The sequence below is a fragment of the Pseudomonas sp. F9001 genome (assembly GCF_013385435.1).
Taxonomy (GTDB): Bacteria; Pseudomonadota; Gammaproteobacteria; order Pseudomonadales; family Pseudomonadaceae; genus Aquipseudomonas.
This window is the reverse complement of sequence record NZ_JACAPX010000024.1, coordinates 48,514-106,184: the sequence shown is the minus strand read 5'-3', so window position 1 is coordinate 106,184 and position 57,671 is coordinate 48,514. Positions and strand designations below refer to the sequence as shown.

Below are 57,671 nucleotides of genomic sequence, written 5' to 3'. Positions count from 1 at the left end.
TTTATGACTGACGTTTCCCCAGGAAAGCCATCAGCCGATGAACCGTCAGTAAGAGGTTGCACCTTGGGCGCGAATGCTATTCAACAAAGCAAATAAGGTGCAACCAGTTTCTTGAGAATAAGTTGCACCTTGATGTATTTTGCGAAAAACACCGTGTTTTTGCTCCTTTTCGGAGCAAGAGCAGCCAAAGTCAGAAGCAAATGCACCAAGGCGCAGCCGATTCGGCTGCGGCGATAATTTTTCCCGATCAGCATCAAAAATTTCATGGATAAAAAGGGTTGCACCCGGTTGCACCTCTCTCGGCGCAAAGCTAATCTTGCCGCCAGCTGATGCCACGCAGTAGTGGCACCCATGAGGATAAAAAGATGGCTACGACCACCCTTGGGGTCAAACTTGACGACCCGACCCGCGAGCGCCTGAAGGCGGCCGCGACCTCCATTGATCGCACGCCGCACTGGCTGATCAAGCAGGCGATTTTCAATTACCTGGAGAAACTCGAGGGTGGTGCAACCCTGGCCGAGCTCAACGGCCTGGGCAGCAAGGACGCGGAAGAAGCCGGCGAGGTCCAGACCGACCACGCCCACCAGTGCTTCCTGGAATTTGCCGAAAGCATCCTGCCGCAATCGGTACTGCGCGCCTCGATCACCGCCGCCTACCGTCGCCCGGAGCCGGAAGTGGTGCCGATGCTGATCGAGCAGGCTCGCTTGCCCGCGGCAATGGCCGAGGCCACCAACAAGCTCGCCTCTTCGATCGCCGAGAAACTGCGCAATCAGAAAAGCGCCGGCGGCCGTGCAGGCATCGTCCAGGGCCTGCTGCAAGAATTTTCCCTGTCGTCCCAGGAAGGCGTAGCGCTGATGTGCCTCGCCGAAGCGCTGCTGCGCATCCCGGACAAGGGCACCCGCGACGCACTGATCCGCGACAAGATCAGCACCGGCAACTGGCACCCGCACCTGGGCAACAGCCCGTCGCTGTTCGTCAACGCCGCCACCTGGGGCCTGTTGCTGACCGGCAAACTGGTCGCGACCCACAACGAAGCCGGCCTGACCTCGTCCCTGAGCCGCATCATCGGCAAGAGCGGCGAGCCGATGATCCGCAAGGGCGTCGACATGGCCATGCGCCTGATGGGCGAGCAGTTCGTCACCGGCGAAACCATCGCCGAAGCCCTGGCCAATGCGAGCAAGTTCGAAGCCAAGGGCTTCCGCTATTCCTACGACATGCTCGGTGAAGCCGCACTTACCGAACATGACGCCCAGAAATACCTGGCCTCGTACGAACAAGCCATCCACTCGATCGGCAAGGCGTCCCACGGTCGCGGGATTTATGAAGGCCCGGGCATTTCCATCAAGCTTTCGGCCCTGCACCCGCGTTACAGCCGTGCGCAGTACGAGCGCGTGATGGACGAGTTGTACCCGCGCCTGCTGTCGCTGACCCTGCTGGCCAAGCAGTACGACATCGGCCTGAACATCGACGCCGAAGAAGCCGACCGCCTGGAGCTGTCCCTCGACCTGCTGGAACGCCTGTGCTTCGAGCCGCAACTGACCGGCTGGAATGGCATCGGTTTCGTGATCCAGGCTTACCAGAAGCGTTGCCCGTATGTGATCGACTACGTGATCGACCTGGCACGCCGCAGCCGCCACCGCCTGATGATCCGCCTGGTAAAAGGCGCGTACTGGGACAGCGAAATCAAGCGCGCCCAGGTCGAAGGCCTGGAAGGCTATCCGGTGTACACCCGCAAGGTGTACACCGACGTTTCCTACATTGCCTGCGCACGCAAACTGCTTTCGGTACCGGAAGTTATCTACCCGCAGTTCGCTACCCACAACGCCCACACCCTGTCGGCGATCTACCACATCGCCGGTCAGAACTATTACCCCGGCCAGTACGAGTTCCAATGCCTGCACGGCATGGGCGAGCCTCTGTACGAGCAGGTTGTAGGCAAGGTCTCCGAAGGCAAGCTGAACCGTCCGTGCCGCGTGTACGCACCCGTCGGCACCCACGAAACACTGCTGGCTTACCTGGTGCGTCGCTTGCTGGAAAACGGCGCCAACACCTCGTTCGTCAACCGTATTGCCGACCAATCCATCTCGATCCAGGAGCTGGTGGCCGATCCAGTGGCCAGCATCGAGCAGATGGCGACGCTGGAAGGCGGCTTCGGCCTGCCGCACCCGCGTATCCCTCTGCCCCGCGACCTGTATGGTGCCGAGCGCGCCAACTCCGCCGGTATCGACCTGGCCAACGAACACCGCCTGGCGTCGCTGTCCTGCGCCTTGCTGGCTACCGCGCATAACAACTGGAAATCCGCGCCGATGCTCGGTTGCGCTTCCAGCAATGAAGCGGCTGCACCGGTGTTGAACCCGTCAGATCTGCGTGACGTGGTCGGCCACGTACAGGAAGCAACTGTCGAAGACGTCGACAACGCCATCCAGTGCGCCCTGAACGCTGCGCCAATCTGGCAGGCCACCCCGCCCGCCGAACGCGCCGCGATCCTGGAACGTGCCGCCGACCTGATGGAAGGCGAGATCCAGCCGCTGATGGGCCTGCTGGCCCGCGAAGCCGGCAAGACCTTCGCCAACGCCATCGCCGAAGTGCGTGAAGCCGTGGACTTCCTGCGTTACTACGCGGTGCAGGCTCGCAACGATTTCACCAACGACGCTCACCGCCCGCTGGGTCCGGTGGTGTGCATCAGCCCGTGGAACTTCCCGCTGGCGATCTTCAGTGGCCAGGTCGCCGCTGCACTGGCCGCCGGCAACCCGGTACTGGCCAAGCCTGCCGAGCAAACACCGCTGGTGGCCGCACAAGCCGTGCGCCTGCTGCTGGAAGCCGGGATTCCGGAAGGCGTGCTGCAACTGCTGCCGGGCCAGGGCGAAACCGTCGGTGCGCGCCTGGTGGGTGATGATCGCGTCAAGGGCGTGATGTTCACCGGTTCCACCGAGGTTGCGCGCTTGCTGCAACGCAGTGTCGCCGGCCGTCTGGATGCACAGGGTCGTCCGATTCCGCTGATCGCCGAAACCGGTGGCCAGAACGCAATGATCGTCGACTCCTCGGCGCTCACCGAACAAGTGGTGATCGACGTAGTGTCCTCGGCCTTCGACAGTGCCGGCCAACGTTGCTCGGCCCTGCGCGTACTGTGCTTGCAGGAAGATTCCGCTGACCGCGTCATCGAAATGCTTAAAGGTGCCATGGCTGAATGCCGCCTCGGCAACCCGGAGCGCCTGTCGGTGGACATTGGCCCGGTGATCGACGCCGAAGCCAAGGCTGGCATCGAGAAACATATCCAGGCCATGCGCGACAAAGGCCGCAACGTTTACCAGGTCGCCATTGCCGATAGCGAAGAGATCAAGCGCGGCACCTTCGTGATGCCAACCCTGATCGAACTGGAAAGCTTCGACGAACTGCAACGGGAGATCTTCGGCCCGGTGCTGCACGTGGTGCGCTACAAGCGCAAAGAGATCGACCAGCTTATCGGCCAGATCAATGCCTCCGGCTATGGCCTGACCCTGGGCGTGCACACCCGCATCGACGAGACCATCGCCAAGGTGATTGACAACGTCCATGCCGGTAACGTCTACGTTAACCGCAACATCGTGGGCGCCGTGGTCGGTGTGCAGCCGTTCGGTGGCGAAGGCTTGTCAGGCACTGGCCCGAAAGCTGGCGGCCCGCTGTATCTGTACCGTTTGCTGTCGACCCGTCCTACGGACGCCATCGAGCAATCCTTCGTCCGTGGTGATGCACTGGCCGCACCGGATGTTCGCCTGCGGGATGCCATGAGCAAGCCGCTGACCGCCCTGAAAGCCTGGGCCGACAGCAGCAAGCTCAGCGACTTGAGCGCCCTGTGCGTGCAGTTCGCCGCGCAATCCCAAAGCGGTATCACCCGCCAACTGGCCGGCCCGACCGGCGAGCGCAACAGCTACGCCATCCTGCCCCGCGAGCACGTGTTGTGCCTGGCGGAAGTGGAAGGCGACCTGCTGACGCAACTGGCGGCCGTGCTGGCAGTCGGCGGCTCGGCGGTATGGCCGGAAACTGAATTGACCAAGGCCGTGTTCGCACGCTTGCCGAAGGATATTCAGGCGAAGATCGCGCGGGTGGCTGACTGGACCAAGGATGAAACCGTGTTTGATGCCGTGCTGCATCACGGTGATTCCGACCAACTGCGCGGGGTTTGCCAGCAAGTGGCCAAGCGTGGCGGGGCGATTGTCGGGGTTCACGGTTTGTCTTCGGGCGAAACCGGGATTGCCCTGGAGCGTCTGGTGATCGAGCGGGCGTTGAGCGTCAACACCGCTGCGGCGGGCGGCAACGCCAGCCTGATGACCATCGGCTAACTGAAGAAACGCGGTAAAACTGTGGGAGCGGGCTTGCTCGCGAATGCGGAGTGTCAGTCACCGGAGGTACTGACTGATCCACCGCATTCGCGAGCAAGCCCGCTCCCACATTGACCGCGTTCCACCTTCGAGCCGCGTTTTGCCCCTCCATCACCCAGATCAATCTTGCTATCCAGCCTCTATTTGCGCACTTAGACTCAGGCCCATTCCCACACAGGTAAGCCGCCATGTCCGAGACGCTGCTCAGTTCCCGCAATCTGGCTTTCGAGCTGTATGAAGTCCTCGATGCCGAGGGCCTGACCCAGCGCGAGCGGTTTGCCGAACACAACCGTGAAACCTTCGACGCCGCCATCGGCACCGCCCGCAGCATTGCCGAGAAGTTCTTCGCCCCGCATAACCGAAAGGGCGACGAGAACGAACCCCGCTACGAGAACGGTCAGGCGATTCTGATTCCTGAAGTGAAACCGGCGGTGGAGGCCTTTCTTGAAGCCGGCTTTCTCAACGCCGCCCGCAGCTTCGACGCTGGCGGCATGCAATTGCCAACCCTGCTGTCCCAGGCCTGTTTCGCACACTTCCAGTCAGCCAACGCGGCTTCCACGTCGTACCCGTTTCTGACCATGGGCGCCGCCAACCTGATCGAGAGCTTCGGCACCGAGGAGCAGAAACAACGCTTCCTGCAACCAATGATCGAAGGCCGCTTCTTCGGCACCATGGCCTTGACCGAGCCCCATGCGGGCTCATCGCTGTCGGATATTCGTACCCGCGCAGAGCCGGCGGCTGATGGCAGCTATCGCCTCAAGGGCAACAAGATCTTCATCTCCGGCGGCGATCACCCGCTATCGGAGAACATCGTGCACATGGTGCTGGCCAAGCTGCCGGACGCACCTGCCGGGGTGAAGGGCATTTCGCTGTTTATCGTGCCCAAGTTCCTGGTCAACGAGGACGGCAGCCTGGGCAAGCGCAACGATGTGCTGCTGGCCGGGCTGTTTCACAAGATGGGCTGGCGTGGCACCACCTCGACCGCGTTGAATTTCGGCGATAACGGCGAGTGCGTCGGCTACCTGGTGGGCCAGCCGCATCAGGGCCTGAGTTGCATGTTCCAGATGATGAACGAAGCGCGGATCGGCGTGGGCATGGGCGCGGTGATGCTGGGTTACGCCGGCTACCTGTATTCCCTGGAATATGCCCGTGAACGTCCCCAAGGCCGCTTGCCCGACAGCAAGGATCCCAACACCGCGCCGGTGTCGATCATCCAGCACGCTGATATCAAACGCATGCTGTTGACCCAAAAAGCCTACGTGGAAGGCGCCTTCGACCTTGGCTTGTACGCCGCGCGCCTGTTCGACGACACCACCACCCTGGAAACCGAAGCTGCGCGCAAACAGGCCCACGAACTGCTGGACCTGCTGACGCCGATCGTCAAATCCTGGCCATCGGAGTTTTGCCTGAAGGCCAACGAACTGGCGATCCAGATTCTTGGCGGCCATGGTTACACCCGCGAATACCCGGTGGAACAGTACTACCGCGACAACCGCCTGAACCCGATCCATGAAGGCACCCACGGCATTCAGTCGCTGGACTTGCTCGGGCGCAAGCTGGCGCAGAACGGCGGTGCGGGCTTGAAGCAACTGATCCGCCTGATCGCCGAGACGGGCGCACGAGCACAGGAATACCCGTCACTGACCGCCTTGCGGGAACCGCTGGAACAACTGGTGGCGCGCCTGCAAGAGGTCACCCTCGGCCTGTTGACGGATCTCGCCCAAGGCAAGGTCAACAGCAGCCTGGCGAATTCGGCGCTGTACCTGAAAGTGTTCGGGCATACGGTGATTGGCTGGCGCTGGCTGGAACAGGCGATTCGCGCCGAGGAAGGGCTGGCCAGGGGCAATGCTGCCGATGTCGCCTTCTATAAGGGCAAGCTCCAGGCCGCCCGGTACTTCCTGACGTGGGAAATACCGGGCTGCCATCATGAACTGGCGATTCTCGAGGCACGCGATGACACGTGCCTGGGGATGCAGGATGAGTGGTTCTAAGGCGTTCCGATTGCCTTGGAAATCACCTCGACCGTGGCGCTGACTTGCTCTTGGTAACGGTCGAGTTCCTGCTGATGGTGCTTTTGCATTTCGATCTGCTCGGCGCACAGGTTCAGCGCCGCCAGCACCAATAGCTTGTCACCGATCAACGTCGGGTACTTTTTCTTGGTGGTGGCCAGGGATGCCTTGAGCATCGTCACGGCGCTCATCAGGGTGTTGTCTTCCCCCTCCGGTGCCTTGATCGAGTAATCCTCACCGAGAATCGAAACGACCTTTATCCCTTCATTCATGCGCTGACAGGACCTGCGCTCACACGCTCAACCAACGCCTGGATACGGGCAGCGGTGGCGCCCTGCTTTTCTTCCTGTTCCATCAGGTTCAGCTGCAAGCTGTCGTTTTCATCCTTGGCGCGAGCCAGTTCGGCCTTGAGGGATTCGTTGGTGCCCAGTAGATCCTGGTTCTGCTGTACCAGGTCGCTGACCAGTTGTTCCAATTGGCTGAGGGATGCTTCTAACATTTTGATTTCTCGGGCTTTTTCAAAGGGCGGTGACGATAAAGAAAATTCACCTCGGATGCCAGGGTTATCCCTGGCGCGGGGCCTTGATTTTACAGGGCAGGCCACGCTTTCGAGCCTTAGTGACTGCATTTATGGCATCTGGTTCCTGAATCCCGTCGGCCCGCCCCGATCTGCGACAAAAGCGCGCACCCCCTCAAGACTTTAGTCGTATGACCGATAGGTCATGGACACCCCGCTCAAACCCCGCATGGATCGCGCTTCTCCCCAGGATCACAACATGTCTCTTCGTAATATGAATATCGCGCCGCGGGCCTTTCTCGGCTTCGCGTTGATTGGCGCGCTGATGTTGTTTCTCGGTGTGTTCGCCCTGAACCAGATGAGCAAGATCCGTGCGGCGACGGAAGACATCACCCTTAGCAGCGTGCCGAGCATTCGCGCCCTGGACGAGTTCACTCAACTGACCCTGCGCCTGCGGGTGCTGTCGTATCGCCTGCTGACCAACCGCGAGCCTGACGTCCAGCAAAAGACCCTTGAGTCTTTTGACGTGCGCAATCAGCAGATTCGTACGGCCCAGGCGGTCTACGAGAAGTTGATCGACAGCAGCGAAGAACGTGCTGCCTACGATGAATACGTGCGTCTGCTGGCCCAGTACCATCAGATTGAAGAGCGCATGAAGAGCCTGTCACGGGCCAATCAGGTGGAAGAGCTGCGCACGCTGCTGAATACCGAGCTGCTGAACAACTCGGATCAGGTGAACGCCGTACTGAACCGCCTGCTGGACATCAACAACAAGATGGCGCTGGCCACCAACCAGCAAGCTGCCGACCAGTACGACCTGGCGTTTGAGCTGGTGGTGATCCTGCTGATCCTGGCCACTGCATTGACCATGCTGTTCGCCTGGCTGCTGACCCGCAGCATTACCCAGCCGATCGCCCAGGCCCTGGATGCCGCCGAGGAAATCGCCGAAGGCAACCTGACGCGCCCGATCAAGGTGGAAGGCCACGACGAAGCCGGCCGACTACTGTTGGCAATGGCCAAGATGCAGGACAAATTGAAGGACACCTTGCAGCGCATTTCCGGCTCGGCCACCCAATTGGCCTCCGCCGCGGAAGAGCTGAATGCCGTGACCGACGAAAGCGCCCGTGGCCTGACCCAGCAAAACAACGAAATCGAACAGGCCGCCACGGCGGTGAACGAGATGACCAGCGCGGTTGAAGAAGTGGCCCGCAACGCGGTCAGCACTTCCGAAGCCTCGAAGAACGCCACGTCGTCTGCGGGCGATGGACGTGATTTGGTGCAGGAAACCGTCAGCGCCATTGAACGCATGAGCAGCGACGTGCAAGCCACTGCCACCTTGATCGGCAACCTGGCGGAAGAGTCCCGGGACATCGGCAAGGTGCTGGACGTGATTCGTGGCTTGGCTGACCAGACCAACCTGCTGGCCCTGAACGCCGCGATTGAAGCGGCGCGTGCCGGTGAAGCCGGGCGTGGTTTTGCGGTGGTGGCGGATGAGGTGCGGGCCCTGGCCCATCGCACCCAACAGTCCACCAGCGAAATCGAGCGGATGATCGGCAGCATTCAGGCCGGTACCGAGCATGCAGTGGATTCTATGCGCAACAGCACCGAGCGGGCGGAATCGACGTTGAACATCGCCAAGGGTGCGGGGATGTCGCTGGACACCATCAACACTGCCATCGTTGAAATCAACGAGCGCAACCTGGTGATCGCCAGTGCCGCTGAAGAGCAGGCGCAGGTGGCGCGGGAAGTGGATCGCAACCTGGTGAATATTCGTGACTTGTCGGTGCAGTCGGCAACCGGCGCCAGCCAGACCAGTGCGGCGAGCAGTGAGCTGTCGCGGTTGGCGGTGGATTTGAACGGGATGGTGGGGCGGTTCAGGCTTTAACGGATACCGCAGGGCTAAAAATGTGGGAGCGGGCTTGCTCGCGAATGCGGTGGATCAGCTACGCATAAGGCGACTGACACACCGCTTTCGCGAGCAAGCCCGCTCCCACATTGAATATGCGCCAGCCATTCAAAACCTTTTTGACAGCACAGCAATTCAACAGGTTAGAATCGCTGGCACGCAGACTGCATGGTCAGTTTGCGCCTCGTCTTTCCTGCTCATGGAGTACTGCCTTTGAATGCGACGACCATCAACAGCCTGTTCTTGATCGGCGCGTTGCTGGTAGGTGCGAGCATTCTGGTGAGTTCTCTTTCGTCCCGCCTGGGGATTCCGATCCTGGTAATCATCCTGGCCGTGGGCATGATCGCCGGCGTCGACGGCGGCGGCATCATCTTCGATAACTACCCGACTGCCTACCTCGTGGGCAACCTCGCCCTGGCCGTGATCCTGCTCGACGGCGGACTGCGAACGCGGGTAGCCAGTTTCCGTGTAGCCCTCTGGCCTGCGTTGTCCCTGGCGACGGTCGGGGTGCTGATCACCACCGGCCTCACCGGCATGGCAGCCGCCTGGCTGTTCAACCTCAACATCATTCAAGGCCTGCTGATCGGCGCCATCGTCGGCTCCACGGACGCCGCAGCGGTGTTCTCGCTGCTGGGCGGCAAAGGCCTGAACGAACGGGTCACCGCCAGCCTGGAAATCGAATCCGGCAGCAACGACCCGATGGCGGTGTTCCTCACCGTCACCCTGATCGACATGCTCGCCAGCGGCCAGACCGGCCTGCACTGGAGCCTGTTGGGCCACCTGATCCGCGAGTTCGGCATCGGCGGCATCATCGGCCTGGGCGGCGGCTGGTTGATGCTGCAGATGGTCAACCGGATCAACCTGGCCAACGGCCTGTACCCGATCCTGGTGATTTCCGGCGGCCTGGTGGTGTTCGCCCTGACCAACGCCCTGCACGGCAGCGGCTTCCTCGCCGTTTACCTGTGCGGCCTGGTGATCGGCAACCGTCCGGTGCGCAGCCGACACGGCATTTTGCATATGCTCGACGGCATGGCCTGGCTCGCGCAGATCGGCATGTTCCTGGTGCTGGGCCTGCTGGTCACGCCCCATGATTTGCTGCCCATCGCGCTGCCGGCCCTGGGCCTGGCGCTGTGGATGATTCTCTTCGCACGGCCACTGTCGGTGATCGTCGGCCTCTTGCCGTTCAAGGCCTTCCATGGCCGAGAGAAAGCCTTTATCGCCTGGGTCGGCCTGCGCGGTGCGGTACCGATCATTCTGGCGGTGTTCCCGCTGATGGCCGGCCTGCCCCACGCGCAGCTGTACTTCAACCTGGCGTTCTTTATCGTGCTGGTGTCTTTGCTGGTGCAGGGTACGAGCCTGCCGTGGGTCGCCAAACTGTTGAAAGTGACGGTACCGCCAGAGCCGGCGCCAATTTCCCGGGCGGCCCTGGAAGTGCACGTCACCAGCGAGTGGGAGCTGTTCGTCTACCGCCTGGGCGCCGAAAAATGGTGCATCGGCGCCGCCCTGCGGGAGCTGAAAATGCCCGAAGGCACGCGGATCGCCGCGCTGTTTCGTGGCCAGCAACTGCTCCATCCGTCGGGTAGTACGGTGCTCGAAGTCGACGATCTGCTGTGCGTAATCGGCCATGAACACAACTTGCCGGCCCTCGGCAAACTGTTCAGCCAGGCACCACAACGGGGCCTCGACCTGCGCTTCTTCGGTGACTTCGTCCTGGAAGGCGACGCCCAGCTGGGCGCGGTTTCGGCCCTGTACGGGCTCAAGCTCGAGGGCATCGACCCGGATATGCCACTGAGCCGCTTCATCACCCAGAAAGTCGGCGGCGCGCCGGTCGTCGGCGACCAGGTGGAGTGGAACAACACCATCTGGACCGTCGCGGTTATGGACGGGAACAAGATCGGCAAAGTCGGCGTCAGATTCCCCGAAGGAAGTCGCCCGGGCCCCGGACTCTTCCTCTAAACTGCGGGGCGACGGCGCGCCAGTCGATGTCGGGACGCCCCCTATTTTTCACCTTGCTCGACCGGTCTCTATGACAACCCTGCGCACTTTTCTCGCCACTGCCCTGCTGGGCCTGACTCTCTGCGTCGGCACCGTACACGCGGCCGACCCGCCCAGCATCGATTCCGTCCAGCAAACCCTGGACAAGCTGCCGGACCGCAAACTGCCCGACGCCGACATGAAGGCGCTGCAAAGCATCCTGCAGCAAACGCTCACCTTCCTGGGCAACCAGCAGGACTACCAGCAGCGCCTGGTGGACCTCAAGCGCCAGCTCGAAGACGCGCCGCGCCAGACCGTCGACAACCAGCGCGAACTGACCCGCCTCAAGGCCACCAAGGTGATTCCGGTCGCCCAGCGCTACGCCACCTTGCCCGTGCCGCAACTTGAACAACTACTGGTGCAGCGCACCACCCAGCAAGGCGACCTGCAAAAGGAACTGGCCGACGCCAACAGCCTGACCATCGCGGCCCAGACCCGTCCCGAGCGCGCCCAGACCGAAATCAGCAGCAGCCAGACACGTATCCAGCAGATCAACGCGACTCTCAAGGCAGGCAAGGACAACGGCAAGACCCTCAGCGGCGACCAGCGCAACCAGCTGAATGCCGAGTTGGCCGCCCTCAACGCCCTGATTCCCCTGCGCCGCCAGGAACTGGCCGGCAACAGCCAACTGCAAGACCTGGGCAACAGCCAGCACGACCTGGTGCTGGAAAAGACCGCGCGCCTGGAGCAGGAAATCCAGGACCTGCAAACCCTGATCAACCAGAAACGCCTGGCCCAGTCCCAGGAAACCGTGACCCAGCAGTCCATCGAAGCCCAGAAGGCCGGTGGCAGCAGCCTGCTCGCCACGGAAAGCGCGGCCAACCTGAAACTGTCCGACTACCTGCTCAAAAGCACTGACCGGCTCAACGAGCTGACCCAGAAAAACCTGCAAACCAAGCAGCAACTGGACAGCGTGACCCAAAGCGACTCGGCGCTGGACGAGCAGATCAACGTGCTCAAGGGCAGCCTGCTGCTGTCCAAGATCCTCTACAAACAGAAGCAGGCCCTCCCGCGCCTGACCGTAGACCGCGACCTGGCAGATGACATCGCCAACATTCGCCTGTACCAGTTCGAGGTCAATCAACAGCGCGAACTGATCAGCACCCCGAGCACCTACGTCGACAGCTTGCTGGCCAACCAGCCGGCCGACCAGGTGACGCCACAACTGCGGCGCACCCTGCTGGAACTGGCGATCACCCGCAGCGACCTGCTGGAGCGCTTGAGCCGGGAACTGAGCGCACTGCTCAACGAATCCATCACCCTGCAACTGAACCAGAAACAACTGCTGAGCACCGCCACCACCTTGCGGGCGACCCTCGACGAACAGATGTTCTGGATTCCCAGCAACAAGCCGCTGGATACCGAATGGCTGGAAACCGTACCGGCGCACCTGAGCAAACAGGTCAATACCCTGCCGTGGGCCTCCAGCGTCAGCGAGCTGTATGACGGCCTGACCCAGCGCCCGCTGCTGTTCCTGCCCCTGCTGTTGTTGATCGGCGCGCTGCTGTGGCGTCGCAGCTACCTGTATGCCCGGCTGAAAAAAATCCATATGGACATCGGCCACTTCAAACGCGACAGCCAGTGGCACACGCCGGTGGCGATCCTGGTGAATATCGCGCTGGCGATGCCGGTGGCCCTGGGCCTGGCACTCTGCGGCTATGCGCTGCAGATCGACGCCCGCGGGCAAAACGCCAACCTCGGCGCCGCCCTGCTGCAGATCGCCCAGGCGTGGCTGGTGTTCTACACCGCGTATCGGATCCTCGCGCCCGGCGGCGTCGCCGAGTTGCACTTCCGCTGGGAAAAACCCCAGGTCGAATTCCTCCAGGGCTGGGTACGCAAGCTCGGGCTCGTGGTACTGGCGTTGGTGGCCGTGGTGGCCATCGCCGAGCATCAGCCGGCAGCGCTGGCCGACGATGTGCTGGGCATCGGCGTGGTACTGACCTGCTACGCACTGATGGCGTGGCTGCTCGGGCGCCTGCTGCTCAACAGCCCGACTCATGAAAAAGCCTCGCTGTTTCGCAAGGCCGTGGGCCTGGTGTTTACGGCACTGCCGGTGGCGCTGTTTATCGCCGTATGCTTTGGCTACTACTACACCGCCCTCAAGCTCAGCGACCGGCTGATCAACACCTTGTACCTGCTGATGTTCTGGCTGGTGATCGAAGCCACCTTCGTACGTGGCCTGGGCGTTGCGGCACGGCGCCTGGCCTATGCGCGGGCCCTGGCCAAACGCCAGGCCGCCAAGGAAGCCGGTGAGGGTGAAGCAGTGATCGAAGAGCCGACCCTGGACATCGAACAGGTCAACGAACAGTCGATGCGACTGATTCGCCTGGCGCTGCTGGGCGGCTTTATCGCTGCGTTGTACTGGGTGTGGTCCGACTTGATCTCGGTGTTTTCCTACCTGGACAACGTCACCCTCTACGAATACACCAGCGGCACCGGCGCCAATATCAGCATGGTGCCCATCAGCATCGGCGACTTGCTCGGCGCCCTGATCATCATCGGCATCACCTTCGCCCTGGCGCGCAACCTGCCCGGCCTCCTGGAAGTGTTGGTGCTGTCCAAGCTCGACCTGGCCCAGGGCAGCGCCTACGCCACCACCACCTTGCTGTCCTATGTGATTGCCGGCGTCGGGTTTGTCTCCACCCTGTCGACCCTCGGCGTGAGCTGGGACAAGTTGCAATGGCTGGTGGCCGCGCTGTCGGTGGGGTTGGGGTTCGGGATGCAGGAAATCTTCGCCAACTTCATCTCCGGCATCATGATCCTGTTCGAGCGCCCGGTACGGATCGGCGACACCATCACCATCGGCAACCTGTCGGGCACGGTGAGCAAGATCCGCATCCGTGCCACCACCATCACCGACTTCGACCGCAAGGACATCATTGTCCCGAACAAGACGTTCATCACCGGGCAACTGATCAACTGGTCGCTGACCGACACCATCACCCGGGTCACCCTGAAACTGGGCGTGGACTACGGCTCGGACCTGGACCTGGTGAAGGAATTGCTGCTCAAGGCCGCCGCCGAAAACCCACGCGTGCTGAAGGACCCGGCGCCCCACGTGTACTTCCTCAACTTCGGTGAAAGCACCCTCGATCACGAACTGCGCATGCATGTACGGGACCTGGGCGACCGCAACCCGGTGATCGATGAGGTCAACCGCTTCATCAACCGCGAGTTCAAGAACCACCACATCAACATCTCGTTCCGGCAGATGGAGGTTTACCTGAAGAACCTGCATGGCCAGGAATACAAGCTGGTGCCGGTGGAAGAAGAAAACCGGACCATCTTGCCGCCCGCCCAGGACCAGGACCTGCCCGAGCCGCCGCCCGCCAAACTCGACTAAACGCGCTATCCCCAGCAGAATGGTCGGACATTCTGCTCAGGAGATGGCCGTTGAAAGCCCTCGACGAACTGACCTTCGACAACCGCTTCGCCCGCCTGGGCGACGGTTTCTCAACCCATGTGCTGCCCGAGCCCATCGACGAACCGCGTTTAGTGGTGGCGAGCGAGGCAGCCATGGCGCTGCTGGATCTCGACCCTGGCGTGGCCGAAACGCCGGTGTTTGCCGAGCTGTTCGGCGGGCACAAGCTGTGGGCCGAGGCCGAGCCGCGGGCGATGATCTATTCCGGGCATCAGTTTGGCTCGTACAACCCGCAACTGGGGGATGGCCGCGGATTGTTGCTGGGCGAGGTGTACAACCAGGCCGGCGAGCATTGGGACCTGCACCTCAAGGGTGCCGGGCAAACCCCGTACTCGCGCATGGGCGATGGTCGTGCGGTGTTGCGCTCGTCGATCCGGGAGTTTCTGGCGTCGGAAGCACTGCATGCGCTGGGCATTCCCAGCAGTCGTGCGCTGTGTGTGATCGGTTCCACCACGCCGGTGTGGCGCGAGAAACAGGAGCGCGCCGCCATGGTGCTGCGCCTGGCCCACAGCCACGTGCGCTTTGGGCATTTCGAATATTTCTACTACACCAAGAAGCCTGAATTGCAGAAGCAATTGGCGGAGCACGTGCTGTCCCTGCACTTCCCGGAATGCATGGAACAGCCCGAGCCGTACCTGGCGATGTTCCGCGAAATCGTCGAGCGTAATGCCGAGTTGATCGCCAAGTGGCAGGCCTATGGGTTCTGCCATGGAGTGATGAACACCGACAACATGTCGATCCTCGGCATCACCTTCGACTTCGGGCCGTTTGCATTTTTGGACGATTTCGACGCGCAGTTCGTCTGCAACCACTCCGACCATGAAGGGCGTTATTCCTTCAGCAACCAGGTGCCGATCGGGCAGTGGAACCTGAGCGCACTGGCCCAGGCGTTGACGCCGTTTATCAGCGTCGAGGCGCTGCGGGAAACGCTGGGGCTGTATCTGCCGTTGTTCCAGGCCCACTACCTGGACCTGATGCGCCGCCGACTGGGCCTCACCACCGCCGAAGATGACGATCAGAAACTGGTGGAGCGCCTGCTGCAACTGATGCAGAACAGCGGCGTCGACTACACCCTGTTCTTCCGCCGGCTGGGGGATGAATCCGCCGCATTGGCCGTGGCGCGGTTGCGCGACGACTTTGTCGACCTCAAGGGGTTTGATGGGTGGGCGGATCTGTACAAGGCGCGCGTGGAGCGCGACGCCAGCGGCACAGAAGAACAGCGACGTGAGCGGATGCATGGGGTGAATCCGCTTTATATCCTGCGCAACTATTTGGCGCAGAACGCCATCCAGGCGGCGGAGCTTGGGGATTACAGCGAAGTGCGCCGGCTGCATGAAGTGCTGACCAAACCGTTTGAAGAGCAGCCGGGGATGGAACAATACGCCCAGCGGCCGCCGGATTGGGGGAAGCATTTGGAGATTAGTTGTTCTTCATAGCGCGACCTAGATAAAGGTCTCCACTGAAACCCCAAAGCGCTCCGCCAGCCAACGAATCTGCCGCAGGTTGAGCTGGCGTTTGCCACTAAGTACTTCAGAGACAACCGACTGCGCACCAACGCCCGGGAGATCACTTTGGGTCAAGCCATGCTCTCGCATCATTGAACGTAGCACTTCAACGCCACTGGCAACGGGCATCGGCCGGTGCTCGAGATCGTAGGCCTCGATCCAGTCACTGAGGATATCCACCAGGCTCATGAGCGGGCTGGATTCATCTTCGCCTATCAGGTCCAGCAATTCGTCGAGGGCGCTGACCAAGGTATCGTAGTCCGCCTCGTTTCTTGGCTTGCGCAGCAATGACGAAACAAATTGCCAGTGTTCGGCAGCCTGCCTGATGAGTGCGCTCATCTGATTTTCTCCTTCCATTTACCTTGCTCATATTCACGGTGATCGAACAGGTACTTGATATAAATTCGTTGTACTTGGTAATGCACGAAGGCAATCAACCTCAGCTTATTGCCCCCGATGTCAAACACATGGAACTGCCCGACTTTGTCTGTTGCAGGGAACATTCCTTTCATCGACGCAAAGTCGGCGGGACTGTTGCGTTTCATTCTGCGATACCACTCATCCAGTGCCGTGGCTGAATGCGGCCATCTTTCTTTCGCTTCCCATATCCTTTTTTCGCTGATCACTCGCATGCAACATCCTTATCGCATCTTGCTATGAAGGTTAGTCTTGCCGAAAAAATATCGCAATCTGCGATATTCCTTGGCGGACCAGTGGCGCAATTCCAAGCACCCTTCAACAGCCTAGATACGCCGCGATAGAAGTCACCACCAAAAATGTGAACGCGTACGTCACTAGCGTCGAACCTTGATAAACACCCTTCCCGGCTCCAAATAGAACCCATTGGCCACTTTCACGGAGCCCAGCATGTCCGACTCTCTAGTAATTCCCTGCCCCCACTGCAACGGTCTCAACCGCATCCCCAATGAACGCCTGGGCGATGCGCCGAAGTGCGGGCGCTGCAAGCAACCGGTGCTGCTGAGCAAACCCTTTGAGCTGAAACAGGGCGATTACGCCAGCCAGATCAAAGGCGACCTGCCGTTGCTGGTGGACGTGTGGGCCGAATGGTGCGGGCCGTGCAAGTCGTTTGCGCCGGTGTTTGAGCAGGCCGCCGGGCAGTTGGCCGGGAAGTGTCGATTGGCCAAGCTCGATAGCGAGGCCAATCAGCAGTTATCCGCTCAGTTGGGGATTCGCTCGATTCCCAGCCTGATCCTGTTCAAGAATGGCCGGGAAGTGGCGCGTCAGAGCGGTGCGTTTCCGTTACCGCAGTTGATGAGCTGGCTGCGCAGTCAGGGCGTTTGAGGTAGCGGGACGCCCCGGTCCATCACATGCCCCATCAGCAATACGCCCAATTCGCTCAATTGATGAATGGCCAACGCGACATCGCGCTGCTTGCCGGTGAGGTCGTCGGAAAGGTCGAGCAAGAGGGTGGTGACTGAGGAGAAGGTTTCGTAGGTATTGAGGATCAGGGTTTCGGTGGCTTGGCCGGGGCTGACTGTAAAAAGGTACGACGGGGGATTTGGAGTAGCTTTAAACATGGTCGACATTCCTGATTGGAGCCGCCATCTGATCGCTACTAAACGAATTAGGGTGGCAGCTGTACGCAGGTTAGTAGACCGGGAAATGTCGAAGCCGGCGCGCCCGAAGACGCCCTACGCACAGCTACCATCAAGCACAGACTCAGCGCCTGAAAGATGAAGCTTATGCACTTAACGACAAACACTCGGGCTACTAAACCCGATCACTGAGAATTCAGCGACCGAGCAACCTTAGAGACGCCCATCCAGACGCACAAGCCGGCGGATTCTGGCGTAACTGTAGGCAACGGCGCAAGACGACGATTTCCCTGTAGGAACAGAGACCAATGTGGGAGCTGGCTTGCCTGCGATAGCATCACCTCGGTGTAACTGACAAACCGAGTTGACTGCATCGCGGGCAAGCCCGGCTCCCACACAAGCAGGCTCCCACATGGGTGATGTGTTGCCTGCTAAATCACGCGTTTTCCAGCAGGTTATGCAATTCCACAAACTGCTGTGTCAGCTTGTGCCGTGGGTCCAGGTGGATCAGCGGCATGTTCGCCTGGTGCGATTCACGCATGCGCACCGAGCTGGTGAGGTACACCGGCAGTACCGGCAACCCTTCGGCAATCAATTCATCCAGCATCTGCTGCGGCAGGCTCGCCCGGGCCTGGAACTGGTTGACCACGATGCCTTCCACTTCCAGCCCTTCGTTGTGGTCTTCCTTCAATTCTTCGATCTCGGCCAACAGGCCATACAGCGCCTGGCGGGAGAAGCTGTCGCAATCGAAGGGGATCAGCACGCGATCAGCGGCAATCAGCGCTGAAACGGCATAGAAGTTCAGCGCCGGCGGCGTATCCAGGTAGATCCGGTCGTAGTCCTCGCTCAATTCATCCAGCAGCTTTCGCAGCTTGTTGATCTTGTGCTTGGCCTCGAGCTTGGGCTGCAGGTCTGCCAGTTCCGCGGTGGCGGTGATGACGTGCAGGTTGTCGAACGGGGTTTCGTAGATATCCACCTGGTTCTTCTTCGAAAACGGCCCGGAAGACAGGGTTTGCTTGAAGAAGTCGGCGATTCCCATGGGGATATCGTCGCCGGTCAGCCCGGTGAGGTACTGGGTAGAGTTAGCCTGGGCATCGAGGTCCACCAACAGGGTTCGATAGCCTTCGCTGGCGCTGACCGCCGCCAGGTTGCAGGCAATGCTGGACTTGCCAACACCGCCTTTTTGGTTGAACACCACGCGCCGCATGGAAAAACCTCCGTGTATCAATGAATGACCCGAGTGTAGAGGGCAAAAGCGCCCGTTAGCTACCTCGTTTGTTCCTGTACTACAGCATCAGAGGCTCTATCTCGCATAACAATTTCCCGTCTGTCCGACAAAGCAGGAATTGCCTGACACCTGCTGCCCTACCTGCATGATGGACAATCGGTAATTCTTTCCAGCGAATTTGTAATCATCCGTGAACAATTCTTTACCAAAGTTTGCTAGAACCCCGCAGCACCGGGATAATGCGCGCCATTCGGCGATTGCACCCTGTCCCGGTATTCGGGGCCAATGGCCGCACAAGGAAGCCCGCAGGGGCGGGATAACTTCTCAGTGATCAATTTCAACATCGCCCAATGGCGCGCCTGGGCTCCCGGGCTCGAAAGCGCGGACGACTGGCGTACCTGGTGCCGGCAGCCGATGTTGCTCGCCCGCAGCGACGCGGCACCCGACGTATCCTTCCTGCCGGCCATGCAGCGCCGGCGCCTGAGCCGCCTGGCGCGCATGGCCTTCAGTGTGGGCTGGCCCCTGGCCGAAGGCTTGCAACAGCTGCCATTGGTGTTTGTTTCCCGTCACGGCGAAACCCCACGCACCCTCGATATTCTCAGCGACCTGGCCAACGACGAGCCCCTGTCGCCGACCCAGTTCAGCCTGTCGGTGCATAACGCGGTGATTGGCCTGTGGTCGATCCTGCGCAATGAAACCAGTGAAATGACCGCCCTCGCCGCCGCCGGCGATGGCCTGGAGCACGGCATGCTCGAAGCCGCTGCCCTGCTCAATGAAGGCGCACCGGCTGTATTGCTGATCATTACCGAGGAACAGCCCCCCGAAGCCTATGCGCGCTGGATCGAGGACGTGCCCTTCCCCTACGCCCTCGGCCTGCTGCTGACACCGGGCGACGAGTGGCAGCTGGAACTGAATACAGCCGCTGTCCAACCCACCACCAAAGCCCAGTGGCCCCACGCCCTGAACCTGCTGCGCACCCTGCTGAACGAAGAGGGCGCCTGCCAACATGCCTGGAAGAACCGAGTATGGAACTGGCAACGCAAGTCCTGACCGAAAAGCCCCGGAAGGCCTACTACTGGCGCCTGTTCGCCACTGCCACCGCCTTCGGCCTGTTTGGCCTCGGCGGCCTGTGCCTGCGTGTGCTGGTGTTTCCGCTGCTCAGTTGCCTGCCGGGTGATGCCAAACAGCATCAGCGACGCGCCCGCCACACCATCAGCTGCCTGTTCTGGTTGTTTATCCGCATGATGACGCGCCTGGGCATCCTGACCTACAGCGTCGAAGGCGCGGAAAAGCTCGGCCGCCCGGGCCAGATGATCATTGCCAACCACCCATCGCTGGTGGACGTGGTGTTCCTGATCGCCCAGATGCGCCAGACCAACTGCGTGGTCAAGCAGAGCCTGTGGCAGAACCCGTTCACCCGTGGGCCGGTGCGCGACGCCGGTTACATCAGCAACGACGGCAGCGCCGACATGCTCGACGCCGCCGCCGATGCCCTGCGGGACGGCCAGACCCTGATCATTTTCCCGGAAGGCACCCGCACCTCACCGGGCCAGGCACCGACCTTTCATCGCGGCGCCGCCGCCATTGCCCTGCGCGGTGCGAGCATCATCACTCCGGTAGTGATCAAGGTCAGCCCCACCACACTGACCAAGGCCGAACCCTGGTATCGCATCCCGAATCGCCGCTTTCACTTCAGTTTGCGCGTGGGTGCCGATATAGAACCACAGGCGTTTGCCGCACAAGGGCCCGCGCCCCAGGCATCACGCAAGCTCAACGATTACCTGCACCAGTATTTTATTAAGGAGCTCGCCGAAGATGAGCGACCAACACCGCCTTGAGCACGACATAAAAACGCTGATCATCGAGGCCCTGGGCCTGGAAGACATCAGCGAGAGCGACATCGGCAACGAGCAAACCCTGTTCGGCGAAGGCCTTGGCCTGGATTCAGTCGACGCCCTGGAATTGGGCCTGGCGATCCAGAAAAAGTACGGCATCAAGATCGATGCCGACGCCAAGGACACCCGCAATCACTTCACCAACGTGGCCAGCCTCGCGGCGTTCGTCACGGCCCGACAGGCAGCTTGAGACCGTACCATGCAAACTCGTGACGATATTTTCAACACCTTGCGCGACGCCCTGGTGGAACTGTTTGAACTGGAACCGGAACGCGTCACGCTCGACGCCAACCTGTACCAGGACCTGGAAATCGACAGCATTGATGCAGTGGACCTGATCGACCACATCAAGCGCCAGACCGGCAAGAAAATCGCCGCCGAAGAGTTCAAGGCCGTGCGTACCGTGAATGACGTGGTCGAGGCGGTCTACCGTCTGGTTCAACCGGCCGCATGAGCCGGCTGATCGGCCTTGGCCTGTTGCTGGCGGGGCTGCTGTACCCTTTTGCGGTGTATTACGGCACTGAGCATTTTGCCCCGTGGCAATTTGGCCTGCTGCTGGGCAGCCTGTGGCTGTTGCGCGCCCTGACCGGCGCCAGGCGCCCGGGCAGCCGCTGGATGGCGGCGGCGATCATTGTCTTTTGCCTGCTGCTCGCCTGGTTCGACAACCCGCAGATGCTGCGCTGGTACCCGAGCCTGGTCAGCGCCTTCATGCTGGCACTGTTCGGCCTGAGCCTGAAATACGGGCCGCCGATGGTCGAGCGCCTGGCGCGCATGAGCGAGCCGCAACTGCCCGAAGAAGCGATTGTGTATACCCGCCAGGTCACCGTGGTGTGGAGTGTATTTTTCCTGTGTAACGGCCTGCTCGCCGCCGCGCTCACCCTGTGGGCGCCGCTGAGCTGGTGGACGTTGTACAACGGCATGATCGCCTACGGGCTGATGGGGCTGTTGTTTGCCGTGGAATGGCTGGTACGACAAAGGGTTCGAGGCCGCGTATGAATTGGTTGAATCTTGAGCACTTGCTGCTTGAGCCTGTGGAGCAGCGTTTGGTGACCACCGAACCTGCCCTGGATCACCCACACCTGTGGGAGAAGTCCCTGAGCCTGGCCGCCGGGTTGCAAGCCCGGGGCATCCAGCGCCTGGCGGTGTACCTGGAAGATGCCGGCTTGCTGGCGATCGCCCTGCTGGGTGCGTGGCGAGCAGGCGTCAGCGTGTTGTTGCCTGCCGACCTGCAACCACAAACGCGCCAACGCTGGGACGATGCCGTCGACGCCTGGTTGACCGAGGCCAGCGACTTGGACGCGCTGTATCAAGCGCCATCAAGCGCCGCAGCCCTGGACCTGGATGCCTGCTGCCTGAGCCTGTGCACCTCCGGCTCCAGCGGCGAACCCAAGCGCATCGACAAAACCCTGCGGCAGATGGCCAATGAAGTCCAGGCGCTGGAAACCTTGTGGGGCGCCGACCTGGGCGAGGCGTGCATCATCGGCAGCGTCGCCACCCAGCATATCTATGGCTTGCTGTTTCGGGTGCTGTGGCCGTTGTGTGCCGGGCGCACCTTTGTGCGCCAACAGTTGGCATTTCCCGAGGACTTGCAGCGCGCCAGCCGCGAGCATGCGCAATTTGCCTGGGTCGCCAGCCCGGCGCTCCTCAAGCGCATGGGTGACAACCTCGACTGGCCAGCGCTTACACCGGTCAAACGGGTGTTTTCCTCCGGCGGCGCCTTGCCCCTTGAGGCCGCCGGCAGCCTGCATCAGCGTTTGCAGCAATGGCCGACGGAAATCCTCGGCAGCTCGGAAACCGGCGGCATCGCCTGGCGCCAGGGCGAACAACCGTGGCAGCCGTTTGCCGACGTGCAGCTGAGCCAGGACGCCGACGGCGCCTTGCGCATCGCCTCGCCATACTTGCCCGCCGGCCATGTCGAACAGACCGCCGACGCCGCCACCATCCACGCCGACGGCCGCTTCGAATTGCTCGGCCGCCTGGACCGCATCGTCAAGCTGGAAGAAAAACGCATCTCCCTGCCGATGCTGGAACAGGCGCTGATGGACCATGCCTGGGTCGCTGAAACGCGCCTGGGCGTGGTGCAGGAAAACCGCGCCTCCCTCGGCGCCCTCGTGGTGCTCAGCGCAGATGGCTTGCATGCCCTGCGTAACCAGGGCCGGCGCACCGTCACCCAAACCCTGCGCCAGCACTTGAGCCAACACTGCGAAGCCCTGGCCCTGCCCCGCCGCTGGCGGCTGTTGCGCCAATTGCCGCTGAACACCCAAGGCAAGCTGCCCCAGGCCGAGGTCGAAGCCCTGCTGTTGGCGCCGCGCCCGAAAGCCCCGGAAGTACTGGAACAAGTCGAAGCCAACGGTGAATGGACCCTGCAACTGGCGATCCCGCCGGACCTCGCCTACTTCAGCGGCCACTTCCCGCAAACCCCGGTGCTGCCGGGCGTGGTGCAAGTGGATTGGGCGCTGAGCCTGGGCCAGCAACTGCTCAAGCTGCCGGGGCCGTTCGCCGGGATGGAAGTGCTGAAGTTCCAGCAACTGGTGCGCCCGGATGACCGGATCGAACTGCACCTGCGGTTCGACCAAGAGCGCGGCAAGTTGTACTTCGCCTACCGCAATGAGGCGGCCGCCTGCTCCAGTGGGCGGATCGTGCTGGGGAGGGTCAGTGATTAAGCTTTTGTGGCGAGGGAGCTTGCTCCCGCTGGAGTGCGCAGCACTCCCAACCCAGGCACTGTGGTTTGTCAGGCAAATCGGTGTCGCCTGTGTTGGGGCCGCTTCGCAGCCCAGCGGGAGCAAGCTCCCTCGCCACGCACAGCGCTTCTGCCAATGGGGTACCTGTTATGCATAAGCCCTGCGCCTTGATCCCGGTCTATAACCACGAAGCCGCCGTGCCCGCCGTGGTGCGCACCGTGCTGTCCAGCGGCCTGCCATGCCTGCTGGTAGACGACGGCAGCAGCGCCGCCTGCGCCGCCGTGCTGGCGCAACTGGCAACCCTCGACAACGTGTCACTGCTGACCCTGCCCGCCAACCAGGGCAAAGGTGCCGCCGTCATGGCCGGCTTTCGCGAAGCCGCACGCCTGGGTTTCACCCACGCCCTGCAAGTGGACGCCGACGGCCAGCACGACCTGCGGGAAGTCGGTACCTTCCTCGACGCCTCCCGCGCCCACCCGAATGCGGTGATCTGCGGCTACCCGGAATACGACGACAGCGTGCCCAAGGGCCGCCTTTACGCGCGCTACCTGACCCACGTTTGGGTATGGATCAACACCTTGTCGCTGCAGATCCGCGATTCCATGTGCGGCTTTCGCGTGTACCCACTGCCACCGACCCTGGCCTTGATGGACTCGGCCAACATCGGCAAACGCATGGATTTCGACTCCGACATCCTGGTGCGCCTGGCCTGGCGCAACCAGCCGATGCGCTGGCTGCCGACCAAGGTGCACTACCCCGCCGACGGCCTGTCGCACTTTCGCCTGTTCCACGACAACGCGCTGATTTCCTCGATGCACACCCGGCTGTTCTTCGGCATGTTGGTGCGCGCGCCGATGATCCTCTGGCGCCGGTGGCAGGCATGAGCCAGGACACCAAGCACTGGGCCGACCGCGAGGAGCGCGGCAGCTTCTGGCTGATGAAATTCACCGCCTTCGCCGCCAAGGTCCTCGGGCGCCGGCTGCTGAGCCCGCTGCTCTACGGCATCGTTTTCTACTTCTTTCTGTTCGGCCGCACGGCCCGCCAAAGCGCCTGGCAATACCAGCAGCGCCTGGCCGACTGGAGCCGGCGCGACGACCTGCGCCCTACCCACAGAAGCGTCTTCGGCCAGTTCATGGCGTTCGCCGACGCCCTGCTGGACAAGCTCGACGTATGGAACGGCAAGCTGCGCCTGGAGCAGATCGAAATCATCGACCCGGCCCAACTGCGCGGCCAGCTGCGCAGCGAACGCGGGCAGATGCTGGTGGGCGCGCACCTGGGCAATCTTGAGGTGTGCCGCGCCCTCGCCGAGCTTGGCGAAAAGGTCACCATGAACGTGCTGGTGCACACCAAGCACGCTGAACGTTTCAACCGGATTCTGGGCGAAGCCGGGGCGACCAATCTGCGCCTGATCCAGGTCAGCGAACTTGACCCGGCGGTGATGATGCTGCTCAGCCAGCGCCTCGACGACGGCGAGTGGCTGGCGATTGCCGGCGACCGCGTACCGCTGCATGGCGGGCGCACGGTACGCGTGGATTTCCTCGGCCATGACGCCGCCTTCCCCCAAGGCCCGTGGCTGTTGGCCGGTTTGCTGAAATGCCCGGTCAACCTGCTGATGTGCTTGAAGCATCAAGGCCGTTATCGCCTGATCATCGAGCCGTTTGCCCGGTTGATCGAATGGAAACGCAGCGACCGCCAGCAGGTGATCGCACAATGGACCGCCCGCTACGCCGAGCGCCTGGGCCAGTTCTGCCTGGAAGCGCCCCAACAATGGTTCAACTTTTACCCTTTCTGGAAGACCGATGACGACGCATCTTGAGCCGGTAACCTTCGGCGAAATTCCCCTGCGCATCGAAGACGTGCTGGCCCTGGCCAACCGTCAGGCGCCGACTCAACTGCAAGCCGATGCCAAGTACCGCCAGCGCATCGCCAAGGGCGCGCAGTTCCTGGATTCGTTGCTGGACAAGGAAGGCGTGATCTACGGCGTGACCACCGGCTACGGCGACTCGTGCGTGGTGGCGGTGCCGCTGGAGCACGTCGAAGCGCTGCCCCGCCACCTCTACACGTTCCACGGCTGCGGCCTGGGCAAGTTGCTGGATGCGCAAGCCACCCGCGCGGTGCTGGCGGCGCGGTTGCAGTCGCTGTGCCATGGCGTGTCGGGCGTGCGCGTGGAGTTGCTGGAGCGCCTGCACGCGTTCCTGGAATTCGACGTGCTGCCGCTGATTCCGGAAGAAGGCTCGGTAGGCGCCAGCGGTGACTTGACGCCGCTGTCCTACGTGGCCGCAACCTTGTCTGGTGAGCGCGAAGTGATGTTCCGTGGCGAACGCCGCCAGGCGTCGGAGGTGCACCGCGAGCTGGGCTGGGACCCGCTGGTACTGCGCCCGAAAGAGGCCCTGGCACTGATGAACGGCACCGCCGTGATGACCGGCCTCGCCTGCCTGGCCTTCGCCCGCGCCGACTACCTGCTGCAACTGGCCACGCGCATCACCGCGCTGAACGTGGTGGCGCTGCAAGGCAATCCGGAGCATTTCGACGAGCGCCTGTTCGCCGCCAAGCCACACCCGGGGCAGATGCAAGTCGCCGCCTGGCTGCGCAAGGATCTGGCCATTGACGCGCCGACCGCGCCGCTGCATCGCCTGCAAGACCGTTACTCCCTGCGCTGCGCGCCCCACGTCCTGGGCGTGCTGGCCGACAGCCTGAACTGGTTGCGTTCGTTCATCGAGATCGAACTCAACAGCGCCAACGACAACCCGATCATCGACGCCGAAGAAGAACGCGTGCTGCACGGCGGCCACTTCTACGGCGGCCACATCGCCTTCGCCATGGACAGCCTCAAGACCCTGGTGGCCAACGTCGCCGACCTGCTGGACCGCCAGCTCGCGCTGCTGGTGGACGTGCGTTACAACCACGGCTTGCCGAGCAATTTGTCGGGTGCGCCAGCCGAGCGGGCGATGATCAACCACGGCTTCAAGGCTGTGCAGATCGGCACCAGCGCCTGGACCGCCGAAGCGCTGAAAAACACCATGCCGGCCAGCGTGTTCTCGCGCTCCACCGAGTGCCACAACCAGGACAAGGTGAGCATGGGCACCATCGCCGCCCGCGATGCGATTCGTGTGCTGGAACTGACCGAACAAGTCGCCGCCGCCACCTTGCTCGCCGCCAACCAGGGCGTATGGCTGCGGGCCCAGGCTGAAGACGCACGCCCGCTGCCTCCGGCGCTGGCCGCCATGCAAATCGAGCTGGCCAAGGACTTCCCGCCGGTCATCGAAGACCGCGCCCTGGAAGGCGAACTGCGCCTGTGCCTGAAACGCATCGCCGAGCAACACTGGAGGCTGCATGCGTAGCCCCGGTGTGTTGCACTGCGACACTGAAATCCTCGTGCCGTTTTTCGACATCGACACCATGAACGTGGTGTGGCACGGGCACTACGTGAAGTACCTGGAAATCGCCCGCTGCGCCTTGCTGGACAAGCTCGGCCACAACTACACGGCTATGCTGCAAGCGGGCTACGCCTGGCCAGTGATCGACATGCAGCTGCGCTATGTGCGCGGTGCGACCTTCGGCCAGACCATCAACGTGCGCGCCAGCCTGGTGGAGTGGGAGAACCGCTTGAAGGTCAATTACCTGATCAGCGACAAGGCCACGGGCGAACGCCTGACCCGCGCCAGCACTGTGCAAGTGGCGGTGGAAATTGCCAGTCGCGAAATGCAGTTGGCCTCGCCGAAGGTATTTGTCGACGCAGTCGAGAGGGCGCTGTCATGACACACAACCCTGTGGGAGCGGGCTTGCCCGCGATGGTCGTCAACGATAACGCGAGACGCCTGACACTTCTCGGCGCCCTCAGGTTCTTCGCGAGCAAGCTCGCTCCCACAAGGACCGCGCTAATCCTGTTGTTAAGCATTCCAGGCCTGGCCCATGCTTTCGACCTGCAACAACTCAGCGATCAGCTTGCAAAACCGTCGGTGATCCACGGCAACTTCACCCAGGAAAAACACCTGCGCGCCCTACCGCAACCGCTGGTCAGCAAGGGCACCTTCGTCCTGGCCAAGGACCACGGCCTGCTGTGGCTGCTGAAAACCCCGCTGCAACAGGACTACCGCATCAGCGCCAACGGCATCGCCCGGCGTGACGCCAACGGCTGGCAATTGCTGCCGAACAAGAGCGCCGGCGCCGAGCAGAACCGTTTGTTCCTCGCGGTGTTGCAGGGCGACAGCAGCGGCTTGCAGCGTGACTTCGAGCTGCAACTGCAAGGCGAAGCCCAGCAGTGGAAACTCACGTTGATCCCGCGCTCGCTGCTGCTCAAGCAGGTGTTCACCCAAATCAATATCGACGGCGGCGAACTGGTGCAGAAGATCGAGCTGCTGGAAACCCAGGGCGACAGCACCGTACTGCGCATGCAGGACAGCACCAGCAGCCAGCCCTTGAGCGACGCGGAGCAACACGACTTTGCCGAGTGAACGCTGGTTGCCGCGCCTGTTCCTGATCCTGCTGGTGGCCGTGTTGGCCCTGGCGGGCTGGCAATGGCGCCATGGCGCACCGCTGTCGGCGAACCTGATGGAACTGGTGCCCGGCACCGCGCCGGATGCGCTGGAGCTGCGCGCCGAACAGCGCATGCAGGAACCGCTGAACCGCGAAATGCTGGTGCTGGTGGGGCATGCCGATCGACAAAAAGCCGTGGCCATGGCGACGCAATTGGGCGAAGCCTGGCAAGCCAGCGGCCTGTTTGAAAAGGTCCAGTGGAACCTCCAAGCCGACCTGCCGGCCCTGCGTCAGCAGTTGCTGCAAGGCCGGCTGGCGATGCTCTCGGCCAAGGATCGCGAGCAACTGATCGACGAGCCCCAGGCGTTTATTCAGCAGCGGGTTCAGGCGCTGTTCGACCCGTTCACCGGCTTCAGCCTGGTGCCGAGCCAGGACGATTGGCTGGGCCTCACCGGGCGCATCCAGAACAGCCAGCCGCAACACGGTTCGGTGCAGCTGGATATCGGCAGCGGCGCGCTGATCGCCGATGCCGACGGCAAAAGCTGGGTACTGCTGCGGGCCCGCACCACCGGCAATGCCTTCGACATGAAACTGCCGCTGCAAGTGGCTGACCTGCTCAAGGCCAGCCGCGAGCAGGCCGACCAGCAAGGCGCGCAATTGCTCGCCGCCAGCGGCCTGCTGTATGCAGCCAATGGTCAGCAGCAGGCCACGCGGGAAATCACTTGGGTCGGCGGCGGCGCGACGGTAGGCATCCTGTTATTGCTGCTGCTTGCGTTCCGCCGCTGGCGGGTGTTGCTGGCGTTCGTGCCGGTGCTGGTGGGCATGCTGTTTGGTGCGGTGGCCTGTGTGGCGCTGTTCGGGCATATGCATGTGATCACGCTGGTGCTGGGCTCGAGCCTGATCGGCGTGGCGGTGGATTACCCGCTGCATTACCTGTCCAAGAGCTGGAGCATAAGCCCTTGGCGCAGTTGGCCGGCCTTGCGCCTGACCTTGCCGGGCCTGAGCCTGAGCCTGGCCACCAGTTGCATCGGTTACCTGGCCCTGGCGTGGACGCCGTTCCCGGCGCTGACGCAAATCGCGGTGTTCTCCGCTGCCGGTCTGGTGGGCGCTTACCTGTCGGCCGTGTGCCTGTTGCCGGCCTTGCTCAAAGGCGTCGAACTGCGCCCGGCGCAATGGCCCCTGCGCATTGCCGAGTTCCTGCTGAGCGTGCGCGAGTCGCTGCTCAAGCGCCTGCCAAGCCCGGTGTTGTTGATACTGGTGTTGGTGTTTTGCGCCGGTGGGCTGTGGCACCTGAACAGCAAAAACGATATCCGCCAGTGGATCGGTGCGCCACCGCAGTTGCTGCAGGAAGCCCAGGCCGTTGCGCGGATTACCGGGTTCCAGCCCACCAGCCAGTTCTTCCTGGTGCGGGCGGACAACCAGCAGCAGTTGCTGGAACGCCAGGCCGCGCTGAGCCAGCGCCTGGATCAGTTGGTGAACATGGACAAGCTCCAGGGTTACCTGGCGCTCAACCAGTTGGTCAGCGCGCCGGCGGAGCAACAGCAACTGCGCGAGGCCCTGAAACAGCTGCCGCAGTACTGGCAGCCATTGCTGGACCTCGGTGTGCCCGCCAGCGCGCTGCAAGCCGAGCTGGCCCAGTTGCAGGCCTTGCCCACCGAAGACATCGACGCAGCACTGGTCGGCCCGCTGGCCGAGCCGTGGCGCACGCTGTGGCTGGGGAATGTCGACGGTGGCGTGGCGGCGATGGTGAGCCTGCAAGGGTTGAACAACCCAGCCTTGCTGCGGGTGCAGGCCCTGGATCTGCCCGGCGTGCAGTTGGTGGATCGCCTCGGCGACTTGAACCAGGTGTTCGCCGCCACACAGATCAGCGCGGCGGAATTGAAATTGATGTCCTGCGTGTTGATCGTACTGCTGCTGATCCTGCCGTTCGGCTTCGGCGGCGCCTTGCGCATCGTCGCCCTGCCGTTACTGGCGGCGCTGTGCAGCCTGGCCAGCCTGGGTTGGCTGGGGCAGCCGTTGACGTTGTTCAGCCTGTTCGGCCTGCTGCTGGTGACCGCCATCAGCGTCGACTACGCGATCCTGATGCGTGAACAAATTGGCGGCGCCGCCGTGAGCCTGTTGGGCACACTGTTGGCGGCCGTGACTACTTGGCTATCGTTCGGCCTGCTGGCCATTTCCAGCACACCGGCGGTGAGTAATTTTGGGCTGTCGGTGAGCCTGGGGCTGGCGTTCAGCTTCATGCTGGCGCCGTGGGCCAGCCCGTCCGGGACAAGGAAGATGAGATGAGCAGCCAATACCTGAGTAAAAACTACGTCGAAGAAACCAAGTTCGGCTTCTGGTTCCTGCGCAGCCACACCTGGCAGCACCATGTGCTGCGCGTGGCCATCAACGACCTGCGCAGCTTGTTCAGCGATCCGCTGCCGGTTGCTCCGGTGCTGCTGGACGCCGGCTGCGGCCAGGGCAAGTCGTTCCAGTACCTGCAGCAGGTGTTCGCCCCCGAACGCCTGATCGGCCTCGACGCCGACCCCCACAGCCTCGACCTGAGCCGCGCCGAAGCCGCGCGCCAGGGCATCGCCATCGAGTTGATCGGCAGCGATTGCGCGACCCTCGACGTGGCCGACGCCAGTGTCGATGTGCTGTTCTGTCACCAGACTTTCCATCATCTGGTAGAACAACATCGCGCCCTGAAAGAGTTCTATCGCGTGCTCAAGCCAGGCGGCTACCTGCTGTTTGCCGAATCCACCGAGGCCTATATCGACACTTGGGTAATCCGCTGGCTGTTTCGTCACCCGATGCATGTGCAGAAAAGCGCCGAGGAGTACCTTGAGATGATTCGCGAGCAGGGCTTTGAGTTCGGCCCGCAGAACGTCTCGTACCCGTACCTGTGGTGGAGCCGCGCCACCGACTTCGGCCTGCTTGAGCGCTGGGGACTGCGCCAGCCAAAACCGGCCGGCCAGCGCGAAGAAACCCTGGTCAACGTGGTCGCCCGCAAACCTCTGGCGAGCGCTGAAACATGATCCGAATGCTGTTGATCGGCTGCCTGTTGCTGCTTGGCGCGTGCGCCAGCCAGCCGCCGTTGCCGTCGAAAACCCCGGTGCTGAGCCTGCCGTTGCAACTGCATGTGCAGCGCGAACAGGATGGCCAACGCCAGGACTGGCTGCTGGTGATGCAGCGCGAAGCCGGCGGGATCCGCTGGTCGATGATGGACCCGCTGGGCATTCCCCAGGCTCGGCAGATGCTGATCAATGGCGCCTGGCAGGCCGACGGTCTGCTGCCGCCCAATCCCCAGGCGCGTGAATTGTTTGCTGCGCTGTTGTTCGCCCTGACCTCGGCGGATGAAGTTTCCAGGCTGTACCCCGGCACCCAGGAAATGGACCTGATCCGCACCCTGCCGTCCCACTGGAAGATCACCTATCACTCCTCCCTGGTGTTTCGCGTGGACGTGATCGGGCAACACCTGACCTACCACATCTCGCCGCTTGGGGCTGCCCGATGACCGCCTACCTCAATGCCCTCGGCGTGATCTGCGCCCTGGGCCGCGACAAGCGCGAAGTCAGCCGCAGCCTGTTTGCCGGCGACTGCTCCGGCATGCGCGCCGAAAGCGGCTGGGTGCCGGAGCGTGTGTTGCCGGTGGCCGCTGTGCACGGTGAACTGGCGGCGATACCGCCCGGGCTGGAATCCCATCGCAGCCGCAATAACCAGTTGCTGCTGGAAGCCGCGTTGCAGATTGACGACGAGATCCGGCAAGCGATCCAGACGTTCGGCGCGTCGCGCATTGGCATCGTGCTCGGCACCAGCACCTCGGGCATCGATGAAGCCAGCCGTGGCATCGCCCACTATCTGCGGGAAAACCAGTTCCCCGCCGACTACGACTATCAGCAACAGGCGCTTGGCGCCCCGGCCGATTTCCTCGCCGACTGGCTGCAACTGAGCGGCCCGGCCTACGTGATTTCCACCGCCTGCACCTCCAGCGCACGAGCGCTGATGAGTGCCCAACGCCTGTTGGACCTGGGCGTGTGCGATGCGGTGATCTGCGGTGGTGTCGACACGCTGTGCAAGCTGACCCTCAATGGTTTTTCGTCGCTGGAGGCGGTTTCGGCAGAGCGCTGCAATCCGTTTTCGCTGAACCGCAACGGCATCAATATCGGCGAAGCCGCCGTGTTGTTCCTGATGAGCAAAACCCCGGCGCCGGTCGCACTGCTGGGCAGTGGCGCCAGTTGCGACGCCCACCATATTTCCGCCCCCGAGCCTACCGGCAAGGGTGCGTTGCAAGCGATGCGCAAGGCCCTGGCCAGCGCACAACTGGCGCCCGGACAAATCGGTTACCTGAACCTGCACGGCACCGCTACCCAACATAACGATGCCATGGAAAGCCTGGCGGTCGCGGCCCTGTTCCCGGACGGCGTAGCCTGCTCCTCGACCAAACCCATGACCGGCCACACCCTGGGCGCCGCCGGCGCGCTGGAAGCGGCGTTCTGCTGGCTGAGCCTGGCAGAAGGCGTAGTGCCGCCGCATGTCTGGGATGGCCAGGCGGACCCCGACCTGCCCGTACTGAAGTGGGCGTCGCCCGGCGACGCCCTGGAAAAACGCTGCCTGATGAGCAACTCGTTTGCCTTCGGCGGCAACAACGTCAGCCTGATTATCGGAGACGCCCCATGACTGATTGGCCGCTCGCCGAACTGCTGCCCCACGCCGGTGACATGATCCTGATCGATCAGGTCTTGAGCTTTGATGAAGAACAGATCCAGACCCGCCTGACGGTCAAGCCCGGCGGTCTTTTCAACCGCGCCGATGGCAGCCTGCCCGCGTGGGTCGGCATTGAGTTGATGGCGCAAAGCGTCGCGGCCTACGCCGGTTGCCGCGCGCGCCAGAAAGGTGAAGCCGTGGAGTTGGGCTTCCTGCTGGGCACGCGCAAGTTCGAGTGCAACGTCGAGCACTTTCCCGCAGGCACCGAGCTGACCATCCACGGCCTGCGCTCCCTGGAAGACGACAACGGCATGGGTGTGTTCGAATGCCACCTCACCGGTCACGGCATCCAGGCCAGCGCGCGCTTGAACGTATTTCGACCGCCCCAGGCGGCCAACTATTTAGATGAATCGAAGGACACCACGCCATGACTGAATCCGTATTGGTGACCGGCTCCAGCCGTGGCATCGGCCGCGCTATCGCTGTGCGCCTGGCCCAGGCCGGGCACGACATCGTGCTGCACTGCCGCAGCGGGCGTGCCGAGGCGGATGCGGTGCAGGTCGAAATCGAAGCGCTGGGGCGCAAGGCCCGGGTGTTGCAATTCGATGTGGCGGACCGCGCCAGCTGCAAGGAGATCCTTGAAGCCGACGTGGAAGCCCATGGCGCGTATTACGGCGTGGTGCTCAATGCGGGCCTGACGCGCGACGGCGCGTTTCCAGCGCTGTCGGAAGACGATTGGGACGTGGTGATGCGCACCAACCTCGACGGTTTCTACAACGTGCTGCACCCGGTGATGATGCCGATGATTCGTCGTCGCGCCGCCGGGCGGATCGTGTGCATCACCTCGGTATCCGGGCTGATCGGCAACCGCGGCCAGGTCAACTACAGCGCGTCCAAGGCCGGCCTGATCGGCGCCGCCAAGGCCCTGGCCATCGAGCTGGGCAAGCGCAAGATCACCGTCAATTGCGTGGCCCCCGGGCTGATCGACACCGCGATGCTCGATGAGAACGTACCGGTGGAAGAGCTGATGAAAATGATCCCCGCCCAGCGCATGGGCACTCCGGAAGAAGTCGCCGGGGCGGTGAATTTCCTGATGTCGGCAGAAGCCGGCTACATCACCCGCCAAGTGCTGGCCGTGAATGGAGGCCTGTGCTGATGAAACGTGTGGTGGTCACCGGCATGGCCGGCGTTACGTCCCTGGGCAGCGATTGGGCAACCATCGCCGCCAACTTCCGCGCCAACCGCAGCGGCATCCGGCGCATGGACGAGTGGGACCGTTTCACCGAACTGAACACCCGGCTGGCCGGGCCGATCGATGATTTCGTGGTGCCCGCCCACTGGACCCGCAAGCAACTGCGCAGCATGGGCCGGGTTTCCCGGCTGGCGGTATGGGCGGCGGAGCAGGCGCTCAAAGACGCCGGCTTGCTGGGCGACGAGTCGATCAAGGACGGGCGCATGGGCGTGGCCTGTGGCTCGTCCACCGGCAGCACCGACGAGATCAAGGCCTTCGGCAATATGCTGCTGAACTCGGTGGCCGAGGGGCTGAACGCCAACTCCTACGTGCGGATGATGCCCCACACCACGGCGGCGAATATCAGCATTTTCTTCGGCCTCACCGGCCGGCTGATCCCCACGTCCAGCGCGTGCACCAGCGGCAGCCAGGGCATCGGCTACGCCTATGAGGCCATCAAGTTCGGCCGCCTGCCGCTGATGTTGGCAGGTGGCGCCGAAGAGCTGTGCCCTACCGAAGCCATGGTGTTCGATGCGCTGTACGCCACCAGCCTGAAAAACGATGCACCACAAACCAGCCCGCGTCCCTACGACAGTGGCCGCGACGGCCTGGTGATCGGCGAAGGCGGCGGCATCCTGGTACTCGAAGAGCTGGAACATGCACTGGCCCGTGGCGCGCATATCCACGCCGAAATCGTCGGCTTCGGCAGCAACGCCGACGGCCAGCACACCACCCGCCCGGAACAGGCCACCATGCGCCGCGCCATGGAACTGGCATTGGAAGATGCGGGGCTTGCGCCCGACGCGATCGGCTATGTGAACGGCCATGGCACCGCCACCGACCAGGGCGACATCGCCGAAACCCTGGCCACCAGCAGCCTGTTCGGCAGCCGCATGCCCATCAGCTCGCAGAAGAGTTTCCTCGGCCACACCCTGGGTGCATGCGGCGCGCTGGAGTCGTGGTTCAGCATCGAGATGATGAACCGCAACCAATACGTGCACACCTTCAACCTCGACGAAGTCGACCCGCGCTGCGGCGAGCTGGACTACCTGCAAGGTGAGTTCCGCGAGCTGCACAGCGACTACGTGATGAACAACAATTTTGCCTTTGGCGGCGTCAACACTTCGCTGATCTTCCGCCGCTGGGTCTAAGTTTTTTACTGACTGGAGAAATGGAATGTCTTCCCTGCTACGCGCAACACTGGTCGCTTTGGCCCTGCTCACCACCGCTGGCTGCACCAACAAACCGGTGCTCAACACCCAGCACGACTTGCCGGCGAGCCCGCAGGTCAACGAAGAAAAAATGAAGCAGACCATTATCGCGGCCTTGAACAAACGCCAATGGGTGGTGCAGCGCCTGAGCCCGCAACTGGTGCAGGCCGAGATCAACGTGCGCAACCAGTTCCACGCTGAAATCGACATTCGCTACACCGCCACCAGCTACGCCATCACCTACCGCGACAGCCGCGACCTGGGCTACAAGGACGGCAAGATTCACCGCAACTACAACCGCTGGGTGAGCATGCTGGACCGTGACATCCTGGCGGCGTTGCGCACCAATGGTGTGAGTGACACGGCGCAGTTGCTCCAGCAGACCGGGACGTCGAAGCAGAACTGAAACACCCGCTTCCCTGTGGCGAGGGAGCTTGCTCCCGTTGGGGCGCGAAGCGCCCCTGAAACCTGCGATTGAAGGTTGTCTGGTAAAACTCAGTCGTCGGGTTTTGGGGCTGCTGCGCAGCCCAGCGGGAGAAAGCTCCCTCGCCACAGGTTATACGTCGGTCATACCAATGCCTTACGGGTCAGCAGCTCGACAAACGCCTTGGCCATCGGCGTCTGCTGGCCCTTGCGCTGCACCAGCCACACCGCCGTCACCGCCTCCTGATCCAGCAACGTGCGATACACCACGCCATCAATGCGGATCCGCTGATACGACGCCGGCAACACCGAGACACCCAACCCCGCCGCCACCAGGCCAATGATGGTCATCGCTTCCCCGGCCTCCTGCGCGAAATGCGGGCTGAAGCCGGCATCACGCGCCAGGCTCATCAATTGGGCATACAAGCCACTGCCATAAGTCCGCGGGAAAAACACAAACGGTTCTTCGGCCAATTGCGCTAGGTGCAAACCCCGCTCGCTCCCCTCCACCAGCGGATGCCCGGCGTTCAGCACGGCCACCAAGGGCTCGCGCATCAGTTCCACGACGCTCAGGGAATCGGGCAACGGCAACGGTCGCATCAACCCCACCTGAATCGACTCATCCACCAGCGACTCGGCCACTTCCGTGCTGCTCATCTCCTGCAGATTCAAATGCACCGCCGGGAATGCCTGGCGAAACGCGAAGATCGCCTGTGGGATGCTGGAGTTGAACGGCGCAGAAGAGGTGAAGCCAATCTTCAACTCCCCCAGCTCCCCCAACTGCGCCCGACGCGCCACGTCCGCCGCTTTATCCACCTGCGCCAGCACCAACCGCGCCTCTTGCAGGAACAACCTGCCGGCCTCGCTCAGCTCGACCCGACGATTGGTACGCTCAAACAACCGCGCACCTATCTCCTGCTCCAGCGCCTGGATCTGCTGGCTCAGGGGCGGCTGGGAGATCCCCAGCACCTGCGCGGCGCGGCCAAAATGCAGCTCTTCAGCCACGGCGATGAAGTAACGCAGGTGGCGCAGTTCCATGAAAACCTCATTAGGTCGTAAAAGCTCTTAAACAGGTCGAACAATATATTGGAAAGAATCAATAGGGAGCTATATTCTTTTTTGCATTGCCAGCCCTGGCAGCCTTTCCTCCCCGAGGTCCCGCGTGAAATCTGCTGTCGCTCCGCTTGCTCAAGAAGTACCGCCCACCGCCCTCGATGAAGTGGTGGCACAGCTCAACGAGCAGTACATCGAAAAAGGCACCCCGATGTTCATGCGCACGGTGCTGGCGCTGTTCTCTGGCGGTTTCGCCACTTTCGCCCTGCTCTACTGCGTACAGCCGATGATGCCGGCGCTGTCCCACGAATTTTCCATCAATGCCGCGCAAAGCAGCCTGATTCTCTCGGTGGCCACCGGCATGCTCGCCATTGGCCTGCTGATCACCGGGCCGATTTCCGACACCCTGGGGCGCAAGCCGGTGATGGTTGCCGCGCTGTTCTGCGCCGCACTGTGCACCATCGCCAGCGGCCTGATGCCAAGCTGGGAAGGCATCCTGCTGATGCGCGCACTGGTGGGGCTGTCCCTCAGCGGCCTGGCAGCGGTGGCCATGACCTACCTGAGTGAAGAGATCCACCCGCAACACATCGGCCTGGCCATGGGTTTGTACATCGGCGGTAACGCCATTGGCGGCATGAGCGGCCGCTTGATCATCGGTGTGCTGATCGACTTCGTCAGCTGGCACACGGCGATGCTGATCATCGGCGCCCTGGCGCTGATCGCGGCCACGGTGTTCTGGAAGATCCTCCCCGAATCGCGCAACTTCCGCGCCAGCACCCTGCACCCGCGCAGCCTGGTGGACGGCTTCACCCTGCACTTCAAGGACGCCGGCCTGCCGTGGCTGTTCCTCGAAGCCTTCGTGCTGATGGGCGCCTTTGTGACGATGTTCAACTACATCGGCTACCGCTTGCTGGCGGACCCGTACGATTTGAGCCAGGCCGTGGTAGGCCTGCTGTCGCTGGTCTACCTCTCGGGTATCTACAGCTCGGCGAAAATCGGCTCCCTGGCCGACCGCCTGGGCCGTCGCCGCGTGCTGTGGGGCACCATCGTGCTGATGCTCGGCGGCATCGCCCTGACGCTGTTTACCCCGCTGTGGCTGGTAGTGCCCGGCATGCTGATCTTCACCTTCGGCTTCTTCGGCGCCCACTCGGTGGCCAGCAGCTGGATCGGCCGCCGCGCGCTGAAAGCCAAGGGCCAGGCGTCGTCGCTGTACCTATTCAGTTACTACGTGGGGTCGAGTATTGCGGGGACGGCGGGCGGTTTCTTCTGGCACTACGCCGGGTGGAACGGGATTGGCGGGTTTATCGTCGCGCTGTTGATCGTCGCGTTGCTGGTGGCGTTGAAGCTGGCGAAGCTGCCGCCGTTGCAGGAAGCCAAGGCTTAACCAGCGCTTACAAAAAAGCCCGGCATCTGCCGGGCTTTTTCATTGCCGCGCGATCACTCGTGATACTGCGCCGACAACTCGTGCACCGCCCGCAGGAACGCACCTGCGTGCTCCGGATCAACTTCCGGAGTAATGCCGTGGCCAAGGTTGAACACGTGACCACTGCCTTTGCCGTAGCTGGCGAGGATGCGGCCCACTTCAGTGCGGATGGCTTCTGGCTTGGCGTACAGCACGGTCGGGTCCATGTTGCCTTGCAGCGCAACCTTGTTGCCCACGCGGCGACGGGCTTCGCCGAGGTCGCAGGTCCAGTCCAGGCCCAGCGCGTCGGCACCGGCGTCGGCGATGCTTTCCAGCCACAGGCCGCCGCCCTTGGTGAACATGATCACCGGCACCTTGCGGCCTTCGTGTTCGCGGATCAGGCCGCTGACGATCTTGCGCATGTAGGCCAGGGAGAACTCCTGGTACGCCGCCGCCGACAGGTTGCCACCCCAGGTGTCGAAAATCTGCACCGCCTGGGCGCCGGCCATGATCTGGCCGTTGAGGTAGGAGGTGACCGACTGCGCCAGCTTGTCCAGCAGCAGGTGCATGGCTTGCGGGTTGTCGTAGAGCATGGCCTTGGTCTTGCGGAAGTCTTTCGACGAGCCGCCTTCGACCATGTAGGTGGCCAGGGTCCACGGGCTGCCGGAGAAGCCGATCAGCGGCACGCGGCCGTTCAGCTCGCGGCGGATGGTGCTGACGGCGTCCATGACGTAGCCCAGATCCTTGTGGGGATCGGGGATCGGCAGGGCTTCGATATCGGCCAGGGTGCTGACGACTTTCTTGAAACGCGGGCCTTCGCCGGTTTCGAAGTACAGGCCCTGGCCCATGGCGTCAGGGATGGTCAGGATATCGGAGAACAGGATGGCCGCATCCAGCTGTGGATAGCGGTCCAGCGGTTGCATGGTGACTTCGCAGGCGAACTCCGGGTTCATGCACAGGCTCATGAAGTCGCCGGCGTGGGCGCGACTGGCGCGGTATTCCGGCAGGTAGCGACCGGCCTGACGCATCATCCACACAGGGGTGACGTCCACGGGTTGCTTGAGCAGGGCACGAAGGAAACGGTCGTTCTTGAGGGCAGTCATGTCGGCATCCGCAAAAAAAGTGCGGGCATTTTCTCAGAGCGCGACGCAAAAGGCACGGCAAGAGCCGTGCCTTTTGTCTATCGGGTCAATTTGTCGCGGATATGAAAGCGCCACAAAACAAATGTGGGAGCGGGCTTGCTCGCGAAAGCGGTGGGTCAGCTAACACATCTGGTGACTGATATACCGCATTCGCGAGCAAGCCCGCTCCCACATTTTGATCCCATTTCAATCCGGGATCGGGGTCAGACCTGCAGGTAATCCAGGATCCCTTCGGCGGCGTTGCGGCCTTCGAAGATGGCCGTCACTACCAGGTCAGACCCGCGCACCATGTCGCCACCGGCGAAGATTTTCGGGTTGCTGGTCTGGTGTTTGTACTGGCCTTGTTCCGGGGCTACAACGCGGCCCTGGCTGTCGGTCTGGATTTCGAACTGCTCGAACCAAGGCGCCGGGCTTGGGCGGAAACCGAAGGCGATGACCACGGCGTCTGCCGGGATGATCTCTTCGGAACCCGGGATCGGCTCGGGGCTGCGACGGCCACGGGCATCCGGTTCGCCGAGACGGGTCTCGACCACTTTCACGCCTTCGACACGGTCTTCACCGACGATAGCGATCGGCTGGCGGTTGTAGAGGAATTTCACGCCTTCTTCCTTGGCGTTCTTCACCTCTTTGCGCGAACCCGGCATGTTGGCTTCGTCACGACGGTAGGCACAGGTCACCGACTTGGCGCCCTGGCGAATCGAAGTGCGGTTGCAGTCCATCGCGGTATCACCACCGCCCAGCACCACGACCTTCTTGCCTTTCATGTCGACGAAATCTTCCGGCGACTTTTCAAAGCCCAGGTTGCGGTTGACGTTGGCGATCAGGAAGTCCAGAGCGTCGTACACGCCCGGCAGGTCTTCACCGGCAAAGCCGCCCTTCATGTAGGTGTAGGTGCCCATGCCCATGAACACGGCATCGTATTCTTCAAGCAGTTGTTCCATGGTCACGTCTTTGCCGATTTCGGTATTGAGGCGGAACTCGATACCCATGCCGGTGAAGACTTCGCGACGATGGCTCAGTACGGTTTTTTCCAGCTTGAACTCAGGAATGCCGAAGGTCAGCAGGCCGCCGATTTCCGGGTTCTTGTCGAACACCACCGGGGTCACGCCGCCACGCACCAGCACGTCGGCACAGCCCAGGCCCGCCGGGCCCGCGCCGATGATCGCGACGCGCTTGCCGGTCGGCTTGACCTTGGACATGTCCGGGCGCCAGCCCATGGCGAACGCGGTGTCGGTGATGTACTTCTCCACCGAACCGATGGTCACCGCGCCGAAGCCGTCGTTGAGGGTGCACGCACCCTCGCACAGACGGTCCTGCGGGCACACCCGGCCGCACACTTCCGGCAGGGTGTTGGTCTGGTGCGACAGCTCGGCGGCGGCGAGGATGTTGCCCTCGGCCACCAGCTTCAGCCAGTTCGGAATGAAGTTGTGCACCGGGCACTTCCATTCGCAATACGGGTTACCGCAACCCAGGCAGCGGTGGGCCTGGTCGGCCGAGTGCTGGGGTTTGAAGGGCTCGTAGATTTCCACGAACTCTTTCTTGCGTTGACGCAACAGTTTCTTCTTCGGATCTTTGCGCCCGACATCGATGAACTGGAAGTCGTTATTCAGACGTTCAGCCATGTTAAAACCTCATCAAACTCTTCAGGCGCATATCACTGCGGGTTGGCACGGATGCTGGAAAGCAACGATTTCAGGTTGGCAGCCTTGGGCTTGACCAGCCAGAAACGGCGCAGGTAGTCATCGAGGTTTTCAGCGAGGTTGCGACCCCATTCGCTGTTGGTTTCCTCGACATATTCGTCCAGCACATGCTGCAAGTGGTTGCGATAGGATTCCATCGCTTCGCCGCTGATCCGCTGGATCTCCACCAACTCGTGGTTCACCTTGTCGACGAAGGTGTTGTCCTGGTCGAGCACGTAGGCGAAACCGCCGGTCATGCCCGAACCGAAGTTGTAGCCGGTCTTGCCCAGCACCGCGACAAACCCCCCGGTCATGTACTCGCAGCAGTGATCGCCCGTGCCTTCAACCACGGTGTGGGCACCGGAGTTACGCACTGCGAAACGCTCACCGGCCGTGCCCGCGGCAAACAGCTTGCCGCCGGTTGCGCCGTACAGGCAGGTGTTGCCGATGATGGCACTGTCTTGAGTCTTGTAGACGCTGCCCACTGGCGGGACGATCACCAGCTTGCCGCCGGTCATGCCCTTGCCCACGTAGTCGTTGGCGTCGCCTTCGAGGTACATGTTCAAGCCACCGGCGTTCCATACGCCGAAGCTCTGGCCAGCGGTGCCCTTGAAGCGGAAGGTGATCGGCGCCTTGGCCATGCCCTGGTTGCCGTGCTTGCGCGCGATTTCGCCGGAGATGCGTGCGCCGATGGAACGGTCGCAGTTGCAGATATCCAGGGCGAATTCGCCGCCGCTCGCGTCGTTGATCGACGAAGTGGCCATCTCGACCATCTTCTCGGCCAGCAGGCCCTTGTCGAACGGCGGGTTGCGGTCAACCTGGCAGAACTGTGGCTTGTCGGCCGGGATATGATCGCTGCCCAACAGCGGCGTCAGGTCCAGGTGCTGTTGCTTGGCGGTCTGGCCCTCGAGGATGTCCAGCAGGTCGGTACGGCCGATCAGCTCTTCCAGGGAACGCACGCCCAGCTTGGCCAGCCACTCACGGGTTTCCTCGGCGACGTAGGTGAAGAAATTCACCACCATGTCGACGGTACCGATGTAGTGGTCCTTGCGCAGCTTCTCGTTCTGAGTGGCCACGCCGGTGGCGCAGTTGTTCAGGTGGCAGATGCGCAGGTATTTGCAGCCCAGGGCGATCATTGGCGCGGTGCCGAAGCCGAAGCTTTCGGCGCCGAGGATTGCGGCCTTGATCACGTCGAGGCCGGTTTTCAGGCCACCGTCGGTCTGCACCCGGACCTTGCCGCGCAGGTCGTTGCCGCGCAGGGTCTGGTGGGTTTCAGCCAGGCCCAGTTCCCACGGTGCGCCGGCGTACTTGATGGAGGTCAGCGGCGAAGCGCCGGTGCCGCCGTCGTAGCCGGAGATGGTGATCAGGTCGGCATAGGCCTTGGCCACACCGGCGGCGATGGTGCCCACGCCGGCTTCCGCTACCAGTTTCACCGAGACCAGGGCCTGCGGGTTGACTTGTTTCAGGTCGAAAATCAGCTGCGACAAATCCTCGATCGAGTAGATGTCGTGGTGCGGCGGCGGCGAAATCAATGTCACGCCCGGCACTGCATAACGCAGCTTGGCGATCAGGCCATTGACCTTGCCGCCTGGCAGTTGCCCGCCTTCGCCCGGCTTGGCGCCCTGGGCAACCTTGATCTGCAGCACTTCGGCGTTGACCAGGTATTCCGGGGTTACACCAAAACGGCCAGTGGCGACCTGCTTGATTTTCGAGCTCTTGATGGTGCCGTAGCGCGCCGGGTCTTCACCGCCTTCGCCGGAGTTGGAACGCGCGCCCAGGCGGTTCATGGCTTCGGCCAGGGCTTCGTGAGCCTCAGGCGACAAGGCGCCCAGGGAAATACCGGCGGAGTCGAAACGCTTGAGGATCGATTCCAGTGGCTCGATCTCGCTGATGGCCAGCGGCGTGTCCAGGGTTTTCACCTTGAACAAATCGCGGATCATCGACACCGGGCGGTTATCCACCAGCGCGGTGTATTCCTTGAACTTGGCGTAGTCGCCTTGCTGCACGGCGGCTTGCAGGGTGTTGACCACGTCCGGGTTATAGGCGTGGTATTCGCCACCGTGCACGAACTTCAGCAGGCCGCCTTGCTGGATCGGCTTGCGCGCGCTCCAGGCTTCGGCGGCCAGGGCTTTCTGCTCGGCTTCGATGTCGACGAAACGCGCACCCTTGATGCGGCTCGGCACGCCACGGAAGCTCATCTCGCAAACTTCTTCCGACAGGCCGATGGCTTCGAACAATTGCGCGCCGCGGTAGGACGTGACGGTGGAGATGCCCATCTTCGACAGGATCTTCAGCAGGCCCTTGGTGATGCCCTTACGGTAGTTCTTGAACACCTCGTAGAGGTCGCCCAGGACTTCGCCGGTACGGATCAGGTCGCCGAGTACTTCGTAAGCCAGGAACGGATACACCGCCGAGGCGCCGAAGCCGATCAACACCGCAAAGTGATGCGGGTCGCGGGCGGTGGCGGTTTCAACCAGGATGTTGGAATCGCAACGCAGGCCCTTTTCGGTCAGGCGGTGGTGTACCGCGCCGGTGGCCAGGGAAGCGTGGATCGGCAGCTTGCCCGGGGCGATATGGCGGTCGGTCAGCACGATCTGGGTACGGCCGGCACGCACGGCTTCTTCAGCCTGATCGGCGACATTGCGCACCGCGGCTTCAAGGCCGAGGCTCTCGTCGTAGTTCAGGTCGATGATCTGCCGGTCGAAGCCCGGGCGGTCCAGGGTCATCAACGAGCGCCACTTGGCCGGAGAAATCACCGGCGAGCTGAGGATCACGCGGGAAGCGTGCTCAGGCGATTCCTGGAAGATGTTGCGCTCGGCACCGAGGCACACTTCCAGGGACATCACGATGGCTTCGCGCAGCGGGTCGATCGGCGGGTTGGTCACCTGGGCGAACTGCTGGCGGAAATAGTCGTACGGCGTGCGCACGCGCTGGGACAGCACGGCCATTGGCGTGTCATCGCCCATGGAGCCGACGGCTTCGTAGCCCTGCTCGCCCAGTGGGCGCAGCACCTGGTCACGTTCTTCGAAGGTGACCTGGTACATCTTCATGTACTGCTTGAGCTGGTCGACGTCGTAGAAGGCAGAACCGTGGTCGTTGTCTTCCATGGTTGCCTGGATGCGCAGGGCATTCTTGCGCAGCCATTGCTTGTACGGATGACGGGACTTCAAGCGGTTGTCGATGGCATCGGTGTCGAGAATCTGACCGGTCTCGGTGTCCACGGCGAGGATCTGGCCCGGGCCAACACGGCCCTTGGCGATCACGTCTTCCGGCTTGTAGTTCCACACGCCGATTTCCGAGGCCAGGGTGATGAAGCCGTTGGTGGTGGTCACCCAGCGCGCCGGGCGCAGGCCGTTACGGTCGAGCAGGCACACGGCGTAGCGACCGTCGGTCATTACCACGCCGGCCGGGCCGTCCCACGGTTCCATGTGCATCGAGTTGTACTCATAGAACGCCCGCAGGTCGGGGTCCATGGTCTCGACGTTCTGCCACGCTGGCGGAATGATCATGCGCACGCCACGGAACAGGTCGATGCCGCCGGTGACCATCAGTTCGAGCATGTTGTCCATGCTGGAGGAGTCGGAACCCACGCGGTTGACCAGCGGGCCGAGCTCTTCCAGGTCCATCAGGTCGTTGGCGAACTTGGTGCGACGGGCCACGGCCCAGTTGCGGTTGCCGGTGATGGTGTTGATCTCGCCGTTGTGGGCGAGGAAGCGGAATGGCTGGGCCAGCGGCCATTTCGGCAGGGTATTGGTGGAGAAGCGCTGGTGGAACACGCAGATTGCGGTTTGCAGGCGCTCATCGCTCAGGTCTGGATAGAAGGCGGTCAAGTCCGCCGGCATCATCAGGCCTTTATAAATGATGGTCTTGTGGGAAAAGCTGCAGATGTAGTGGTCGGTGTCGGCGGCATTGGCCACGGACGAGCGACGACGAGAGGTGAACAGCTTGATCGCCATGTCCTGGTCGCTCAGGCCGTCGCCTGCGATGAACACTTGTTCGATCTGCGGCAGGCGCTCCAGGGCCAGGCGGCCCAGTACGCTGGTGTCGATCGGCACTTTGCGCCAGCCGACGAGCTGCAGGCCAGCGGCCAGGATCTCGCGGTTCATGTTCTCGCGAGCAGCTTCGGCTTTTACCGGGTCCTGGTTGAAGAACACCATGCCCACAGCGTACTGCTTGGGCAAATCGGCGCCGAAATGTTCCTTGGCGACTGCGCGCAGGAACTGGTCGGGCTTTTGAATCAGCAAGCCGCAACCGTCACCGGTCTTGCCGTCGGCGTTGATCCCACCGCGGTGGGTCATGCAGGTCAGGGCCTCGATGGCCGTTTGCAAAAGGGTATGACTGGGCTCGCCCTGCATGTGGGCTATCAGGCCGAAACCGCAGTTATCCTTGAATTCATCGGGTTGGTACAGACCTGCTTTCATAGACACTTTCTCACCAGGCTGCCTCTTATTTCGAGGCAAATTTCTTTTCAATTCAACCGGTTACCTTCCACGCCGAACGTACGCCGGCTTAGCGGGGGCAAAAGGGAGGTCATTGTACACACCGACACAGACGCTCACAAATTTAGCGACGAAATGTCGCAAATCTATGTCGCATTTATGAAAGGTTTAAAGCGATATGCTGTGCTAGTCAAAACTTTTTTAATTTTGACCGCTACGACTCAAAAGCCACTGTGACGCAGACACCACAAAGCGCGCGGCCTTCAGGGCTGCACGCTGTGTTGTTTTTTTTGAGGTGCCGAGAGGGCGGCCTGGGTAAGGCCGCCGGATCTTCAGCGAGTTGTTGCCAGTTCTTGTTGAACGCTGGCGACAGTGCGAGGCCAAGGTTTACCAGCCTGAACCTTCGCTGGCAAGGCCTTGATAGCGGATTCCGCTGCTGTACGGCTGGAGAAGTTGCCGTAAGTGATCACGTAGAGAGGCTTGCCGTTGAGCACTTTCTTGAAATAACGGTACTCGCCGCCCTGCTCTTTCACGAACGCCTGGGCGTTGGCTTCGGAGCTGGTGCCGAGGATCTGCACCACGAAGTTACCGGTAGGCTGGCTGGCATACCAGCTGCTGCCGGCAGCGCCAGTCGCGGCCTTGGCCACGACGGCCGGTTTTTCGGCAGGCTTGGCGGCTGGAGCCGGTTTGGCCGCAGGCGCCGGGGCGACCGGCTTGGCAACAGGCGCAGGCTTGGCGGTGGCGACCTGGGCTGGCGCTGGCGTCGGCTTGGCCGCTGGCTGACCGGCTGGCACGCCCGCAGGTGGCGCGGTGGTGGTCACGGTCGGCGGCGTGGCGCTGGAGCCTTCCACGGGCACCCCATCGTCGCCTTCGGAGATGCCGCCAGCTTCTTCGGCGAGCGGGCCGCGCATCACTGGCTGGCCGACCATCGGCAGGTTGGTGGGTTGGCCGGAGTTGGCAAACTCAACGTTCGGCGTTGGCTTGCCCAGTGGCAACTGCGCCTGTTCGGTTGGCGCGCCAGCGGTGGTCGGTGCCTTGTTGCGACCTGGAATCAACCAGGCGGCGGCGACGGCAACCACGACAACGGCAGAAATTGCCAATACGTGCTTCTTCGGCATAGTAAACCCCATCTTTGGACGCTTTACCGCTGAGCGGCTGGCAATCATGGCTTCGATCATGGCATCCCGGGCAACCTGGTTGATGGTGCCAGGCCAGCCGTCGGAGCTTTCGTGAATATCAGAGATCTGCGAAGCGGAGAAAAGTTCGATGCCCTGCCCCGCGCCTTCCAGCCGCTGGGCCAGGTATTCGCGGGTTTCTTCTTCTTCGTAAGGCTGCAGTTCGATGACGTGGAACAGCTCCTGCTCACCGCTGATCTGTTCAAGTTCGGCGATCAGCGAAGACTCGCCAAACAGGAACACATGCGGGCGCCCTTCAGGCGTACCGGCCGCCAGGGCCAGCAACGCTTCCAGGGCAGATTCGTCGAGCTGCTCGGCGTCATCCACCAGCAGGTAGACTTCCTGGCCGGTCAGGCCCAGTTGCACCACTTGCTTGAGGATCGCATTCGGCTCGGCAGTGGACACGTCGAGGGCCTGGGCCACTTGACGCAACACGCCTGCCGCATCACCGGCACCACGGGCGGAAACCACCACGCTCTGTACCGATTGCTTGTTGGTGCTGGCCACCAGTGCCTGGCGCAGCAAGGTCTTGCCGCTGCCCAATGGGCCGGTGACCACCAGCAGCAACTGGCTGTAGCGCGCCAGGTGGTGCAGTTGTCCCAGCACCGGCTTGCGTTGCGCAGGGAAAAACTTGAAACCAGGCACCCGAGGAGCAAAAGGGTCGTGGCTTAACTGGTAATGGCCGAGGAACGCCTCGTCGGCATGCAAACTAGTCATCGGGATCTTATTAACCTTTAAGCTGGGCCAGGGCGCGGTAATCCGCTCCCAGCGTGGCCTGTAAAATCTCTTTCGGATAATCGTCGGTCACTACCGCTTCGCCCATTCGGCGCAACAGCACCAGTCGCAGTCGACCGTCGATCACTTTCTTGTCTATTGCCATATGTTCGAGAAAATCTGCCTCGGTCATCTCCTCGGGAGGAATGACCGGCAACCCGGCGCGCTGGAACAGGCGGATCCCGCGATCACGCTCCTGGGCGCTGATCCAGCCCAGGCGTTGCGACATCTCCAATGCCATCACTGTGCCAGCCGCTACGGCCTCTCCATGCAACCACACACCATAGCCCATGTGGGTCTCGATCGCATGGCCGAAGGTGTGGCCGAGGTTCAAGGTGGCGCGCACGCCGGACTCACGTTCGTCGGCATTCACCACCAGCGCCTTGGCGGCGCAGGAGCGGGAAATCGCTTCGGTGAGTGCCACCTGGTCGAGGGCGCGCAGGGCGTCGACGTGTTCTTCCAGCCAGGTCAGGAACGGCTCGTCGCAGATCAGCCCGTACTTGATGACTTCCGCCAGGCCCGCCGACAGCTCGCGGGGTGGCAGGGTATTGAGGGTGGCAGTGTCGATCAGCACCACATTCGGCTGATAGAACGCGCCGACCATGTTCTTGCCCAGCGGGTGGTTGATGCCGGTCTTGCCGCCCACCGACGAATCGACCTGGGACAGCAAGGTGGTCGGTACCTGGATAAAGTCCACGCCGCGCTGATAGCAGGCGGCTGCAAAGCCGGCCATGTCGCCGATCACACCGCCACCCAGGGCCACCACAGTGGTGCGCCGGTCATGACGGGCTGTCAGCAGGCCATCAAAGATCAGTTGCAGGGTTTCCCAGGTCTTGAAGGCCTCGCCGTCCGGCAGCACCACCGAGATCACCGAGTACGCCGCCAGGCTGCGGCTCAGACGCTCAAGATACAGCGGCGCGACCGTTTCATTGGAGATGATCGCCACTTGCCGCCCGGCAATATGCGGTGCGAGCAACTCGGGCTGGTCCAACAAACCTTCGCCAATATGGATCGGGTAGCTGCGCTCGCCAAGATCGACCTTAAGTGTCTGCATGTGTCCCCGCGTTGAAGATGAAAGCAGGCGTCCTGCCCTACATTAACGTTGTCGGCAACGTCGGGATCTGACGCTGCCTGATGGCTCTACGCCACAACTCGGACGGTCATGACGCGCCGCCGAGGATAGCGCATTTCGGCCCTGGCTTTAACGGGGTGGCAACTGTGCCAGGCGCTCGAGAATGTCGAGAACCACCATTCGTGGCGGCCGCTCATCGGTTTCCACCACCAGATCGGCGATTTCCCGATAAAGCGGGTCGCGCAGCGTCAGCAGGTCCCGCAGGGTTTTTGCCGGGTCGGCGGTGCGCAGCAATGGGCGATTGCGGTCGCGAGCGGTGCGGCCCACCTGCTGCTCGACAGACGCGTGCAGATAAACCACGCGACCGCCGGCGTGCAGCGCCCGGCGGTTCTCGTCGCGCATCACTGCGCCACCGCCGGTGGCCAATACCACGCCATCGCAGCCGCACAGTTCGGCAATCATCGCCTGCTCGCGGTCGCGAAAGCCCAGTTCGCCTTCCTTATCGAAGATCCACGGGATATTGGCGCCCGTGCGCAATTCAATTTCCTTATCGGAGTCTTTGAATGGCAGGCGCAGCTCTTTGGCCAGCAAACGGCCGATGGTGCTTTTTCCAGCCCCCATCGGTCCTACAAGAATCAAATTTCGCACAGAATCAACGACTCACAGCAATCGCCTGGTTATTCATAATACGCGGAGTCAGGAATACCAGCAGCTCGGATTTTTTCTCCGAAACCACATCCCGCCGGAAAAGGCGGCCAAGATACGGCACATCGCCCAAAAATGGCACTTTATCTACCACTTTGCTTTGAGTATTGGAGAAAACCCCGCCGATCACGATGGTCTCCCCGTCCTTGACCAGCACCTTGGCATTGACCTCGTTTTTCTTGATCGGCGGCACATCGTTGAGCCTGTTCAGGTAGTCGGGCTCGTCCTTGGTGACCTTGACCTCCATGATCACCCAGCCGTCCGGGGTGATTTGCGGGGTCACTTCCAATGACAAGGAGGCCTCCTTGAACGACACCGAGGTCGCGCCGGTGGAGCTGGACTCCTGATAGGGAATCTCGGTGCCCTTGAGGATTCGCGCGGTTTCCTTGTCGGAGGTGACGACCTTGGGCTGCGAAACGATTTCACCATTGCCGGTTTTTTCCATGGCGGTCAGTTCCAGGTCCAGCAGCAGGTTGTCGGTGATAAACGCGACACCCAGGCCGGCGCTGCCGTTGACCGCCCCCAGGTCCACAAACGGCGAGCTGGGCGGGATTTCAGGCGGCTCGGTGCCTTCGGCCAGCGGTTTCCTGATCCCGCCAGCGCTCCAGTTACCCCGATTCAGTTGCCCGCCCCAGCGCACGCCAAGGCTTTTGTCGTAATCCACATTGGCCTCGACGATCCGCGCCTCGATCATCACCTGCCTTACCGGAATATCCAGTTGCGCCACAATCGTGCGCAGCTCCTCCAGCCGCTCCCGGGTCTGGTAGGCGATGATGTTGTTGGTGCGGTCATCCACCGCCACCGAGCCGCGCTCATCGGTGGCGCCTTCCAGGCCCACGGCCGACTGGAAGAGCTTGGCCAGGTCCGACGCCTTGGCGTAATTGACTTGCAGCAACTCGCGGCGCAGCGGTGCCAAGTCAGTCATTTGCTTGCGCGACTCCATCGCCAGCAACTCGCGGGCGGCCAACTCCTCGGCCGGCGCGACCAGCAGCACATTGGCCGTCACACGCTTGTCCAGCCCCTTGGTTTGCAGCACCAGGTCCAGGGCCTGGTCCCAGGGCACGTCCTTGAGGCGCAGGGTGATCGAACCCTGCACGTCGTCGCTGGTCACCAGATTGAGGCCGGCAACGTCAGCAATCTGCTGCAGCACCGCGCGCAACTCGATGTTCTGGAAGTTGAGGGACAGCTTGTCCCCGGTGAATGCCACGCGTCCGGTACTCAGGGGCGCATTGCCAGGTGGCGGCAGGTGAATCAAGTCGATTCGATTGGGCACAGCCATGACCATCGGTGCCGTGAACGCTATCCATAGCGCCACACCGAAGGACGAAAAAGTCCTTTTCATTGTTTGTTTCCGTTATGAGTTAGCGTTCAGTGCAAGGGTTTGCGAGCGTTCCAGCCACGCGCCCTGGCCATCCGGGAAAAGCTCGGCCAGTTCGACATGGGAGTCATGAATCGCCGTGATGCGCCCGTGATCCGGGCCCAGGTAATCGCCGATTGCCAGGCGATGGACAGACGACGCTCCGCGCAGCAGGGCGAAGGTTTGGGCCCCCAGGGACAGGGTCCCGACCATTTCGAACTGCTCCACGGCGAAGCCTTCGAGGATTCCGCGAGGCCTGGCGAGATCAGGTCCGGCAGCCGGTCGCCCGGCGGGTCGAACCAGTTGGCGAGAGGGCGGCTGGAAAGGGTCGCGCAAGGCTGCAAAATCGTACGCCACTTGCTGCGGCCCGGGCTCGGCGACAGCCTGTGCCGGCGGGTGCAAATCAACCTCCAGGTCATCGCCCGCCTGGCGGTTGTGACGATAGGTCCTGGCTACCAGACTGAGATGCAACTCCGAGGGATCGACAGGACTGAATGCCAAGTCATGCACCGTGACAATTCCCGGCAAGCTGGCCATTCCGTTGATGAACGCCGCCAGGTCGTGAAAAGTCCCGGTGACGCCAATCTGCATGGGCGATTCGATGTACAGGGCACGAGGCTGGTCATCCCGAAGTTCGATGGCCTCCAGCACCAAGCCATTGGCGGCACTCAGGCGGCCAATATCTTCAAGCAGGCCGGGTACCTGGGTGTCGGCAGGCAGCCGCCGTAACAGGTTGGCGAAATGGCCTCGCATTGTTTCGAGTTCGCGGACCAGGGACTCCAGGCCGGCAGCCTGGATGGTTTTCAGCGCGACCTGCTGTTCAAGCGCCACTTCCTGCGACTCAAGCTGGCGCAGTTGCTCCCGCGCCCCACTCAAGTAGAAGGTATTGCCCACCGCCCACAGCAGGCAAACCACCGCGCCAGCCAGCAACGCCTTGCCCGGCAAGGGCCAGTTGGCGGCGTTCTGGCAGAGCTGGGTTATATCGGATTCCGTCAGCCCTGGCAGGCCTGACGCCCCTCTCATTGGCGCACCTCATCCGAGTGACCATGGCGAACCGTCAACTGGAAGCCATTGTCGTCGCCCTCCTGCGCGCCGCGAACCCGTTGAAGCCGGGGCGCTTCCAAGTCTTCGGCAGCTTCGAGGCCACGCATGAACTGAGCAATGTCCCGGTTCGATCCGGCCGTGCCGCTGATGGAAACAGAACCGCCGTCGACGCTCACTTCACGCAACTGCACCCCGTCCGGCACGGCACGGGCCAACTGGTCCAGCAACTGAGCACCCGCCGCACGATCGTCCTGCAAACCCTGCACAACTTTCATCCGTTCCATCAACTGCTGGCGCTGCTCATGCAGTTCGTCGATGGCCTTGATCCGCGAGTCGAGCCCGGTGACACCCTGGCTCAACTGGTTATTGCGAGCCAACTGCCGATCGATTGCACGGTCGATCACCTGGTCTGCCAGCCAAACCGCAGCCAGCGCCACCGCTGCAGCCCCTGCCAAAAACACCAGAAAATATTTGCGCCGCCGCTCATTCCGTTCTGCGCGCCACGGCAACAGGTTGATTCGTGTCATCAGTCGAAACTCCTCAGGGCCAGCCCGCAGGCCACTCCCATTCCCTGGGCATCCACGGCCCATTGCGCGCCATCGACACGACGGCCTGGCGTGATGCTGTCCGAAGCCTGCCTGCCCGCGCGAGCCAATGCAAATGCTTCGACATCCACTATCCGCGTCGCCAGCCCCGCAAGGGCCAAAACCGCCTCACGGGCCTCCACCTGTTCCTTGAGGCAGGCAACCAGCAGCACATCGACGCTTTGCGGGTCATGGGCCGACGGGCCCTGCACCTGGAAGTCGATAGCCACATCCTCCAGCGGATAAGGAATGTACTGGTCTGCTTCCCCATGGATTCGACGCACCATTTCAGCATCCGTCAGCCCCGTGTCCATCTCCAGCACGCGGGTAATCACCGAGGGCCCTGCCACGGCCACGGCGGCATGCCTGAGTGATGTATGCGCCTGTACCAGCGCCCGGGAAAGTGCCTGCGCGACGGCATCGAAATCAACCACGCTGCTGTCGACCACCGCATGGGCCGGCAAGTGCTGCATGGCGTAGCCGCGCACGCTGTAGCCAGTGCCTGAAGCCTCCAGCTCCACCAGCCTGACGCCGGTGTCATTGATGTCGACACCCAGGACGGCATCGGCTTTTCGCCTGAAAAATCCCTTTCTCATAAAACTCCCCAAAACTTTCCCTGTCTTACGGACTGATTGCTGCCAGGCTTCCTGCATTCGGTCGGCTTGTGTGAGCGGCACGAATGACGCCCGAAGCCGAAAAATGCTTTAATGCCCAGCGTTTTTTCCCGCGTTTATCTGCTGGCCGGGTCGATCCACCACTTGCCGTGCATGTCCCGACGCCTAACCCATTCTTTTCCTTGGAAATCCAAAAGCCTTGATTCGTCTGCTGAAGTTTTTCGGGTACTCCATTGTCGCGATCGTCTGCGGGCTGATGCTCGTGCTCAGCGGGGCCTATCTCTACCTTAGTCCGGGTTTGCCCTCCGTAGAGGCCCTGAGAAGTATCCAGTTGCAGATTCCTTTGCGGGTCTACAGCAGCGATGAAAAACTGATCGCGGAGTTCGGCGAAATGCGCCGCACACCGATCCGTTTCGCCGACATTCCACCCAATTTCATCAACGCCCTGCTGTCGGCTGAAGACGATAACTTCGCCAATCACTATGGCGTCGACCCAAGCAGCCTGGTGCGGGCGGCCACGCAGTTGGTAAAAAGCGGACACATTCAATCCGGTGGCAGCACCATCACCATGCAGGTGGCGAAGAACTTCTTCCTCACCAGCGAACGCAGCTTTTCCCGCAAAGCCACGGAAATCCTCCTGGCGTTGCAGATCGAACGTCAGCTGACCAAGGACGAGATCCTTGAGCTGTACGTCAACAAGATCTATCTGGGCAACCGCGCCTACGGCATTGAGGCGGCTTCACAAGTTTACTACGGCAAGTCGATTCGTGACGCCAGCCTGGCGCAGATGGCGATGATTGCCGGCCTGCCCAAGGCGCCTTCACGCTTTAACCCGCTGGCCAACCCGGCGCGCAGCAAAGAGCGCCGCGACTGGATCCTGGGCCGCATGTACAAGCTGGGCAAGATCGACCAGGCCGCGTACGAAAGTGCGGTGGCCGAGCCGCTGAACGCCAGCTATCACGTGCCAACCCCGGAAGTGAATGCCCCGTATATCGCCGAAATGGCCCGTGCCGAGATGGTCGGCCGCTATGGCAGCGAGGCGTACACCGAAGGTTTCCGCGTGACCACGACGATTCCGAGCAACCTGCAGGAAATCGCCAACAAGTCGGTACACGATGGCCTGGTCGCCTATGACCAGCGCCATGGCTACCGCGGCCCTGAATCGCGCCTGCCGGGCAAGACCCTGAGCGCCTGGACCGTCGAGCTGGGCAAACAGCGCCCGATCAGCGGCCTTGAACCCGCCATCGTCACCCAGGTGAAGAAAGATGGCGTGCAGGTACTGACGCGCACCGGCGAAGAGCATGTGTCGTGGGACAGCATGAAATGGGCCCGCCCTTTCCTGAACACCAACAGCATGGGCCCGATGCCCAAGCAGCCGTCGGACGTGGCCCAGGTCGGTGACCTGGTTCGCGTGCAGCGCCAGAAGGACGACAGCCTGAAATTCAGCCAGGTGCCCGTGGCACAGGGCGCGCTGGTGTCGCTTGACCCGCAGAACGGTGCAATCCGTGCCCTGGTCGGCGGCTTTGCCTTCGAGCAGAGCAACTACAACCGCGCCACCCAGGCCAAGCGCCAGCCGGGTTCCAGCTTCAAGCCGTTCATCTACAGCGCTGCACTGGATAACGGCTACACCGCCGCCAGCCTGGTCAACGATGCACCGATCGTGTTCGTCGACGAGTACCTGGACAAGGTCTGGCGCCCGAAGAACGACACCAACACCTTCCTCGGCCCGATCCGCGTCCGCGAGGCGCTGTACAAGTCGCGTAACCTGGTGTCGATCCGCCTGCTGCAGGCGATGGGCGTAGGCAAGACCATCGACTACATCACCCGCTTCGGCTTCAACAAGTCGGACCTGCCGCCCAACCTGTCCCTGGCACTGGGTACCGCCACGCTGACGCCGATGGAAATCGCCACCGGCTGGAGCACCTTTGCCAACGGTGGCTACAAGATCACCCCGTACCTGATCGACAAGATCGAAAGCCGTAGCGGCGAAACCCTGTTCACCGCCAACCCGCCACGGGTACCGGGCGACGTGGTCAATGGCGTCGCGGCCACTGACGGCCAGGCAGCACCGGCCAACGGCGGCATCACCATCGAGCCAACGCCAGGCGAAGCCCCCGCAGCCGGCGCCCCCGCCGCACCACAAGCGCCGGCGGTAGCCGAACGCGTTGTGGATGGCCGTACCACCTACATCCTCAACAGCATCCTGGAAGACGTGATCAAGAAAGGTACGGGGCGTCGCGCCCTGGCCCTGGGCCGTGCCGATATCGCCGGCAAGACCGGTACCACCAACGATTCCAAGGATGCCTGGTTCTCAGGCTACAACGCCGACTACGTGACCACCGTATGGACCGGTTACGACCAGCCGGAAAGCCTCGGTCGCCGGGAGTTCGGCGGCACCGTCGCGCTGCCGATCTGGATGAGCTACATGGCCGCCGCGCTGAAGGATATGCCGCTGCATACCCAGCCGGAACCGGAAGGCATCCTGAGCCTGCGGATCGACCCGGTCAGCGGCCGTGCAGCAGCGCCGAGCACGCCGAATGCGTACTTCGAGCTGTTCAAGAGCGAGGACACGCCGCCGTCGGTCAACGAGCTGGGCAATGGTGTTGCACCGGGCAGCCCGCTGCCGGCGGACGAGGCGGCGCCGATCGACTTGTTCTAACACGCAGTTCCAATGTGGGAGCGGGCTTGCTCGCGAAAGCGGAGTATCAGGCTCAGATGGGCCGACTGACACACCGTCTTCGCGAGCAAGCCCGCTCCCACAGTTGGATCACCGCCAGGCTCGAGCCAATTGCCAGCCACAAAAAAAGCCCCGACTCGCAAGAGCCGGGGCTTTTTGGTGGTGCGCTACAACGGCTTAGCCGTTGAACACATCATCCACGCTTTGCAGCGGGTAGTTCTTCGGATACGGCAGGGTGGCCACACCCGTCTCGATTGCGGCTTTGGCCACGGCATCGGAGATCAGGGTGATCAGGCGCTTGTCCATTGGTTTCGGGATGATGTACTCACGACCGAATTCCAGCTTGATGCCGCCGTAGGCGTCGCACACTTCCTGAGGAACCGGCAGCTTGGCCAGTTCGCGCAGGGCGTTGGCGGCCGCGACTTTCATCTCTTCGTTGATGCGCTTGGCGCGAACGTCCAGGGCACCACGGAAGATGAACGGGAAGCCCAGTACGTTGTTGACCTGGTTCGGGTAGTCCGAACGGCCGGTGGCCATGATCACGTCGCTACGGGTGGCGTGGGCCAGTTCCGGGGAGATTTCCGGATCCGGGTTGGAGCACGCGAACACGATCGGGTTGGCCGCCATGGACTTGAGGCCTTCGGCGCTCAGCAGGTTCGGGCCGGACAGGCCAACGAACACGTCTGCACCGTCCAGGGCGTCAGCCAGGGTACGCTTGGAGGACGGATGCGCGAACATCGCCTTGTACTGGTTCAGGTCGGTACGCTCGGACTGCACAACGCCCTTGCTGTCGACCATGTAGATGTTTTCCAGCTTGGCGCCCATGCTCACCAGCAACTTCATGCAGGAGATGGCCGCGGCGCCGGCGCCCAGGCAAACGATCTTGGCTTCGCCAAGGGTTTTGCCGGCGATTTCCAGGGCATTGATCATGCCGGCCGCGGTAACGATCGCGGTGCCGTGCTGGTCATCGTGGAATACCGGGATGTCGCACTGTTCGATCAGGGCCTTTTCGATCTCGAAGCACTCAGGTGCCTTGATGTCTTCCAGGTTGATGCCACCGAAGGTGATGGAGATGCGCTTTACGGTGTCGATGAAAGCCTGCGGGCTCTCGGAATCGACTTCGATATCGAATACGTCAATGCCGGCGAAGCGCTTGAACAGCACGCCTTTACCTTCCATGACTGGCTTGGAAGCCAATGGGCCGAGGTTACCCAGGCCGAGGATCGCGGTGCCATCAGAGATCACTGCAACCAGGTTGCCTTTGCCGGTGTACTTGTAGGCCAGTTCAGGATCGCGGGCGATTTCACGTACGGGCTCGGCAACGCCAGGGCTGTAGGCCAGCGACAGGTCGCGGGCGGTGGCAGTGGCTTTGGTGAGCTCTACACTCAGCTTTCCTGGACGAGGATGGGCATGATATTCGAGAGCGGCAGTTTTCAAATCAGACATATCGGCATTCCGCTTTTACTGTTGGTCGACGGACCGCCGAGGATACGCGTGTCGCAAAGTCCCCACAAGACTGGGCAGTCACAGGTGTCAAGGGCCCTGCCCTACGACTTTTGGCCAAGAGCCACGGGATACAAGGGCTCAACTGTTCACAATCGACCTGAAAAATGTCTACAATTTTTTCTTACGGCGCCTGCTCGAGCATGCCGGGATCGGTCAGTGGCAACAGCCAGCGTGCCTGGCCCTTTTCCAGGCCGCCGCGTCGGGAGCGGTCCAGCACCCAGCCGCGGGCTTCGATGGACTGGCCCTGCAAACCCTTCAACAGTGCACTGTCGAATCGGCCCACCAGATTGGGTGCAATGCGCAGTACCAGTGAGCCCTGCAACTCAATCCAGACTCCGCCGCGATTGCGTTCGATTTTGTTCACCTGACCGCTGACCACCGCAAAGCCCGAGCGCCGGATCTTCGCCGCATCGACCACCGGTGACCGGCGCCACACCCCCAGCCGGGCCTGCCGGGCGCTGCGTTCGGCGGCTTGCTGGCAGGCCACCCGTTCCACATTCGGCGCGACCGCCACCTGGAAGCCAAGGCCTTCGGCGAGCAACTGCGCTTCCAGATTTGCTCCATTGGCACCGTAGAGATGGGCCAGGGTGCGGCCGTAACGGTCCTTGCTCTCCCGTCCGGGCACCACGCCAACGCGCCCACCGCTCGCGTCCACCAGACTTTGCAGGCGCTCGCGAGCAGCCACGGCGAAGGGCTCGTCAGTGCGCCCCTGCTTGCCGGTTTCCGGGGCATTGACGCCGATCATGCGTATGCTGCGGCCATCCTTGAGGCGCACGGTGTCGCCATCCACTACCCGCTGCACGTCGAAGGTCGCGACATCGCCGGGCGCCGGGCAGAACACCTCGGCCTGGGCGGGCGCCAGCCAAATCGCAGACACAAAAAAGGCGCCCACAAGGGACGCCTTTTTCATCAGCGAGGACAAGCCATACAGGCCATCCAAGCGGACCAGCCTTACTCGGCTTTAGGAGCAGCTTTAGCGCCGAAAGCACCGAAGCGGGTCTTGAAGCGGTCAACACGGCCGCCAACATCCAGAGTCTTCTGCTTACCGGTGTAGAACGGGTGGCACTCGTTGCACACGTCGATTGGCAGAGCTTTGCCGAAAGTCGAACGGGTTTCGAACTTGTTACCGCAGCTGCAGGTAACGTCGATGGCAACATAGTTTGGATGGATATCGGCTTTCATGGTGTATTCCTCAGGCTAGCGTGCCGCCAATCAACACTATTGTTGAATACCGCACGTAATTAGGCCGCGGATTCTACCAGACCTTTTTAAACGCGCAAGAAGCACAACGGCCCCTTTCATCAGAAAAGC

49 protein-coding genes are annotated in these 57,671 nt (G+C 62.2%); 28 read left to right on the top strand and 21 right to left on the bottom strand.

The genetic code is table 11. The features are described 5' to 3' along the window. Nucleotides 1-45: 45 nt before the first annotated feature. Entirely contained in the window at nucleotides 46-336 is a 291-nt protein-coding gene (locus HX818_RS22170) for a hypothetical protein (RefSeq protein WP_158213528.1), read from the bottom strand. A 29-nt stretch (nucleotides 337-365) separates the two neighbouring features. Here HX818_RS22170 and putA point away from each other — a divergent pair, with 29 nt between their 5' ends. After that, complete coding sequence (gene putA / locus HX818_RS22165; protein ID WP_177020747.1) at nucleotides 366-4,319, top strand: trifunctional transcriptional regulator/proline dehydrogenase/L-glutamate gamma-semialdehyde dehydrogenase; 3,954 nt, start codon at nucleotides 366-368, stop codon at nucleotides 4,317-4,319. A 227-nt stretch (nucleotides 4,320-4,546) separates the two neighbouring features. Beyond that, nucleotides 4,547-6,349, top strand: coding sequence for an acyl-CoA dehydrogenase (locus HX818_RS22160; RefSeq protein ID WP_177020746.1), 1,803 nt, complete (start codon nucleotides 4,547-4,549; stop codon nucleotides 6,347-6,349). Here the strand turns inward: HX818_RS22160 and HX818_RS22155 are convergent. Continuing rightward, nucleotides 6,346-6,639 (bottom strand): cell division protein ZapA, encoded by a 294-nt coding sequence (locus HX818_RS22155; protein ID WP_003209415.1) that lies wholly within the window; start codon nucleotides 6,637-6,639, stop codon nucleotides 6,346-6,348. The genes HX818_RS22160 and HX818_RS22155 overlap by 4 nt on opposite strands. Further along, the gene (locus HX818_RS22150; RefSeq protein WP_003209413.1) at nucleotides 6,636-6,866 is read right to left on the bottom strand and encodes a hypothetical protein; all 231 of its coding nucleotides are present in this window, start codon (nucleotides 6,864-6,866) and stop codon (nucleotides 6,636-6,638) included. Before HX818_RS22150 ends, HX818_RS22155 begins: the two co-directional genes overlap by 4 nt. A gap of 277 nt (nucleotides 6,867-7,143) precedes the next feature. On the opposite strand from HX818_RS22150, the gene HX818_RS22145 reads away from it, so the two are divergent. The 4 genes from HX818_RS22145 to selO all read left to right on the top strand — a co-directional run bounded on the left by HX818_RS22145 (nucleotide 7,144) and on the right by selO (nucleotide 15,681). Continuing rightward, nucleotides 7,144-8,769, top strand: coding sequence for a methyl-accepting chemotaxis protein (locus HX818_RS22145; RefSeq protein ID WP_177020745.1), 1,626 nt, complete (start codon nucleotides 7,144-7,146; stop codon nucleotides 8,767-8,769). A gap of 234 nt (nucleotides 8,770-9,003) precedes the next feature. Beyond that, nucleotides 9,004-10,746, top strand: a complete 1,743-nt coding sequence (locus HX818_RS22140; RefSeq protein WP_008439183.1) for a potassium/proton antiporter — start codon at nucleotides 9,004-9,006, stop codon at nucleotides 10,744-10,746. 70 nt (nucleotides 10,747-10,816) lie between these two features. After that, nucleotides 10,817-14,167 (top strand): mechanosensitive channel MscK, encoded by a 3,351-nt coding sequence (mscK, locus tag HX818_RS22135; RefSeq protein WP_008439184.1) that lies wholly within the window; start codon nucleotides 10,817-10,819, stop codon nucleotides 14,165-14,167. Nucleotides 14,168-14,217: 50 nt separating this feature from the next. Next, the gene (selO, locus tag HX818_RS22130; RefSeq protein WP_177020744.1) at nucleotides 14,218-15,681 is read left to right on the top strand and encodes a protein adenylyltransferase SelO; all 1,464 of its coding nucleotides are present in this window, start codon (nucleotides 14,218-14,220) and stop codon (nucleotides 15,679-15,681) included. 6 nt (nucleotides 15,682-15,687) lie between these two features. Here selO and HX818_RS22125 read toward each other — a convergent pair whose 3' ends face one another. Both HX818_RS22125 and HX818_RS22120 read right to left on the bottom strand, forming a co-directional pair. After that, nucleotides 15,688-16,089 carry a type II toxin-antitoxin system HigA family antitoxin gene (locus tag HX818_RS22125; RefSeq protein ID WP_134325620.1) on the bottom strand — a complete coding sequence of 134 codons (402 nt, stop codon included), beginning with the start codon at nucleotides 16,087-16,089 and terminating at the stop codon, nucleotides 15,688-15,690. After that, nucleotides 16,086-16,382 carry a type II toxin-antitoxin system HigB family toxin gene (locus tag HX818_RS22120; protein WP_093202502.1) on the bottom strand — a complete coding sequence of 99 codons (297 nt, stop codon included), beginning with the start codon at nucleotides 16,380-16,382 and terminating at the stop codon, nucleotides 16,086-16,088. Before HX818_RS22120 ends, HX818_RS22125 begins: the two co-directional genes overlap by 4 nt. A gap of 235 nt (nucleotides 16,383-16,617) precedes the next feature. Here HX818_RS22120 and trxC point away from each other — a divergent pair, with 235 nt between their 5' ends. Then, nucleotides 16,618-17,052: a thioredoxin TrxC gene (trxC, locus tag HX818_RS22115; RefSeq protein WP_003209402.1), complete on the top strand. Its 435-nt coding sequence runs from the start codon at nucleotides 16,618-16,620 to the stop codon at nucleotides 17,050-17,052. Here the strand turns inward: trxC and HX818_RS22110 are convergent. Together HX818_RS22110 and HX818_RS22105 are read right to left on the bottom strand one after the other, a co-directional pair. Continuing rightward, nucleotides 17,040-17,288, bottom strand: a complete 249-nt coding sequence (locus HX818_RS22110; RefSeq protein ID WP_177020743.1) for a DUF6124 family protein — start codon at nucleotides 17,286-17,288, stop codon at nucleotides 17,040-17,042. The two genes, trxC and HX818_RS22110, sit on opposite strands and share 13 nt — an antisense overlap. A 454-nt stretch (nucleotides 17,289-17,742) precedes the next feature. Next, nucleotides 17,743-18,513 (bottom strand): ParA family protein, encoded by a 771-nt coding sequence (locus tag HX818_RS22105; RefSeq protein WP_003209397.1) that lies wholly within the window; start codon nucleotides 18,511-18,513, stop codon nucleotides 17,743-17,745. A 348-nt stretch (nucleotides 18,514-18,861) separates the two neighbouring features. On the opposite strand from HX818_RS22105, the gene HX818_RS22100 reads away from it, so the two are divergent. From HX818_RS22100 to HX818_RS22010, 19 genes are all read left to right on the top strand, one after another. Beyond that, nucleotides 18,862-19,584 carry a beta-ketoacyl synthase chain length factor gene (locus HX818_RS22100; RefSeq protein WP_008439188.1) on the top strand — a complete coding sequence of 241 codons (723 nt, stop codon included), beginning with the start codon at nucleotides 18,862-18,864 and terminating at the stop codon, nucleotides 19,582-19,584. Further along, nucleotides 19,560-20,372 carry a 1-acyl-sn-glycerol-3-phosphate acyltransferase gene (locus tag HX818_RS22095; RefSeq protein WP_177020742.1) on the top strand — a complete coding sequence of 271 codons (813 nt, stop codon included), beginning with the start codon at nucleotides 19,560-19,562 and terminating at the stop codon, nucleotides 20,370-20,372. Before HX818_RS22100 ends, HX818_RS22095 begins: the two co-directional genes overlap by 25 nt. After that, nucleotides 20,350-20,619, top strand: coding sequence for a phosphopantetheine-binding protein (locus tag HX818_RS22090; protein WP_008439197.1), 270 nt, complete (start codon nucleotides 20,350-20,352; stop codon nucleotides 20,617-20,619). The genes HX818_RS22095 and HX818_RS22090 overlap by 23 nt, the downstream gene beginning before the upstream one ends. Before the next feature lie 9 nt (nucleotides 20,620-20,628). Continuing rightward, on the top strand, nucleotides 20,629-20,883 hold the full coding sequence (locus tag HX818_RS22085) for an acyl carrier protein (RefSeq protein ID WP_003209389.1): 255 nt from the start codon (nucleotides 20,629-20,631) through the stop codon (nucleotides 20,881-20,883). Further along, nucleotides 20,880-21,425 (top strand): membrane protein, encoded by a 546-nt coding sequence (locus HX818_RS22080; RefSeq protein ID WP_008439202.1) that lies wholly within the window; start codon nucleotides 20,880-20,882, stop codon nucleotides 21,423-21,425. The genes HX818_RS22085 and HX818_RS22080 overlap by 4 nt, the downstream gene beginning before the upstream one ends. Beyond that, nucleotides 21,422-23,092 (top strand): acyl-CoA synthetase family protein, encoded by a 1,671-nt coding sequence (locus HX818_RS22075; protein ID WP_177020741.1) that lies wholly within the window; start codon nucleotides 21,422-21,424, stop codon nucleotides 23,090-23,092. The genes HX818_RS22080 and HX818_RS22075 overlap by 4 nt, the downstream gene beginning before the upstream one ends. A 167-nt stretch (nucleotides 23,093-23,259) precedes the next feature. Further along, nucleotides 23,260-23,994, top strand: coding sequence for a glycosyltransferase family 2 protein (locus tag HX818_RS22070; protein ID WP_087692512.1), 735 nt, complete (start codon nucleotides 23,260-23,262; stop codon nucleotides 23,992-23,994). Next, nucleotides 23,991-24,926: a glycosyl transferase gene (locus tag HX818_RS22065; RefSeq protein ID WP_003209381.1), complete on the top strand. Its 936-nt coding sequence runs from the start codon at nucleotides 23,991-23,993 to the stop codon at nucleotides 24,924-24,926. The genes HX818_RS22070 and HX818_RS22065 overlap by 4 nt, the downstream gene beginning before the upstream one ends. Then, nucleotides 24,910-26,451, top strand: coding sequence for a histidine ammonia-lyase (gene hutH, locus HX818_RS22060; protein ID WP_177020740.1), 1,542 nt, complete (start codon nucleotides 24,910-24,912; stop codon nucleotides 26,449-26,451). The genes HX818_RS22065 and hutH overlap by 17 nt, the downstream gene beginning before the upstream one ends. Further along, nucleotides 26,444-26,869, top strand: coding sequence for a thioesterase family protein (locus HX818_RS22055; RefSeq protein WP_177020739.1), 426 nt, complete (start codon nucleotides 26,444-26,446; stop codon nucleotides 26,867-26,869). The genes hutH and HX818_RS22055 overlap by 8 nt, the downstream gene beginning before the upstream one ends. 32 nt (nucleotides 26,870-26,901) lie before the next feature. Next, on the top strand, nucleotides 26,902-27,564 hold the full coding sequence (locus tag HX818_RS22050) for an outer membrane lipoprotein carrier protein LolA (RefSeq protein ID WP_177020802.1): 663 nt from the start codon (nucleotides 26,902-26,904) through the stop codon (nucleotides 27,562-27,564). Then, a complete protein-coding gene (locus HX818_RS22045) occupies nucleotides 27,554-29,872 on the top strand; it encodes an MMPL family transporter (protein ID WP_177020738.1) in 2,319 nt (772 codons plus the stop codon). The genes HX818_RS22050 and HX818_RS22045 overlap by 11 nt, the downstream gene beginning before the upstream one ends. Next, nucleotides 29,869-30,603, top strand: coding sequence for a class I SAM-dependent methyltransferase (locus HX818_RS22040; protein WP_003209370.1), 735 nt, complete (start codon nucleotides 29,869-29,871; stop codon nucleotides 30,601-30,603). Before HX818_RS22045 ends, HX818_RS22040 begins: the two co-directional genes overlap by 4 nt. Beyond that, a complete protein-coding gene (locus HX818_RS22035) occupies nucleotides 30,600-31,082 on the top strand; it encodes a hypothetical protein (protein WP_177020737.1) in 483 nt (160 codons plus the stop codon). Before HX818_RS22040 ends, HX818_RS22035 begins: the two co-directional genes overlap by 4 nt. After that, entirely contained in the window at nucleotides 31,079-32,245 is a 1,167-nt protein-coding gene (locus tag HX818_RS22030) for a beta-ketoacyl-[acyl-carrier-protein] synthase family protein (RefSeq protein WP_177020736.1), read from the top strand. Before HX818_RS22035 ends, HX818_RS22030 begins: the two co-directional genes overlap by 4 nt. Next, a complete protein-coding gene (locus HX818_RS22025; protein ID WP_102604305.1) occupies nucleotides 32,242-32,703 on the top strand; it encodes a hotdog family protein in 462 nt (153 codons plus the stop codon). Before HX818_RS22030 ends, HX818_RS22025 begins: the two co-directional genes overlap by 4 nt. Beyond that, nucleotides 32,700-33,428 carry a 3-oxoacyl-ACP reductase FabG gene (fabG, locus tag HX818_RS22020; RefSeq protein WP_087692521.1) on the top strand — a complete coding sequence of 243 codons (729 nt, stop codon included), beginning with the start codon at nucleotides 32,700-32,702 and terminating at the stop codon, nucleotides 33,426-33,428. The genes HX818_RS22025 and fabG overlap by 4 nt, the downstream gene beginning before the upstream one ends. After that, nucleotides 33,428-34,654, top strand: a complete 1,227-nt coding sequence (locus HX818_RS22015; protein WP_008439241.1) for a beta-ketoacyl-ACP synthase — start codon at nucleotides 33,428-33,430, stop codon at nucleotides 34,652-34,654. Before fabG ends, HX818_RS22015 begins: the two co-directional genes overlap by 1 nt. Before the next feature lie 25 nt (nucleotides 34,655-34,679). Further along, nucleotides 34,680-35,120 (top strand): hypothetical protein, encoded by a 441-nt coding sequence (locus HX818_RS22010; protein WP_177020735.1) that lies wholly within the window; start codon nucleotides 34,680-34,682, stop codon nucleotides 35,118-35,120. Between the two features lie 161 nt (nucleotides 35,121-35,281). Here the strand turns inward: HX818_RS22010 and HX818_RS22005 are convergent, their stop codons facing one another. Beyond that, nucleotides 35,282-36,175, bottom strand: coding sequence for a LysR family transcriptional regulator (locus HX818_RS22005; protein ID WP_003209358.1), 894 nt, complete (start codon nucleotides 36,173-36,175; stop codon nucleotides 35,282-35,284). A 181-nt stretch (nucleotides 36,176-36,356) separates the two neighbouring features. Between HX818_RS22005 and HX818_RS22000 the strand changes: the two genes are divergently transcribed. Then, nucleotides 36,357-37,574: an MFS transporter gene (locus HX818_RS22000; protein ID WP_371315740.1), complete on the top strand. Its 1,218-nt coding sequence runs from the start codon at nucleotides 36,357-36,359 to the stop codon at nucleotides 37,572-37,574. Nucleotides 37,575-37,627: 53 nt separating this feature from the next. On the opposite strand, the gene hemE is transcribed toward HX818_RS22000, so the two are convergent. From hemE to pilM, 10 genes are all read right to left on the bottom strand, one after another. Then, nucleotides 37,628-38,695 (bottom strand): uroporphyrinogen decarboxylase, encoded by a 1,068-nt coding sequence (gene hemE / locus HX818_RS21995; protein ID WP_087692524.1) that lies wholly within the window; start codon nucleotides 38,693-38,695, stop codon nucleotides 37,628-37,630. Between the two features lie 242 nt (nucleotides 38,696-38,937). After that, complete coding sequence (locus HX818_RS21990) at nucleotides 38,938-40,356, bottom strand: FAD-dependent oxidoreductase (protein WP_003209353.1); 1,419 nt, start codon at nucleotides 40,354-40,356, stop codon at nucleotides 38,938-38,940. Between the two features lie 32 nt (nucleotides 40,357-40,388). Then, on the bottom strand, nucleotides 40,389-44,834 hold the full coding sequence (gene gltB / locus HX818_RS21985) for a glutamate synthase large subunit (RefSeq protein ID WP_003209351.1): 4,446 nt from the start codon (nucleotides 44,832-44,834) through the stop codon (nucleotides 40,389-40,391). A gap of 350 nt (nucleotides 44,835-45,184) precedes the next feature. Then, nucleotides 45,185-46,744 carry an SPOR domain-containing protein gene (locus HX818_RS21980; RefSeq protein ID WP_003209350.1) on the bottom strand — a complete coding sequence of 520 codons (1,560 nt, stop codon included), beginning with the start codon at nucleotides 46,742-46,744 and terminating at the stop codon, nucleotides 45,185-45,187. 10 nt (nucleotides 46,745-46,754) lie between these two features. Then, nucleotides 46,755-47,855: a 3-dehydroquinate synthase gene (gene aroB, locus HX818_RS21975; RefSeq protein WP_003209346.1), complete on the bottom strand. Its 1,101-nt coding sequence runs from the start codon at nucleotides 47,853-47,855 to the stop codon at nucleotides 46,755-46,757. Between the two features lie 147 nt (nucleotides 47,856-48,002). Continuing rightward, nucleotides 48,003-48,521, bottom strand: coding sequence for a shikimate kinase AroK (gene aroK / locus HX818_RS21970; RefSeq protein ID WP_003209345.1), 519 nt, complete (start codon nucleotides 48,519-48,521; stop codon nucleotides 48,003-48,005). A gap of 4 nt (nucleotides 48,522-48,525) precedes the next feature. Continuing rightward, the gene (locus HX818_RS21965; RefSeq protein WP_177020801.1) at nucleotides 48,526-49,863 is read right to left on the bottom strand and encodes a type IV pilus secretin PilQ; all 1,338 of its coding nucleotides are present in this window, start codon (nucleotides 49,861-49,863) and stop codon (nucleotides 48,526-48,528) included. Between the two features lie 69 nt (nucleotides 49,864-49,932). Further along, nucleotides 49,933-50,958, bottom strand: a complete 1,026-nt coding sequence (locus HX818_RS21960) for a pilus assembly protein PilP (protein ID WP_177020733.1) — start codon at nucleotides 50,956-50,958, stop codon at nucleotides 49,933-49,935. Next, nucleotides 50,955-51,506, bottom strand: a complete 552-nt coding sequence (locus HX818_RS21955; protein WP_087692529.1) for a PilN domain-containing protein — start codon at nucleotides 51,504-51,506, stop codon at nucleotides 50,955-50,957. Before HX818_RS21955 ends, HX818_RS21960 begins: the two co-directional genes overlap by 4 nt. Then, the gene (pilM, locus tag HX818_RS21950) at nucleotides 51,506-52,159 is read right to left on the bottom strand and encodes a type IV pilus biogenesis protein PilM (protein ID WP_177020732.1); all 654 of its coding nucleotides are present in this window, start codon (nucleotides 52,157-52,159) and stop codon (nucleotides 51,506-51,508) included. Before pilM ends, HX818_RS21955 begins: the two co-directional genes overlap by 1 nt. A 220-nt stretch (nucleotides 52,160-52,379) precedes the next feature. Between pilM and HX818_RS21945 the strand changes: the two genes are divergently transcribed. Next, a complete protein-coding gene (locus tag HX818_RS21945; RefSeq protein WP_371315738.1) occupies nucleotides 52,380-54,836 on the top strand; it encodes a penicillin-binding protein 1A in 2,457 nt (818 codons plus the stop codon). 195 nt (nucleotides 54,837-55,031) lie between these two features. Here the strand turns inward: HX818_RS21945 and HX818_RS21940 are convergent, their stop codons facing one another. The 3 genes from HX818_RS21940 to rpmE all read right to left on the bottom strand — a co-directional run bounded on the left by HX818_RS21940 (nucleotide 55,032) and on the right by rpmE (nucleotide 57,542). Next, nucleotides 55,032-56,300 carry a malic enzyme-like NAD(P)-binding protein gene (locus tag HX818_RS21940; protein WP_003209334.1) on the bottom strand — a complete coding sequence of 423 codons (1,269 nt, stop codon included), beginning with the start codon at nucleotides 56,298-56,300 and terminating at the stop codon, nucleotides 55,032-55,034. 181 nt (nucleotides 56,301-56,481) lie between these two features. Next, nucleotides 56,482-57,270, bottom strand: a complete 789-nt coding sequence (locus HX818_RS21935; protein ID WP_177020800.1) for a thermonuclease family protein — start codon at nucleotides 57,268-57,270, stop codon at nucleotides 56,482-56,484. A gap of 41 nt (nucleotides 57,271-57,311) precedes the next feature. Further along, on the bottom strand, nucleotides 57,312-57,542 hold the full coding sequence (rpmE, locus tag HX818_RS21930; protein WP_003209330.1) for a 50S ribosomal protein L31: 231 nt from the start codon (nucleotides 57,540-57,542) through the stop codon (nucleotides 57,312-57,314). Between the last annotated feature and the right edge of the window lie 129 nt (nucleotides 57,543-57,671).

Coding starts and splice junctions, on each gene's coding strand:
- putA (WP_177020747.1), top strand. CDS start 366: ATGGCTACGACCACCCTTGGGGTCAAACTTGACGACCCGACCCGCGAG.
- HX818_RS22160 (WP_177020746.1), top strand. CDS start 4,547: ATGTCCGAGACGCTGCTCAGTTCCCGCAATCTGGCTTTCGAGCTGTAT.
- HX818_RS22155 (WP_003209415.1), bottom strand. CDS start 6,639: ATGAATGAAGGGATAAAGGTCGTTTCGATTCTCGGTGAGGATTACTCG.
- HX818_RS22150 (WP_003209413.1), bottom strand. CDS start 6,866: ATGTTAGAAGCATCCCTCAGCCAATTGGAACAACTGGTCAGCGACCTG.
- HX818_RS22145 (WP_177020745.1), top strand. CDS start 7,144: ATGTCTCTTCGTAATATGAATATCGCGCCGCGGGCCTTTCTCGGCTTC.
- mscK (WP_008439184.1), top strand. CDS start 10,817: ATGACAACCCTGCGCACTTTTCTCGCCACTGCCCTGCTGGGCCTGACT.
- HX818_RS22125 (WP_134325620.1), bottom strand. CDS start 16,089: ATGAGCGCACTCATCAGGCAGGCTGCCGAACACTGGCAATTTGTTTCG.
- HX818_RS22120 (WP_093202502.1), bottom strand. CDS start 16,382: ATGCGAGTGATCAGCGAAAAAAGGATATGGGAAGCGAAAGAAAGATGG.
- trxC (WP_003209402.1), top strand. CDS start 16,618: ATGTCCGACTCTCTAGTAATTCCCTGCCCCCACTGCAACGGTCTCAAC.
- HX818_RS22110 (WP_177020743.1), bottom strand. CDS start 17,288: ATGTTTAAAGCTACTCCAAATCCCCCGTCGTACCTTTTTACAGTCAGC.
- HX818_RS22105 (WP_003209397.1), bottom strand. CDS start 18,513: ATGCGGCGCGTGGTGTTCAACCAAAAAGGCGGTGTTGGCAAGTCCAGC.
- HX818_RS22095 (WP_177020742.1), top strand. CDS start 19,560: ATGGAACTGGCAACGCAAGTCCTGACCGAAAAGCCCCGGAAGGCCTAC.
- HX818_RS22090 (WP_008439197.1), top strand. CDS start 20,350: ATGAGCGACCAACACCGCCTTGAGCACGACATAAAAACGCTGATCATC.
- HX818_RS22085 (WP_003209389.1), top strand. CDS start 20,629: ATGCAAACTCGTGACGATATTTTCAACACCTTGCGCGACGCCCTGGTG.
- HX818_RS22080 (WP_008439202.1), top strand. CDS start 20,880: ATGAGCCGGCTGATCGGCCTTGGCCTGTTGCTGGCGGGGCTGCTGTAC.
- HX818_RS22075 (WP_177020741.1), top strand. CDS start 21,422: ATGAATTGGTTGAATCTTGAGCACTTGCTGCTTGAGCCTGTGGAGCAG.
- HX818_RS22070 (WP_087692512.1), top strand. CDS start 23,260: ATGCATAAGCCCTGCGCCTTGATCCCGGTCTATAACCACGAAGCCGCC.
- HX818_RS22065 (WP_003209381.1), top strand. CDS start 23,991: ATGAGCCAGGACACCAAGCACTGGGCCGACCGCGAGGAGCGCGGCAGC.
- hutH (WP_177020740.1), top strand. CDS start 24,910: ATGACGACGCATCTTGAGCCGGTAACCTTCGGCGAAATTCCCCTGCGC.
- HX818_RS22055 (WP_177020739.1), top strand. CDS start 26,444: ATGCGTAGCCCCGGTGTGTTGCACTGCGACACTGAAATCCTCGTGCCG.
- HX818_RS22050 (WP_177020802.1), top strand. CDS start 26,902: ATGGTCGTCAACGATAACGCGAGACGCCTGACACTTCTCGGCGCCCTC.
- HX818_RS22040 (WP_003209370.1), top strand. CDS start 29,869: ATGAGCAGCCAATACCTGAGTAAAAACTACGTCGAAGAAACCAAGTTC.
- HX818_RS22035 (WP_177020737.1), top strand. CDS start 30,600: ATGATCCGAATGCTGTTGATCGGCTGCCTGTTGCTGCTTGGCGCGTGC.
- HX818_RS22030 (WP_177020736.1), top strand. CDS start 31,079: ATGACCGCCTACCTCAATGCCCTCGGCGTGATCTGCGCCCTGGGCCGC.
- HX818_RS22025 (WP_102604305.1), top strand. CDS start 32,242: ATGACTGATTGGCCGCTCGCCGAACTGCTGCCCCACGCCGGTGACATG.
- fabG (WP_087692521.1), top strand. CDS start 32,700: ATGACTGAATCCGTATTGGTGACCGGCTCCAGCCGTGGCATCGGCCGC.
- HX818_RS22015 (WP_008439241.1), top strand. CDS start 33,428: ATGAAACGTGTGGTGGTCACCGGCATGGCCGGCGTTACGTCCCTGGGC.
- HX818_RS22010 (WP_177020735.1), top strand. CDS start 34,680: ATGTCTTCCCTGCTACGCGCAACACTGGTCGCTTTGGCCCTGCTCACC.
- HX818_RS22005 (WP_003209358.1), bottom strand. CDS start 36,175: ATGGAACTGCGCCACCTGCGTTACTTCATCGCCGTGGCTGAAGAGCTG.
- hemE (WP_087692524.1), bottom strand. CDS start 38,695: ATGACTGCCCTCAAGAACGACCGTTTCCTTCGTGCCCTGCTCAAGCAA.
- HX818_RS21990 (WP_003209353.1), bottom strand. CDS start 40,356: ATGGCTGAACGTCTGAATAACGACTTCCAGTTCATCGATGTCGGGCGC.
- gltB (WP_003209351.1), bottom strand. CDS start 44,834: ATGAAAGCAGGTCTGTACCAACCCGATGAATTCAAGGATAACTGCGGT.
- HX818_RS21980 (WP_003209350.1), bottom strand. CDS start 46,744: ATGACTAGTTTGCATGCCGACGAGGCGTTCCTCGGCCATTACCAGTTA.
- aroB (WP_003209346.1), bottom strand. CDS start 47,855: ATGCAGACACTTAAGGTCGATCTTGGCGAGCGCAGCTACCCGATCCAT.
- HX818_RS21965 (WP_177020801.1), bottom strand. CDS start 49,863: ATGGTCATGGCTGTGCCCAATCGAATCGACTTGATTCACCTGCCGCCA.
- HX818_RS21960 (WP_177020733.1), bottom strand. CDS start 50,958: ATGAGAGGGGCGTCAGGCCTGCCAGGGCTGACGGAATCCGATATAACC.
- HX818_RS21955 (WP_087692529.1), bottom strand. CDS start 51,506: ATGACACGAATCAACCTGTTGCCGTGGCGCGCAGAACGGAATGAGCGG.
- pilM (WP_177020732.1), bottom strand. CDS start 52,159: ATGAGAAAGGGATTTTTCAGGCGAAAAGCCGATGCCGTCCTGGGTGTC.
- HX818_RS21940 (WP_003209334.1), bottom strand. CDS start 56,300: ATGTCTGATTTGAAAACTGCCGCTCTCGAATATCATGCCCATCCTCGT.
- HX818_RS21935 (WP_177020800.1), bottom strand. CDS start 57,270: ATGAAAAAGGCGTCCCTTGTGGGCGCCTTTTTTGTGTCTGCGATTTGG.
- rpmE (WP_003209330.1), bottom strand. CDS start 57,542: ATGAAAGCCGATATCCATCCAAACTATGTTGCCATCGACGTTACCTGC.